The following is a 50,537-nucleotide window of genomic DNA, read 5'->3' on the forward strand; positions in this document are numbered from 1 at the left end:
CGTTAAAAGCACCCGTTTCAGCTCCGCTACAATTATAAAAGGTTGAGTTGGTCATGCCAAGTTCTTTAGCTTTGTCATTCATCATATGAATAAACTTGGATTCATCATGAGCAGTTACAAGGTTCGCTAGCATGACGGTGGCAACATTTGATGACTGGACAAGTGTCGCGTAGAGTAGGTCACGAACGGGATAGTCGACACCTGAAACGATTGAATTGTTACTTAACTCATAAATCTGTGAAATCGCTTGGTCGTTATCTGTTGCTTTGACCGTTGTATCTAACGTAAATTTACCTTGCTCAAGTGCTTCAAAAACAAGGTAGACAGACATCAGTTTAGCGATACTAGCCGGGTTCCATTTTAAATCAGGATTGTCTTCCCAAAGAACTTGACCAGTTTGAGCTTCAATGACGATCGAAGCTTTTGGCTTATAAAATTCATTTGTTTGATAGCCGGCATTTTGGGTGATTGTTAGAATATCTTCTGCAGCATAAGCACCGGTTGCAGTTAAAATACCTGAAAAGTAGCCCATGACTAATAAGAACGAACAGATTTTCAGTAAAATAGTTCTGGTTTTCATATAAACATCCTTTATCATTAATCTCACTGTGTAGGTTTTTTCAATAAACTTTAACCATGTAACCTTGAATTATTCCTTATTTGGTCGGAAAACAGGATAGCCATCCTTAATTCAAGACAATAGATTTTATTTTGGTTGGCTTTATTGGATATAACGTTTTGGAGATGAGTATATCCAATTTATTTTCTATAACTACTTTTATATTTTCTGAAAGGTAGTCAGTGTATTCTAACAGATTTTAGTACTTTTTGTCAGAAAATAGAGATTTTGTTAGAAAACTCTAGTGGGATTTTCTAGGTTTGTTAAGATTTGATCGTTGTAATTGTTTGATTTTGTTTTAAACGAGGGTTTATGATTATCGATCAATCTATCATAGCTGATTTCTACGTAATTCTATAAAAAGTATACCACATCTATTTTACGTGAAAAGCGAATAAAAAGGTACGCTTTTTGTATATTTTTAATAAAAAGTAATTTTCGAGAAATTTTGGTATACTTGAACAGATGGAGGTGTTTGTAATGAGAAGTGAAGAAATGATTGCTTCAGAGTGGTCGGATTCTTCTAAACAAGTATCTAATAGTATCCAATTATTCCCTTTTTATGAGACACATACATTAGCAAGGCAAGTTTTTAGAAAAAAAGTACGTGACAATGAAAGTACAGCTTATGCGATCTATAAAGGTAAGAATCCTTATTTATTTTTAACAGTTGAAATAGGAAAAATAACGAATCTGTTGATTTTAGAAACTGGAAAAATTAGTTGGAGATCAGTTTTTTTAGCGATAGATCTATTTTTTAAGCAGACTTTTCAGCTGAATAGCACATTTGTTTTTCCACAATCATTGCCCCTATATTTACAAGAAGTGTTTATAAAATACGGGTATACGGTGACAGAAAATAAAGTAGCTAGTAAATGTTTTTCCTATCGAACGGCCTTAGTTTTAGGCGGTGGAGGTGCTAGAGGTGCCTATCAAATCGGTGTTTGGCAAGCATTGAAAGAATTAGCTATTCCAATCAAGATCATCACAGGGACGTCAGTTGGTGCACTGAATGGCGCGCTGGTTCTACAAGATGATTTTGGGGCAGCTAAAGATATGTGGGAGAAGATTGATACACAAAAAATTCTATCTTTCCCAGTATCAACAACATCTGGTGATACATTAGGAGGAATGATGAGTCAAATTGGCTCATTTACTGTGAATGCGATCCAATCAAATGGTGTTTCAACAGAGCCATTGCAAAAACTGATCCACGACACTTTTTCACAAGAAAAAATGCAGCAGGTCACAGCTGATTTTTATTTGGTCACAACAGAGCTGCCCAATATGATGGAAAAAAATATTCATTTCAATACCTGTCCGAGTGATCAATGGCAAAATTGGTTATTGGCATCGGCTTCCTTTTTTCCAGCTATGGCGGCAACGAAAATTGCTGACAAATACTATGTGGACGGCGGCTATCGTAATAATATTCCCGTAGACATTGCGTTGCGTAGTGATGCAACTGAGTGCATTATTGTGGATGTGAAAGGGCCAGGCATCACCAAACCAGTAAAAATACCAGCAACAACTAGTTGTTTGACGCTACAGACACCATGGAGTATGGGAGCTGTACTATTATTTGATGGTGCTCGTTCAACAAAAAATATTCAATTAGGCTATTTAGAAACAATGAAAGTCATCGGGCGAAAATATCTTGGCTATTGGTATACATTTGATGAGACAATCAGTAGTTTAGAGGTATTTCAACAAGCATTTTTTACCTTTGTTAAACAGACGTATCAAATTGAACTATGGCATACGGCAGAGCAGAAAAATAAAATCTGTAAAAAATTGCGTAGAATATATAGAGACAGGGTGTATACCGAAAATGTCGGGATGGTTTTAGTTGAGCTGTTAGCAAAGACTCAGGAAATTTCAGCTTCTAGACTGTATACGATGCAAGAATTAGTGGCGCTTTTACAACAAAGTAACCATGTCAAAACGAATTTAGTAGAGAACATTGGGATGATTTCTGTTCAAGAATGGTTGAAGAAATACTATGAAGATTACTTTTTACTTTCTGATAAACAACAGTTAGCATTAATGAACAATTTACTGGATTCAGATGAAAAAGAGAAACCGCAACGTATCGCCTTTTTACTGGATAAATTACCAGCTCAGGCGCTACAAATTTTAATGAAAGAATTTATATTACAAGGAGTGGATCAATAATGGCACAAGATTTTTCATATGAAATCGTAGAAGAAATCGCAGTTTTATCGGAAAATACTCAAGGGTGGCGTAAAGAATTTAATTTAGTTAGTTGGAATGGGCGTCCGCCAAAATTTGATTTAAGAGACTGGTCGGCCGATCATGAAAAGATGGGCAAAGGGATCACCTTAACAAACGAAGAATTTGAGATATTATCTAAAGCAATAAAATCAATGTAGAGAGGACACCCTGTCAATGAAAAGTATGACTGGTTTTGGAAAAGAAACATTTTTAAATGACACGTATCAAATCGATGTCGAGATCAAAAGTGTCAATCAGCGCTTTTTAGATATCCAATTACGAATGCCTAAAGAAGTCAATCCGTATGAAATGGCTATCCGTCAATTGATGAAAGAAACGCTACAACGTGGTCGGATCGAAGCCTACATCAATATCAAGCAAACGGGCAGTGGCAACAAGGAAGTGCAAGTACATTGGGAGCTGATCCATCAATTATTGGGTGAGATTAAGCAAGAGCTGACAGCTAATTATCCTCAATCAGAATTTAATCCTGGGCAAAATATCAACCAACTACTGAATAATTCAGATTATGTTGAAGTGACTGAGAAACAAGAATCTGATGAAACCTTTGGCGACCTCGTTTTAGATTCTGTTAGAAATGCGGTTGAACGCATTGATGCCAGCCGTCTGCAGGAAGGTCAAAAAATCCAGCAAGTTTTGACTGGATATAGTCAAGAGTTCATCGATTTGGTTCATGAATTAGCCGGATTTGTGAAAATCTATGAAAAGGATTACCGTGAAAAATTTGAAGCAAAACTAAATGCTTGGTTAGGTGAACAAGTAGACGAAGCTCGTCTACTGACAGAACTTGCGATTTTGCTGGAAAAAGGCGATATTCATGAAGAATTAGATCGTTTAGCGATACATGTGGACAAACTACAAGAATTATTGTGCCAATCAGAACCTGTTGGCCGAGAATTAGATTTTCTGATGCAGGAGATGAACCGTGAAGTTAATACGATTGGATCTAAATCTAGCCCAATTGAAATCAAAAATATTGTGGTTCAAATGAAAACGATCCTAGAAAAAATCCGTGAGCAAATCCAAAACGTCGAATAATGGGAAATCGTTTGTGATTCTATTTTTTAACGTTATAATGAAAGAGAAGAAAGTAAAGAGGTGACTATTTATGTCAAAATATTATGATGTAACGTTCCATGAACTAAGTGGGAAATCAGTAGTAAAAAGAGAGATTATTTCTGATAAAGATCCATTTAAAGTGTGGGAAGATGCTTGTGTGTCATTTACAAACGAGGTTTTTAATATTCGAGTGAATGAAGAGGCCTTTGTAACATTGAACCGTCGTTTTGTTGTCCGAGTGGACGTTCAAGAGGTAGATGGTCCTGTGGATAAAAAAATCAAACGCCATGATGAAATCATTGGTGTTGTGAATACTTTATCGAATATGGGCTTTTAAAAGATAGTTTAAAGAGGCCGAGATAAAAGTGTTTAGCTCTGAGAAATAAGAAGGAATTCACGAAAATTGCTCTTCAAATTTTTGTGAATTTCAGCTTATTTCCGAAGGAGCTGCTTTTTTATCGCCGTTTATTCGGATTTAGAGAGCGAAACAAAGCTGATCTTTAGCTTTGTCCCGCTCTCTTTGTTTTTTATAAAAATAGAAATGCGCCAACTGCTGAAAGCACTAATAGAGCGCCTAATGTAAAGAATAAACGAGTTGTAGGTGTGGCTATTGTGCGACTACTACGTTTAACTCCAGCAATTCGTTTTCTAAATAGTCTTGAACAAATCAGGAATAGTAGACCTAGACCTACTAGAAGACTACTGATTAAATAATTATGCTCTTTTTTTGGTGTTTTTGCTGATTGACTAGTTTTTTTGGCGTTTGTTTTATCTGAATTGTTATTACCTGTTTGTGTCTCAGAATCTTGATAGCTGACACTTTTAGCAGGAATATTCGGTGAAACTTGACCGAGTTCACTTTTCAAAGAAAGTTGACCATCTGCTAGAGTGAAGCTAGGCTCACTGTTCTTTTTGACAAAGCCATAGAGATCCTGCTCAAGATTGATCTCTTTTTGCTCGATCTTGTTTGATCCTTTAGAAAGTAATTTTTTATATTCATACGTAGAAAAGGCATGGTCTAAGATCGCATTTCCAGCTAGATGACGCTCGTATTCGCCTTCTTGATCGGACCAAGAACCTACGCCTAAAATAACTTCGATTAGTCGGAGATCCCCTTTTTTTGCTGTCGCAATATAATTGAAACCGCCAAGCGGGCTGGATCCGGTTTTTAAGCCATCTACGCCGTTATAACCATATTTCGCACCAGGTAAGGAATAATTGTAGGTTTCAAACGTTTCTTCATAGGGGGTATTTTCCATCGTTTTAACAACAGGTTTACTAGTAAATTGTAAAACATCTGGATATTTTTTTAGTAGGTTGTAAGTTAAAATAGCTAAATCTCTAGCAGTTGATTTGTTTTCGCCATTAGGGTCGATACCTTCGGCTTGATATAAGCCTTCAAAAGAACCGATTTGTGCACCGCTACAATTAAAGTAAGTAGTATTGTTCATGCCTAATTCTGCCGCTTTATCGTTCATTTTACGAATAAAACTGGCGCCATCATTACCAGAAACAAGATTTGCCAACATCAGCGTGGCAACATTTGATGAAGGAACTGCAACCATAGAAAAGATATCACGAACAGGATAATGAACACCTAAGGCGATTTTGTTATTGCTTAATGCATAGATCTGTGAGATTTTGACATCTGTTTCAGTCGCTGTGATCGTCGTGTCTAAATCAAATTTTCCTTGCTCCATCGCTTCAAATGCTAAATACATTGTCATGACTTTGGCGATACTGGCAGGACTCCAAGCTAAATCTGGCTGCTCTTCCCACAAAATCTGACCGGAATCAGCATCAATCACAATCGAGGCTTTTGGACGGTAGGCTTCTTTAACGGGAAAGCCTGTTTTTTCTGCAAATTCCATTAAATCCTCTTGTGCATAACTTGTTTGAGCAAAACTTCCAAGTAAAATACAAGCAATCAGTAGCAAGCTGCTGATTGTTTTCAAAAGTGTTATTCGTGTGAACATAGAGTTAAATCCCTTCGTTTTTTTAATTCTTTCACATAATTAACTAGGTTAGTTCTTTCTTTGTGAAAATAAGTAATAACTTTATTCTACTTGAAAAACCGGGGTGCTGTATACTCTTTTTAGAAATTTTCCTTAAAAGAATTGCTCAAACCATATTTCAAAGTTGAATGAATCATTCACTGAATAAACATGAGATTAGATTGCTAAAAGTTAGAATTAAATGGATATTCGCTTTTTTCTAAAAATTTATGGGTAAAGCCTTGAAAATTACTGAAAAAAAGTGCATTATAGAACTAATACTTTATTGATATTTAGCTACATTGGTAGCTTATTTTTAAAATTGTTTAGCTTTATGAACCAATTCTTCGGAAAAAAGATGAAAGCTGTTAGTGCCAAAAACTGGTACGATCATCTTTCCCTATTTTTCAGTCAGAACTAACCAGGTTCATTCAGCTTTTAACTTATCTAGCTTTACAGGCTAGTCTCTTGGGAAAAAGATAAAATCTGATTGTGGCAAAAAGCGCCAACCTCATATTTTTCTATTTTCCAGTTGAGACTGAATGAGCCTGTTCAGCTTTTAATGAAAGGAAGTCATCATGTCAGAGCGTGGGTTATTAATTGTACTATCGGGTCCTTCTGGAGTTGGTAAAGGAACGGTACGCAAAGCAATTTTTGATAGTGAAGAAAACGATTTTCAGTATTCGATTTCTATGACTACCCGTAAAATGCGGGAAGGGGAAGTAGAAGGGGTAGATTATTACTTCCGCACAAAAGAAGAATTTGAAGCAATGATCGAAGCTGGCGAGATGCTAGAATACGCACAGTATGTAGGGAATTACTACGGAACGCCGCTTTCTTATGTCAACAAAACGCTTGATGAAGGAAAAGATGTCTTTTTAGAAATCGAAGTCCAAGGTGCTGAGCAAGTAAAAGAACAAGTGCCGGATGGGGTCTTTATTTTTCTAACTCCACCAGATTTAGCTGAGCTTAAATCACGGATCGTTGGTCGTGGTACGGATGATCATGAAGTGATTGAAGAACGAATGCGTGTGGCTCGCGCAGAAATCGAAATGATGGCATTATATGATTATGCGGTTGTGAACGATGAAGTTCCATTAGCTGTAAAACGAATCAAAGAAATTATCGCGAGTGAACATTTTCGCGTTGATCGAGTAATTGGCAACTATATTAAAATGTTGAAGGAGATGTAGCCTTATGATGCTAAAACCATCTATTGACTCATTATTAAAAGAAGTACCATCAAAATATTCACTTGTGATCTTAGCAAGTAAACGCGCTCACGAATTAGACGAAGGTGCACAACCAACACTAGAAAGTTTTGAATCTGTAAAAAGCGTAGGTCAAGCATTAGAAGAAATCGATGCTGCAACAGTGATCAATGATCCTCGTCCAGAAGAAAAACGTGAAAGAATGCGTATGGCAAAAGAAGAACAAAAAATGAGACACGAACAAGAACAAAAAGAACTTGAAAATCGCATCCGCGAAGAAAAAAGTTTATAAAATAGCTGGAACTGGGATGAAACCATGAAAAGTTTTCATCTCAGTTTTTATATATTTAGAAAAAAACAAGCAAGGCCTTTAATTTTTAGTAACAGAAATCAGAGGAACAAGACAAATACCTGATTCTTTAGTACAATAGTCAAAGAAAAGCTGAACGAACCCGTTTAACTCTGACAGAAAAATAGGGAAATCTGATCGTGCCGATTTTTGGCACTAGCAGAGAGCATCTTTTTTCCGAAGAGTTGGTTTGGGAAGCTAGAATAAAGAAAAGCTGAACAAACGTGCTTAGAATGAACAATATAGAATGGAGGAATAATTATGAGAAAAGCGGCGCAAGTGATTGTTGATGTACCGACGATGCAGACAGACCAACCGTTTACTTATTTGATTCCTTCTAACTTAGAACAACAATTAACCGTTGGTATGCGGGTAGAAGTTCCATTTGGTAATGGAAACCGTCATTTACAAGGGTTTGTTTTAGCGATAGATGAAGTCTCTGATGAAGTAATAGCGGCGCAAAAGTTTGAATGGAAAGAAATTCTATCTGTTCTAGATTTAAAACCTGTCCTTAATACGGAATTACTGGAATTAGCTGACTACATGAAAGAGAAAACATTTGCCTTTAAAATCACCTGTTTACAAACGATGCTGCCAAGCGTAATGCGTGCAGATTATAGTAAATACATATATTTAACGGATGAACTAGAAGAAACAATGCAAGATGAATTATTTTATGGCTTAGATGAAATTGCTTGGGAAGATGCTGTAGCACGGAATATTTTACCGCAATTGATGCAACTTAGAAAACAGCAAAAAGTCGATATTCGCTACGAAGTGAATACTCGAAATAGAGTCAAAATAATCCGCTATGTTCAAGCGTTAAAAAATGTTGAACAATTGGAAGAAGCACGAATGGAACTTAGAAAAGGCTCACAGAAAAAAGAGCAATTGATCAACTACTTACAGCAAGTAGGTCTAGAAAAAATGACCACGGTCAAAGAGATGAAAGAACTAGGATTTAGCACAGCTGTTTTAAATGACGGAGCAAATAGACAGTGGCTGACCTTTATCGAAGCCGAAGCCTATCGTGATCCATTTGCAGACCATACATTTGAAAAAACAACAGCATTAGCCTTGAATGACGAACAACAAAATGCCGTAAACAACATTCTGGATTCAGTCAACCAAGAGATCAGTCAAACCTATTTACTAGAAGGCATCACTGGTAGCGGGAAGACAGAAGTCTATCTCCAAGTGATCGCGGAAGTCTTGAATCAAGGAAAAACTGCCATGATGCTAGTACCTGAAATTTCATTGACACCACAAATGGTTCACCGCTTTAAAAGTCGGTTTGGTGAACAAGTTGCAGTGATGCACAGCGCCTTATCTCAAGGAGAGAAATATGATGAGTGGCGTAAAATCGAACGTGGTGAAGCACAAGTTGTAGTAGGCGTACGTTCGGCGATTTTCTCTCCTTTAGAAAATCTTGGAGTAGTTATCATTGATGAGGAGCATGAAGCCAGTTATAAACAAGAAGAAACGCCACGTTATCATGCACGGGATCTTGCCATTTGGCGAGCTGCATATCACAATTGCCCAGTGGTTTTAGGCAGTGCAACACCTTCGCTAGAAACACGAGCTCGAGCACAAAAAAATGTCTATAAACGCTTAGTACTATCAAAAAGAGCCAATCAAACAGCCACGTTACCCACAATTGACGTTGTGGATATGCGTGAAGAAATCCAAAATAAAAATACGTCGTCCTTTTCAATAGCACTACAAGAAAAGATCCAAGATCGTTTAGCTAAAAAAGAACAAAGTGTTCTGCTGTTGAATCGTCGAGGCTATTCTTCTTTTGTAATGTGCCGAGATTGCGGCTATGTATTACCTTGTCCAAACTGTGACATTTCGCTAACGCTGCACATGGATACGAAAACGATGAAATGCCATTACTGTGGTCATGAAGAACGTATTCCTTATCATTGTCCCAACTGTGGCGGTGATAAAATCCGTTATTATGGAACTGGAACGCAAAAAGTGGAAGAAGAACTTAAAGCATTATTCCCTGAAAGTCGTGTTTTACGGATGGATGTTGATACAACAAGACGAAAAGGTGCCCATGAGAAAATTTTGACAGCCTTCGGTAATCATGAAGCAGATATTCTGCTTGGAACACAAATGATTGCTAAAGGATTAGATTTTCCAAATGTAACCTTAGTCGGTGTCTTGAATGCTGATACGGCACTTAATTTGCCAGATTTTCGTTCGAGTGAACGGACATTTCAATTATTGACCCAAGTCAGCGGTCGGGCAGGACGCGCTGAGAAGCCGGGAGAAGTAATCATTCAGTCTTTTAATCCTGAACATTATGCAATTCAGTTAGCGAAGGCTCAAGATTATGAAGACTTTTACCAAAAAGAAATGTACGTCCGCCATCGTGGCGATTACCCACCATTTTATTTTACGGTGCAAATCACCGCAAGCCATCCTGAAGAAAATCAAGCGGCCAAGCAGATGTTTGAAATAGTCAAAGAATTAAAATCTGGCTTGTCTGACCAAAGTATTTTATTGGGACCAACACCAAACGCTATTATGCGTGTTAATAATCGTTATTTTTACCAAGTGATCATTAAATATAAAAACGAACCGAATTTGCAAAATATCTTAAAAAAAATCCTGACCGATACTCAAAGAGCAACAGCACACGGTTTAAAGTTATCAATCGATGCTGAGCCAATGAATTTTATCTGATTTATAAGAACTGTCAAGAATCACAGTGAGGTAATAGAGCTGGGATGATTGATTTTAAGAAAGGAAACTCTATGCGCTATCCTATAGTGATACACCCTAATGAACGCCTAAAACAAAAAGCAAAACCGGTGACAATGATCACGGATGAAACAGTGAAACTTCTAGAAGATATGTACGAAACGATGATCGCCCATGATGGGATTGGTCTAGCAGCGCCACAAATTGGGAAAAACTTGCAATTAGCAGTGATCGAAGTGGATGATGAAACTGGTTTATTTGAGTTGATCAATCCTGAAATCATCGAGCGAAAAGGCACAGATATCGATGTGGAAGGCTGCTTAAGTATTCCAGAAACCTATGGCACAGTTGAACGAGCAGATGAAGTAACCGTTCGTTACTTTGACCGTGAAGGACAGGAGATCGAAGTGACCGCCTATGGTTATCTCGCTAGAGCATTTCAACATGAAATCGATCATCTAAATGGTGAATTATTTATCGACAAAATCATTGATCCAATCAAACCAGAAGATTTAGATGCATATATGGAGGAACATTTAGATGACTAAATTAATTTTTATGGGAACACCCGCATTTTCAGTCCCGATTTTAGAAGGATTAATCGAAAACGGTTATGAGATTCAAGCAGTCGTGACGCAGCCAGATCGCCCCGTTGGACGTAAAAAAGTAATTACGCCAACACCTGTGAAAGAAGCGGCAGTCAAACATGGATTACTTGTTTTACAGCCGGAAAAAATCTCAGGTTCACCTGAAATGGAAAAAATTATCGAACTTGCGCCTGATCTGATTGTGACAGCCGCTTTTGGACAATTTTTACCAGAGAAAATTTTAACTGCGCCAAAACTGGGAGCAGTCAATGTTCATGCGTCATTGTTGCCAAAATATCGTGGTGGAGCGCCTGTTCATTATTCGATCATTGAGGGAGAAAAGGAAACAGGTGTCACGATCATGGAGATGGTGAAGAAAATGGATGCTGGAGATATTCTTTCTCAAAAAGCGATTCCAATCACTAAAACAGATGATGTTGGGACGATGTTTGATAAATTAAGTCTTGTGGGGAAAGAATTATTGCTGGAAACATTGCCTAAAATTTTAGCTGGTGAAATCACGCCACAACCTCAAGATGAAAATGAAGTAACGTTTTCTCCGAATATCACGAGAGAACAAGAACAAATCGATTGGCATAAAACAGCGGAGCAAGTCGACAATCAAGTACGCGGTATGCGCCCGTGGCCGACAGCTTTTACTACCTATAATGGAATCAATTGGAAATTATGGGATGTTACCCCTTTGGATGAAACGACAAATGACGTTCCAGGAACGATCATCAAACGTAGCAAAAAGGAATTATGGATCGCCTGTGGAGAAGGGACCGTTCTTTCTGTCAACACGATTCAGCCATCCGGCAAAGGAAAATTATTTATCCAAGACTTCTTAAATGGCGTCGGTAAAACAGTCGCAGAATCAGATAAGGTGGGCTAGTCAAGATGGGAAAGAAAATACCAGCAAGAGTAAAAAGTTCTGTCCGCTATGTGGCATTAAGAACGATTGAGCGCGTTGATAATGGCGGTGCCTATTCAAATTTATTATTAAACGAAATGATCAATAAGTCTGCTTTAGGAGAAAAAGATAGTCGCCTATTCACAGAACTAGTGTATGGCACGATCAGCCGAAAATTGTTATTAGAATATTATCTAACGCCATTTATTACCAACCCTAAAAAAGTCGATAGTTGGGTGAAAAATTTACTGAGTTTATCAATCTATCAATTAGTCTTTTTAGATAAAATTCCTGATCACGCCATCATCAATGAAGCTGTTGAAATCGGGAAACACCGAGGCAATGTTGGTATCGGTAAATTTGTGAACGGTGTACTTCGGGCATTTCAACGAGAAGGAGCACCAAGTTTAGACAATATCAAAGATCCTGTCGAACGCCTATCAGTAGAAATCAGCATGCCCAAATGGCTGACGGAAAAGTTAATCAAACAAATGGGATTGGAAGAAACAAGAAAATTAGGGTTGTCGCTTTTTGAAAAAAGTCATGTTAGTGGTCGTGTGGATACACGTGAAATCAGCATTGAAGATGCGTTGAAGGTTTTACAAGAAGACCATATCGAAGCCCAAGCTAGTCAAGTTTCCCCTTATGGTGTGGTTGCGGATAAAGGCTTTTTAGCCGGAAATTACTTGTTTGATGCAGGGAAATTGACAATCCAAGATGAAAGCTCGATGCTTGTTGCCCCAGCCATGCAAATCGAAAAAAATCATGTAGTTTTAGATGCTTGTGCGGCGCCTGGTGGTAAAACGACACATATCGCAACATTCCTTGATGCAGCGCAAGGCGGTCGTGTGAAATCTTTAGATATTCACGATCATAAAATCAAGTTGATCAAACAAAACGCTGATCGTCTCCATGTAAAAGACGTCGTAGACACTGAAAAATTAGATGCACGCAAAGTTGGAGAAGAATTTCCAGCAGAATATTTTGATCGGATTTTAGTAGATGCACCTTGCTCTGGATTAGGGTTGATGCGTCGTAAACCAGATATTAAATACAATAAAGCAGCACAAGATTTTGATCAATTACCTAAAATTCAATTAGAAATTCTTGAAAGTGTTGCCCCAACGGTAAAACAATGCGGTATAATGGTCTATAGCACATGTACGATTGCCGAAGAAGAAAATCAAGAAGTTGTTGCAGCATTTTTACAAAAACATCCAGAATTTAAAAAAATAGATGTCAGTGTTAGCGAGGCTGTAGAGCCTTCTGTGCATGAGCAAATGCTCACGCTATACCCGCATCAATTAGGCACGGATGGATTCTTTATTTGCTGTATGCAGAAATTTTGTTAAACGAGGTGAAGCATAGTGGAAATCAATTTTCAATCAGATGTCGGACGGAAACGCAATACCAATCAGGATTATGCTGGTTTATTTGAGAACCAATCAGGAGTTTCTCTAGCTATTTTAGCAGATGGAATGGGCGGTCATCAGGCAGGAGATGTAGCGAGCCAGATGGCAGTCAATAATCTTGGTGAACGCTGGCAGGAAAGTCTAATCGATACATCAGAAAAAGCTGCCCAGTGGCTGATCAAAGAAATTCAAGATGAGAATGAAATGATTTATGAAAAAGGTCAGTCTCGCCCAGAATATTTAGGAATGGGGACGACGATTGTTAGCGCCGTTTTACTTGATCAATCATTTGTGTTGGCGAATATTGGTGATAGCCGAGCTTATTTAGTTCGTAATGGTGAATTGCGCCAACTAACAGAAGACCATTCTTTAGTTAATGAACTAGTAAAATCTGGCGAAATTACTCGCGAAATGGCGGCCAATCATCCACGTAAAAATGTTTTAACACGTTCATTAGGCATGCCACGGATGGTAGAAGTCGATGTTGCTAACCATCTTTGGGTACCAAATGACTATATTTTGCTATGCTCAGATGGACTGACAAACATGGTTTCAGAAGAGGATATTCTGGCTACTTTACTTTCAGATAAAACATTAAATGAAAAAGTTGAAACACTGATTGCAACTGCTAACGAAGCAGGTGGGGCGGACAACATCACTGTCTTAGTGATCCATTTTGACGAACAGAAGGAGGAAAACCAATGATCGAAATCGGCAGAAAATTGAATGGTCGATATCATATTATTGGCAATATCGGCAGTGGCGGTATGGCAAATGTGTTTTTAGCACATGACTTGATTTTAGATCGTGACGTAGCAGTTAAAGTGTTACGTTTTGACTTTCAAAATGATCAAGCCGCGATTCGCCGCTTTCAAAGAGAAGCCCTAGCCGCTACCGAATTGGTTCATCCAAATATCGTCAGTGTCTATGATGTAGGCGAAGAAGATGGGTTACAATACTTAGTAATGGAGTATGTGAAAGGGATGGATCTAAAACGATTTATTCAAACACAATACCCGATTCCTTATGCAAAAATTGTTGATATCATGGAACAAATTTTATCAGCAGTTTCACTAGCGCACGAACATAGAATTATTCATAGAGATTTAAAGCCACAAAATATTTTGATGGATGAAAGTGGTGTTGTTAAGATCACCGATTTTGGGATCGCCATTGCCCTAACGGAAACATCTATCACTCAAACCAATACAATGCTAGGCTCTGTGCATTATTTATCTCCTGAACAAGCTCGTGGCAGCATGGCGACCAATCAGTCGGATGTTTATGCAGTTGGGATCATCCTATATGAGATGCTAACAGGTAACGTGCCATTTGATGGAGAGTCAGCTGTAACGATTGCCTTGAAACATTTCCAAGAAGAGATGCCTTCAGTTAAAACAGTTGATCCTAATATCCCTCAATCCTTGGAAAATGTGGTATTACATGCAACAGCTAAAGACCCAGCTGACCGCTATAAAACGGCTGAAGAAATGTCACGTGATTTATACACTGTATTGGCTGCTAACCGTTTGAATGAACCTAAATGGCAACCAACAGGATTGATGGGTGAAACCAAGATCCTAACGCCGATCACAGACGAAATGGCGATGCCCTCTTCCTTCAATTCGATGGAAACACCTCCAGAAGAGCGGAATGAGCATGAAGAGATCGAAGAACAGGAAGCGGCCGCAAAGAAGAAAAAAAAGAAGAAGAAACGGATAGTCATCGTAATGATTTTATTAGCATTAACGTTGATTATTGGCGGATTATTCTATTTTGCAGGACGCGGCAGCAGCGAAGTCAAGGTACCAAATGTTGAAGATAAAACAGAAACGCAAGCGCGTAGTATGTTAGAAGATGCTGGTCTGGAAGTTAAAGCAGAGGTAAAGCAAATACAAAGTGACGATATTGAAGAAGGAAAAGTGGTCAAAACAGATCCTGAGATAGGTTCGACGGTTAAGAAAAATCGTGAAGTTGAGCTATATATCAGCTCTGGAAATAAAAAAATCAAGTTAGCTGATGTTACAGGCGACAGCTATAAAGACGCTATTGAAAAACTCGGTGAACAAGGGTTTAAAGAAAGCCAAATCAAAATCGTAAAAGAGACAGATTCTAAAGTAGATGAAGACAAAGTCATTAGTCAGACGCCGAAAAAAGGGGAAGAAGTTGACCCGAAAACAGATGAAATCACATTGGTTGTCAGCAAAGGACCAGATGATATCTATTTAGCTGACTATGCAAGCTTAGGCTATAGTTATAATAATGCAGTAACGGAATTGTTGAGTTACGGGATCAAAGAAAGCCAAATCACTCGAGTAGATCGACCAAGTGATACAGTGGCTAAAGATTTAGTCATGGAACAAAATCCAGCAGCGGGTAATCCATTTAATCCTAAAAAAGGGAAAATCACATTGACTGTTAGTTCTGGACCAGATAAAACAACAACGACTAGTTCTGAATCAAGTACAGTAGTTTTAGGAAGTTATGCTGAAAGTTACACGTATGATAACGCCGTCAATGCTTTGACTAGTTTAGGAATTAAACAAAACCAAATTTCAAGAGTTGATGAAGCAAGTGACTTACCTAAGGGAACTGTTATCTCACAAGATCCAGGTGCAGGTGCGACCTTTGATCTTAAAAATGGCAAAATTACATTAAAAGTGAGTTCTGGCCCAAGTAATGTTAGCGTTCCAAACGTTATGGATCTTTCGCAAGCAGATGCTAAGGCACAAATAGAAAGTAGTGGTTTGAAGTATATTCAGGGATCTGGAGATGCTTCAAAAGGTAAAGTGATTAGTGTATCGCCAAGCGTTGGTGATAGTGTTGCTAAAGGCACCTCTATTACTGTTAATTTCTCAAGCGGAACTGACTCAACAGGTAATAACAATAGTTAGAAAATAAGTTGAAGCCCCTAAAATCCGAATAAACGGTATGGGAAAGTCAGGCACTCCATTTCATTTCGATCACATCAATCTTCAAGTATCAAAGATACTAAGAATTGAAGGCTTCGACAATTTACTAAAAACCGCACAATGCGTTTTATGCATTGTGCGGTTTTTAATTCAATTGCTCAAGCCTAAACGACTTTTGCTACAACCTCTTTTTTTATAAAGAATATTGATTTATCTTGCCCTGCGTTTAGCTTTTCTTCAACCTATGGTAAAATGAAACCAATAGAGACGAGGAGGTGGCATTTCTGAAAGGTCAAATCAGAAAAGCATTAAGCGGTTTTTACTACATTTATGCAGATGGTGCAACATTTCAAACTAGAGCACGTGGGAATTTTCGGAATCGAAATATCACACCGTTAGTGGGGGATGAGGTGATGTTTGAAAGTGATAATCCAACAGATGGTTATTTGCTTGAAGTTTTTCCAAGACATAATGAATTAGTGCGTCCACCAGTCGCAAATGTGGATCAAGGTGTGGTCGTTATGAGCATGGTCGAACCTAATTTTTCTTATAACTTGTTGGATCGCTTTTTAGTTACATTAGAAGATAAAGGAATCGCTCCGATCATTTATTTGACAAAAGTTGATTTACTGAACGATACAGAGAAGGTCAGTGTCGCAGCTGTTCAACATGTCTATGGAAAAATCGGTTATCCTGTAATTGCTGCAACGAAAACGAATGACGACGAAGCAGTTCGGACTTTGGAGCAGTATTTTCCTGAACGTTTGACTGTTTTTATGGGGCAATCTGGTGCAGGGAAATCAACCTTACTAAACAAAATATCTCCCAATCTACAGCTAGCTACTGATGAAATTTCTGAATCATTAGGCCGTGGGAAACATACTACACGTCATGTGGAACTGTTGCCATTGTATGATGGACTAGTCGCAGATACGCCTGGATTTAGCTCAATCGACTTTTTAGAGATGGAAGCAACAGAATTACCTAAACAGTTCCCAGAATTTGTAGAAGCTTCAGCATCATGCAAGTTTCGTGAATGCATGCACCGCAAAGAACCTAATTGTGAAGTGAAAAGACGCGTAGAAGCTGGGACAATTGCGCAAACACGTTATGATAATTATCTGCAGTTTTTACTAGAAATAGAAAATCGCAGACCAATTTATAAGAAAAAATAAGGAGTGACTTTAATGAAACTAGCACCATCGATTTTAAGTGCCGATTTTGCCAATTTAGAAAGAGATATTCAATTAGTCGAAAAACTAGGAGCAGACTACATTCATGTGGATGTGATGGATGGTCAGTTTGTACCGAACATTACCTTAGGACCTAATGTGGTTTCAGCAATTCGACCAGTGACAAAATTACCACTGGATGTTCATTTAATGATTGTTCAGCCGGAAAACTATATTGAAGCTTTTGCTAAAGCAGGAGCCGATATTATCACCGTTCATGAAGAATCAACACCACATATCCATCGTGCTATTCAAATGATCAAAGCCTCAGGTGTGAAAGCAGGCGTTGTGATCAATCCAGGTACACCGTTGTCAGCGATTGAATATGTGCTGGATTTAGTCGATCAAGTCTTGATCATGACGGTCAATCCAGGATTTGGTGGACAATCGTTTATTGAAAGTTCATTAGATAAAATCGCTCAATTAAAAGAGTGGAAAGAAACGAAAGGCTATACGTATGATATCGAAGTTGATGGCGGTATTGTGCCAGAAACAGCTAAGCTTTGTAAAGAAGCAGGTGCCAATGTCTTTGTGGCAGGTTCTTATATTTATGATTCAGAAAGTCCAAGAGATCGTATTGATGCATTGAGAGCTGTGTTAAATTAATGAATATTTTGCTTGTGGCTGGCGGTTCGCCGGATGAGTGGCCGCAGTTTGACCCGAAAGAGTTTGACTATTTCGTGGGTATTGATCGAGGCAGTTTATATATCGTAGAACATGGCTGGGTATTGAACTTAGCAGTGGGAGATTTTGATTCTTTAACGCAGGGTGAGCAAGAACGGGTTCAAAAACAAGCGCAAAAATTGGTACAAGCGCAAGCGGAAAAAGATGATACTGATACTCAATTGGCTTTGGCACTGACGGTTGAATCATTTCCAAACGCTGAAATAACGATTATTGGTGCAACGGGTGGTCGCCTGGATCATTTTTTAGCTAACTTATGGTTACCCTTGGAACCACGTTTTCAAGCATTTGCGGGTCAAATAAAGGTAAAAGACCAGCAAAATAGTATTGCCTACTATCTTCCTGGCAGCTATATCGTGAAGCAAGAAACGGGTATGAATTATTTAGCTTACTGTTGTTTTACACCAGTTAAGAATCTGACGTTAACCGAAAGTAAGTATACGTTGGATCATGTAGATGTAGAGATTCCAACTTCTTATGCAAGTAATGAGTTCGTGGGAGCAACTGCTGGAGTGTCATTTGATACTGGAATGATAGCGGTGATCCAAAGTCGCGATAAATAAAAAAGCTGAACGGCATGCCGTTCAGCTTTTTGTTTACGTTCTATTAAACACGCTCGATTTTACCAGATTTCAAAGCACGAGTTGACACCCAAACTTTTTTAGGTTTACCGTCTATTAATACACGAACTTTTTGCAAGTTAGGTTTAACAGTACGTTTAGTAGCGTTCATTGCATGTGAGCGGTTGTTGCCGCTGCTTGTCTTACGACCAGTAAAATAACATACTTTTGCCATTTTTAGTTTCCTCCTTTGCTTTGATCTCGGAGCGATAGTTTTCAGCTCATACTAACTTAATTTATCATAGAAAGCAGTTTTTTGCAAGAAGATTTTCAAATCAGTTTGACATTTTCACACAAACGATGTAAATTATACAATTATTGGCAAAATAGATGAGACGCTCTATAATTATCTAGATAAGTTCCTTTTCATTGAGGTACGGCTATGTTAAAATATTATAGAAGAAAATTGGGCAATTGTGCTCTTTAAGGAGGCTTTCATCAATGGCTGTAAAAATCAAAACACCAGCAGGCACCATTGAGATTACCAATGAGGTTATTGCCACGGTCGTTGGCGGTGCTGCGACAGATATCTACGGAATCGTCGGTATGGCTAGTAAAAACCAAATCAAAGATAATTTAAATGGCATTTTGCGTAAAGAAAATTATTCTAAAGGTGTTGTCGTACGTCAAGAAGAAAATGGCGTTGCGGTCGACGTATATACTATTGTAAGTTATGGAACAAAAATTTCTGAGGTTTCTAGAAATGTACAAGAAAAAGTAAAATATAACCTTGAAACACTACTAGGCGTGACGTCTAATTCTGTCAACGTATTTGTGCAAGGTGTTCGTGTGTTGCCTGACTAGGTAGCCAGCTGCTAGCAAGAGTTTAGCTGGACTTGATCGTTTCACTTTTTATTGATCTAGCTCCACGAACCAGACCTCTCAACAAATAGATAAAATGCCGAAAAGACAAAAAGCATCTTTCCTGCATTTTCCTAATTTGTTCGAGGGCTAAGCGGTTCGTTTCGCTTTTCTATGCAGCAGTGAATCTCAAAGGAGGATTTTTTAGGTGAATGTAACAGAAATCAGTGCAAGTCAGTTCCAAGAGATGGTTCAGGCAGGTGCGAGTCGTTTGCATGTGAATGCAGAGTATGTCAACTCATTGAACGTTTTCCCTGTACCCGATGGTGATACAGGAACAAATATGAACTTATCTATGACGAGCGGAGCGAAAGCTGTAGCCGATTCTCGTTCTGAGAAAGTCGGAGAATTAACAACTATTCTTTCAAAAGGATTATTGATGGGCGCTAGAGGAAATTCTGGTGTTATCTTATCACAATTGTTCCGTGGTTTTTCTAAACAAATTCCAGATGTTGTGACGCTAAACGCAAAAGATTTAGCCGCAGCCTTTACTCATGGTGTTGAGACTGCCTATAAAGCAGTAATGAAACCAGTAGAAGGAACAATTTTGACTGTTTCCCGTGAAGCTGCTCGTTCTGGTGAACGTAAAGCGAAAGAAACCGATGACTGTATTGAAGTGATGGAAGCCGTTGTGAAAGGTGCTAAACGTGCTTTAGCCAAAACGCCTGATCTTTTACCAGTCTTAAAAGAAGTCGGTGTGGTCGACAGTGGCGGTCAAGGTTTGTTATTTATCTATGAAGGCTTCTTAGAAGCTTTGTCTGGTGAATTTTTAGCAACAGAAGTTTATGAGCCAAGTCCTGGTGAGATGGATGAAATGGTTAATGCGGAACATCACCGTGGTGTCAGCGGACATGTTGCAACTGAAGATATCAAATTCGGTTATTGTACAGAAATCATGGTTCAAATCGGTGAAGGTCCAACTGTAGACAGCGACTTCGATTATGAAACATTCAGAAACTATTTAAACGAATTAGGGGATTCTCTACTTGTTGTAAATGACGATGAAATCATTAAAGTCCACGTCCATACAGAACATCCAGGTGAAGTGATGAACTACGGACAAAAATTCGGTTCATTAGTGAAAATCAAAGTCGATAACATGCGTTTACAGCATGAAACATTAGTTGAACACGATGCCAAAGCAGCGGTTGCTCAAAAACCACGTGTTCCATTTGCAGTGATTGCAATTGCAGCAGGTGAAGGTGTACAAGCATTATTCCGTAGTCTTGGCGCAAGCTACATCATCAGCGGTGGGCAAACAATGAATCCTAGTACTGAAGATATCTTGAAAGCTGTTAAAGAAGTCAATGCGGATCAAGTTATTATTTTACCTAACAACAAAAATATCTTCATGGCAGCTGATCAAGCAGCAGAAGTAGCAGATATTCCAGTAGTGGTTGTTCCAACAAAAACAATCTCTCAAGGAATGACAGCAATGCTTGCATTTAATGATCAACAAACACTAGAAGAAAATAAAAAAACGATGACAGAAATGATCGAAAGTGTAGTCAGCGGGCAGGTAACAACAGCTGTGCGTGATACAACGATTGATAATGTTGAAATAAAAAAAGACGACTATCTAGGAATGATCGACGGTAAAATCGTAGTTTCTGAACCAGATATGTTTAAAGCATCATTGGGCACACTAAAACGCATGATCGATGAAGATACAGAAATCGTCACGATTATTGTGGGTGAAGAAGGTACAATGAAAGAAGCTGAAAAATTTGTAGAAGCATTGACTGCTGAATATGAAGATCTAGAAACAGAACTTCATGAAGGTGGACAACCAGTTTACCCATACCTGTTTTCAGCTGAATAATAGATGACTTATCGAAGCCAGACACTAGTTGTTTGGCTTTTTCTATATAAAATAAAAAAAAGAGCGATACTATTCGTATTTAATAGATGATACTTGTCTAGCTTTATGAGCCAGACGTTCAAAAAAACAAACAGCGTAGTCCGCTTTTAAAGTCAGGAGGGAATTCAATGAACTTGTCAGATGACATTGGCATGTTAACAGGTGTTGGTCCAAAACGTGCAGAGAATTTAAAAGAATTAGGTATCCGGACAATAGAAGACTTATTGTCTTACTATCCGTTTCGTTATGATGACATCCAAGAAAAAGAATTAAATGGAATTCAAGACCAAGAAAAAGTTACTCTAAAAGGATTAGTAGTATCGGAGCCAGTCGTGAGTCGCTATGGGTACAAAAAAAGTCGAATGATGTTTCGGATGATGCAAGATCACGCTGTGATTAACGTTTCCTTCTTTAACCAGCCATATTTAAAAGATAAAATCGTGATGTCCGAAGAAATTGCAGTTTATGGTAAATGGGATGCAAAACGAAAATCATTGAACGGCATGAAAATTTTAGCCGCAAAAAATGATGGAGAAGACTTTGCGCCGATTTATCATGTAAATAAAAAAGTTCGGCAAAGTAGTTTGATTCAGTTGATTCGTGTAGGATTTGAAAAATATGGCGACCTTATTCAAGAAATTCTACCAGAAGAGTTATTGGAAAAATATCGTTTAATGCCAAGAAAAGAAGCGATGTTTGCTATGCACTTTCCAAGTGATCCCGAAGAAAGTCATCAAGCAAAACGACGAGTAGTTTTTGAAGAATTCTTCCTATTCCAATTAAAAATGCAAGGGTTAAAAAGACAAGAAAAAGCGGAACAAAATGGTTTGGTCATCCAGTATGACGTGGATCGTCTAAAATCATTTACCCAGAAGCTGCCATTTGAATTGACTGCGGCCCAAAAAAAAGTAACGAATGAAATTTGTCGGGATTTAATGAGTCCAAATCATATGCAGCGTTTACTGCAAGGAGATGTCGGAAGTGGGAAAACAGTTGTAGCAGCTATTGCTTTGTATGCCACGATGACAGTAGGGTTTCAAGGGGCTTTGATGGTGCCGACAGAGATTTTAGCACAACAACATATGGAAAGCTTACAACAGCTCTATGATCCCTTAGAAGTACGGACAGCGTTGCTAACAGGCTCGACAAAAACCAAAGAGCGTCGAGAGATCCTTGAACAATTAGCAACAGGTGAAATCGATATTATCATTGGTACTCACGCATTGATCCAAGAAGACGTTTTATTTCATCGCTTAGGCTTAGTAATCACAGATGAACAGCATCGATTCGGTGTGAATCAACGTCGGATCCTAAGAGAAAAAGGCATGAAACCAGATGTGTTATTTATGACAGCAACACCGATTCCGAGAACGTTAGCTATCACAGCTTTTGGTGAGATGGATGTCTCGATCATTGATGAAATGCCTGCTGGTCGGATTCCTATAGAAACTCGTTGGATTCGTCCGCCGCAATTAGATACGGTTTTAGAATGGATGGAAAAAGAATTGGCTCGTGGGCACCAAGCATATGTAATCTGTCCGCTGATTGAAGAGTCTGAAGCACTAGATGTTAAAAATGCCACAGAAATTTTTGAACATATGTCTGCTTTTTTCAATCCTACTTATCAAGTTGGTTTACTTCATGGTAAAATGAAAAATCAAGAAAAAGAAGAAATCATGCAGGAGTTTAAAGAAAATAATCTACAGCTCTTAGTTTCGACAACTGTAATTGAAGTTGGAGTTAATGTTCCTAATGCTACGGTGATGCTGATCATGGATGCTGATCGTTTTGGTTTGGCCCAATTGCATCAACTTCGTGGACGTGTTGGACGAGGATCGGATGCATCCTATTGTATCTTAGTTGCCAACCCTAAAAATGAAATGGGTGTGGAACGGATGAAAATCATGACAGAAACGAATAACGGCTTCGTGTTAAGTGAAAAAGATTTGGAATTAAGAGGGCCAGGAGAAGTATTTGGTGCCAGACAATCAGGTGTTCCACAATTTGCCGTGGGAGATATTGTGACAGATTTTAATATTCTTGAAGTTGCTCGCCAAGAAGCTAGTGTTATTTGGAAAAAGGAGCAGTGGTGGATTTTGCCGGAGTATCAAGGCGTTGCTGAGAAGATCAAGCCAGATGATGGCGAGCAGCAGTTTTTTGATTGATATTGTTGAGAAATAGAATTTGCTTTTCACTGAATTTTTCTGTCAGAGCTAAGCGACTCATTCCGCTTTTCGATGATCCAGCTCCACGAGCCAGACCTCTCAACAAATAGACAAAATGCTGAAAAGATGAAGGGCATCTTTCCATCATTTTCCTAATTTGTTCGAGGTCTAAGCGGCTCGTTCCGCTTTTCAATATGTTATACTACTTATTGTAATTTACCTAGGAGGGACTATGTTATGAAGATTGCAGTAGATGCAATGGGTGGCGATCATGCGCCGCAGGCTATTGTTGAAGGCGTGATGTTGGCCAAACAGGATTTTCCAGATATTGAGTTTTTACTTTATGGAAAAGAGCCTGAAATTAAAAAATATGTAACAGATGTAACAAACATTACGATTATCCATACGGATGAGAAAATCGATAGCGATGATGAGCCAGTTAAAGCGATTCGTCGTAAGAAGACAGCTTCAATGGTATTAGCTGCGCAAGCAGTAAAAAATGGGGAAGCGGATGCGATTTTTTCTGCAGGGAACACTGGTGCGTTATTAGCTGCTGGATTATTTATCGTTGGACGAATCAAAAATGTAGAACGCCCAGGATTGATGTCAACATTGCCAGTGATTGGTCAACCAGACGGTGGGTTTGATATGTTGGATTTAGGTGCAAATGCCGATAACAAACCTGAACACTTGGTTCAATATGCTGTATTAGGTTCTTTTTATGCTGAAAAAGTTAGAAACATCAACAAACCTCGTGTAGCACTTTTAAATAACGGTTCTGAGGAAACAAAAGGCAGTGAGTTAACGAAGAAAGCCTTTGAACTACTTTCAGAAGAAGAAAGCATCCATTTTATTGGTAATGTAGAGGCACGGGATTTATTGAGCGGAGCAGCCGATGTGGTTGTGACGGATGGTTTTACAGGGAATGCTGTATTGAAATCGATTGAAGGTACTGCTTTAAATATGATGGGTCTTCTAAAATCATCGATCCTTGCAGAAGGGTTTAAAGGAAAAATGGGTGCCTTGCTTTTAAAAAATGCGTTGCGCGGTATGAAAGATGAAATGGATTACTCGAAACATGGTGGAGCAGTTCTTTTTGGCTTGAAAGCACCAGTCGTTAAAACCCATGGATCAACAGGTCCAGAGGCTGTTCGATATACGATCCGCCAAATTCATACAATGTTGAAAACAGAAGTTGTACCCCAATTAGTCAGCTATTATGAAACGAAAGAATAAGCCGTTTCGCAACCTGTTTGCAACCGCATTGTAATGCTATTGCAAAAAAAGATGGACAAATCGATCAATTGTGAGTACAATGTATCATAGCGTTTAACTCAATCGTGAGGAGCGCTTTTCAAAAGCAGTGGAGGTGAATACAGTTGACTCGTGAAGAAGTACTTGAAAAAGTAGCGAAGATTATCTCAAACCACTTTGATATTGAAGCTGAGAAAGTGACAGATCAATTAAACATTAAAGATGACTTGAATGCAGATTCGATTAGTGTAATGGAATTTGTTTTAGAGCTTGAAGATGAGTTTGGTACAGAAATTTCTGATGAAGACGCAGAGCAAATTGAAACAGTAGGTGCCGCTGTAGATTATATTATGAACAACTTATAAGGTGAAATGAAAAAAAGTGAAACAAAACAAATCCTGTTTTGTTCCACTTTTTTGTTTATTTAGAAAAATTTACATTACCAAAATGTTGCAATTTTTACAAATTTTATATACAATTGCTTAAATATGAGTACAATGAGAATATGGGTTTATTAAAAACGATTACAATGAGGAGAGGAAGAATAATTATTAAAAAATGACGTTTTTTTAATAAGTTTTCCTGTTGTGATAAGTTATTTAACCGAATATGGAGGAGTGTTTTAAAGTGAGTGACGGTAATCAATTGTTAGACGTTCAACATCTGCATACAGGTTTTCGTATCAAAGACGAGTTCTATGATGCAGTTGATGATGTGTCATTTGAATTAGGAAAAAATGAAATCTTAGCTATCGTTGGGGAATCAGGTTGTGGGAAGAGTACATTAGCTACAACGATTATTGGTCTCCATGATGCCAATAATACCCGTGTAACGGGAGAAATTCTTTATAAGGATTTAAATTTAACAACGTTTAACGAGCAATTATATAACAAAATTCGTGGTAATGATATCGGCATGATCTTTCAAGATCCGTTGTCAGCGTTAAATCCTTTGATGCGTATTGAAGATCAGATCAAAGAAAGCTTGACCTATCATACGGATATGAATGCGGAGCAAAAACAAGCTCGCGTGATCGAGCTCTTGACCCAAGTGGGTATTCCTAATCCTGAGCGAGTAGGGAAGCAATATCCTCATGAGTTATCTGGAGGAATGCGACAACGTGTGATCATTGCAATCGCTATTGCATGTAAACCAGCTATCATTATTGCTGATGAACCGACAACAGCATTGGATGTAACGATTCAAGCACAAATTTTGGACTTACTTAAAGACTTGCAAGAAGAAACTGGTTCAGGGATCATTTTGATTACCCATGATTTAGGTGTGGTAGCTGAAATGGCTGATAAGGTAGCAGTGATGTATGCTGGGCAATTTGTAGAAGTTGCGACAGCTGAAGAATTATTCAATAATCCCAAACATCCATACACGCGCTCGCTTTTACAGTCTATTCCGCAAGAAGATTCAGATGATAGTCAGTTACATGTGATCGAGGGGGTCGTTCCTTCATTAAGTAAATTACCAAGAGAAGGATGCCGTTTTGCACCAAGAATTCCTTGGATTTCAGAAGATGCTCATGAAGCAGAACCAACATTGCATGAAGTGTCAGAGGGCCATTTTGTCCGCTGTACATGTTATCAGGATTTCCATTTTAGAGACGATCAGGAGGAAGTATAATGACAGAAATCATTCAAATCAAAGACTTGAAAGTTCATTATCCAATCCGTAGTGGTTTCTTTAATAGAGTAACGGATCATGTGCTGGCAGTGGATGGCGTTGATTTTATTATCGAAAAGGGTAAAACATATGGTTTGGTTGGTGAATCTGGTTCAGGGAAATCGACCACAGGTAAAGCTATCATTGGGCTAGAGAAAGTGACTAGCGGTAGTATTTTATATCAAGACCAAGATGTGACGAAAGCTCATAATCGCAAAGCGATGAAATATAATAAAGATGTTCAAATGATTTTTCAAGATTCGATGTCTAGCTTGAATCCAAAGAAACGAGTATTGGATATTATTGCTGAACCGATTCGCAATTTTGAACGATTAAGCGACCAAGAAGAAAAGAAAAAGGTCAAAGGCCTATTGGATATCGTTGGGATGCCGGAAGATGCGCTGTATAAATATCCTCATGAATTCTCAGGCGGACAACGTCAGCGTTTAGGTGTAGCTAGAGCCGTAGCAACGAATCCTAAATTGATCATTGCTGATGAACCAGTTTCAGCTTTAGATTTATCGGTTCAAGCCCAAGTACTAAATTTTATGAAAAATATTCAAGAGGAATATGGGTTGAGCTATTTATTTATTTCACATGACTTAGGTGTGGTTAAACATATGTGTGACAATATTGCGATCATGTATAAAGGTCGTTTTGTTGAAATTGGTACGCGCCAAGATATCTATACAGATCCACAACATATTTATACCAAGCGTTTATTATCAGCGATTCCTAAAATTGACGTTGCGCATCGTGAAGAGCATAAAGCACAGCGTCGCCAAGTAGAAAAAGAATATATTGAGAATCAAAAAGACTATTACGATCAAAATGGTCGTGTGTATGACTTGCGTACAATCAGTGATACACATCAAGTAGCGTTAAAAGATGGAGGTGCAATCTAATGTGGAAGACGATTTTACGGCGTGTACTCTTTATGATTCCTCAAATCTTGATTTTAAGCGTCTTGATTTTCATGTTAGCTAAAATGATGCCAGGGGATCCCTTTACAGGATTGATCAATCCAAATACAGATCCAGCTGTTATTGAGAAAATGCGTGAGTCAGCTGGGCTGAATGATCCGTGGACAACACAATATGTTCGTTGGATCATAAACGTTTTTCACGGTGATTTTGGTGAGAGTTTCATTTTCAAATTACCTGTATCAACATTGATCGGCAGTCGTGCTGTAAATACGATTCTGCTATCACTCGTAACCGTAGTAATCATGTACGCTATTGCGTTACCGTTAGGTGTTTTATCAGGACGCTACCAAAATTCTATTTTAGATAAATTTGTAGTGATCTATAATTTCTTCAGTTTTGCGGTACCGCCATTTATCTTTGCACTCGTTATGCTATTCATTTTTGGTTACCGTTTAGATTGGTTTCCTACAACGGGGTCGATTTCCAGTGGTGTCGAGCCAGGGACAGGTGCTTATATTTGGGATCGATTCTATCATTTGATCTTACCAGCACTCTCTCAAGCACTTCTTGGAACAGCGATTACGATCCAATATTTACGAAATGAGGTCATTGATTCTCAGTCATTGGATTATGTTCGGACTGCTCGCTCAAAAGGGGTGCCAACCAATAAAGTTTATACACGACATATTTTCAGAAATGCTTCTTTACCAATTGTTTCTCAATTAAGCTACGAAATCACAGCGTTGATCAGTGGCTCAGTCGTTATTGAAAAAATCTTTGGTTACCCAGGTATTGGGAAATTATTTATCGACTCGATCGGACAACGTGATTATGCAGTAATCACAGCCTTAGTATTGATTTTAGGAGTTGCAACACTTGTCGGAAATCTGATTTCAGATATTGTGATGAGTCTTGTAGATCCAAGGATTCGGGTTCAATAGAAAATCAATTTTAAGGAGAGGAAGAGACGAGATGGATAAAAATAAAGAAAATGCAGCAGTTGCTGTACCAGAAACGATCCCTCCAATGGGATTTAGAATGATCGCAAGAGAATTCAAAAAAGATAAATTAGCGATTTTCTCACTAGTGTTGTTAGTAGCCATTTTATTGGTTGTTTTTATCGGTGCTTTATTGACCGATCAAGACAAAGTAATGACCGTTAGTATTTTAGATAAATATGCCGAGCCTGGTGGGAACTTTATACTAGGTGCTGATGAAGGCGGACGTGATGTATTGGGGCAACTGATTATTGGTGCCCGTAATTCTGTTGTGATTGGGTTTGCCATCACTATTTTGACTTCGATCATCGGTGTAGGTATCGGTATTGTTTCAGGTTATTATGGTGGAATGTTTGATAATGCAGTGATGCGTGTGGTTGACTTTATCATGATCTTACCGATTATGATGATCATCATTGTGTTTGTTACGATCATTCCTAATTATAATGTTTGGTCTTTTGTGGGAATCATGAGTGCTTTTTACTGGGTCGCTAAAGCGCGGCTATTTAGAAGTAAAACGTTATCTGAGGTTCGCAGAGATTATGTCAGTGCTTCAAAAACGTTAGGAACAAGTGATTTTAAAATTATGTTTCGTGAAATCATGCCGAATCTAAGTTCATTGATCATCACCAACTTAACGATCAACTTTGCGGCAAATATTGGGATCGAAACAACACTGACGTTCTTAGGTTTTGGTTTGCCGACAAATGTACCGAGTCTTGGAACATTGATCGGATACGCCAGTAATGGCGATGTTTTAGCAAATAAAACATGGATCTGGGTACCTGCATCAGTACTGATTTTAGTCATGATGTTATGTATAAATTATATTGGCCAAGCGTTTAAACGTTCAGCAGATGCTAGACAGCGTTTAGGTTGAGAAGAGGAGGAAGTAGTGTGAAGAGCAAAAAACTTTTGGGTTTAATTACATTGACAGCAGTGGTGGCTGTAACATTAGCCGCTTGCGGTGGAGGTAAGAAGTCGGATTCAGGAAACAAGAATGTAGAGACTGAGGATATCAGCAAATTTACTATGAAGGTCAAAAATGACAAAGAGGCAATCAAAGGCGGGACTTTGGAAGTTGCAGTTGCGTCAGATACTCAGTTTAAAGGATTGTTTTCAGAAGTCTATTACCAAGATGCGTATGACAATTATTATATGCGTCCATCTCATGAAGGCTTGTTCTCATATGATGAAGATTTCGTGATTACAGATGACGGGGTTGCTAAATTAGATTTAGATGTTGATAACAAAAAGGCGACAATTACACTCAAAAAAGATGTGAAATGGTCTGACGGAGAACCAGTGACTGCGGATGATTTGATTTATCCTTATGAAGTAATTGGAAATAAAGAGTATACTGGAATTCGTTATGATGATGACTTTATCAACGTTGTAGGAATGGAAGAATACCATGAAGGAAAAGCAGATACTATTTCTGGTATTAAAAAAATAGATGATCAAACGATCGAAGTTACGTATAAGGAAATGAATCCAGGAATGTTGCAATTAAGTGGTGGTGTATACACAAATGCAATGCCTAAACATATCTTTAAAGATATCCCAATCAAAGATCAAGAAAAAAGTGATGCAGTTCGCAAAAATCCAGTGACATTTGGACCATACTATATGAGTAAAATTGTAACTGGTGAATCAGTGGAATATTTACCAAATGAACACTACTACCAAGGAAAACCTAAACTAGATAAAATTGTATTTACAAATGTACCAACAGCATCTATCGTTGAAGCTGTAAAAGCGAAAAAATATGACTTAGTTTACTCAATGCCAACAGATAACTTCCCAACATATAAAGACTCAGAAGGCTATCAAATGTTAGGTCGCGAAGAATTAGCGTACACATATATTGGCTTTAAATTAGGAACATATGACAAAGAAAAAGGCGAATCTGTTATGAACCCAGATGCAAAAATGGCTGATGTAAAATTACGTCAAGCAATGGGTTACGCAATGGATAACGACGCAATTGGTCAAAAATTCTATAACGGTTTACGTACTGGTGCAACAACTTTGATTCCACCGATTTTTAAAACTTTGCATGATACAGATGTAAAAGGATATCAATATGACCTGGATAAAGCGAAGAAAATTTTAGATGATGCTGGTTATAAAGATACAGACGGCGATGGACTTAGAGAAAATCCTAAGGGTGAAAAATTAACGATCAACTTTGCTTCAATGGCAGGTGGCGAAACAGCTCAACCTTTAGCTGATTACTATCTACAACAATGGAAAGAAATTGGTTTGGATGTTAAGTTAGCCACTGGGCGTCTAATTGACTTCCAAGCGTTCTACGATAAAGTAAAAAATGATGATCCAGAAATCGATGTATTCCAAGCGGCGTGGAGTGTAAATAGTGCACCATCTCCAGCAGGTTTATATGGACGTAACGCAGCATTCAACTACTCTCGTTTTGCTTCAGAAGAAAATGATAAATTGTTAAAAGCAATCGATTCAAAAGCTTCATTTGACGATACAAAACGTAAAGAAGCATATGATGCATGGCAAGAATATATGTTTGAACAAGCACCAGTTATTCCAACCTTATATCGTAACGAAATCATGCCAGTTAATGACCGCGTGAAATCATTTACTTGGAACTATGAAGATACTAGAGATTATTATAGTATTGAATTAACATCAGAAAAACGTTAATTTATTGAGCAAAAAGACACTTCCGATATTTCTTGGAAGTGTCTTTTTACTTTGTGAGGTTGAACTAAAGATAACAATATGGAAAAGTGATTATAAAAGTTGGTGTGGAAAACAAAATAACGCTAACGTATACAAAACCAGGAGGAAATCACTTATGAATATTTAAAATACTTCACTTGAGTAAGAACGAAAAAAATGAAGAACGAAATTTTCGTTTCTTCTAAGTGAAGGTGAAAAAAATGAATAAAAATAAAGCGTTCAATAAACTTATTATAGGTCAGATGATTGCCAATATTGGAGATACTATTTATACGATTGCGATGGTTAGCTCTGTATTTACATTAACGAACTCGGCATTAGCAGCTTCTATTGTACCTGTTATCATCACAGGAAGTATGGTTTTATCAGGATTGTTAACACCATTGATTGTTGTAAGAGTATCACTGTCAAAAATTTTACAGATAAGCCAGTTGTGTAAGACATTGATTTTAGCGGGATTAGCGGTTTATTTGCAAGTGGCTATCGAGCATCTTGACTTAACTATTTTGTATGTATTTATCGCAGGGATTGCTTTTTTAGACGGATGTGCTGAACCAGTTAGCACAGCTTTAATTCCTTATTATGTGGAGGAGTATTACTTGATTCGTGCAAATAGTATATTTAGCACGATGCTGCAAGTCGTTAGTATAGGTAGTTGGGCGATTGGTTCATCATTGTTGATTATTTTTTCTGTGACGAATCTTGTGTGGTTGGATGTAGGGTTATTTTTGCTGTCAGCTATTATTTTATGGCTATTGCCACAAGTTGCTAAAGGCGCGGAATCAGAGAAAAATGAATGGGGAAATTTTATTATGGGTTGGCAAGGGATTCGCAAGCGTTCTCTGGTTCGGGTTGTTGTCGGAATGGATATTCTTGAAACCATTGCGAATACAGCTTGGGTTTCAGCGATTGTTTTGGTTTATGTGAAAGAAGTGTTACATGTCTCTGAAAGTTGGTGGGGGTATATAAATGCTACTTATTTTATTGGTGCGATGCTTGGAAGTATTATTGTTATGCGGCATTCAGATTGGATCAATCAACATAAATCGAAAGCTGTGATCGTGGGCTCGTTGTTCGGCGCTATGGTAACCTTTTTAGTGGCTCCAGGATGGAATCCTGTTTTTATTTTGATTTGTTCAGTCTTTGTGGGGATCTTTTCTCAAATCAAAAATATTCCTCAAGCAACCGCTATACAACAAACGATCCCAAAAGACATGCTTGCTCCGATTTATGCTGCAATGAATGTACTTTATACAGGTACATTTGCATTGTCTTCGGTATCGATGGGATTGATTTCAGAGTCCTTTGGTGTGCGAACAGTATTTGGGGTATCGGGAACATTGTTGTTTATAGTAGCAATGATAGCGAAGAAAAAAAGGACATTATTCGATGAGTAATTTCTAATTAAAAGGATTAAATAAGATAAACAATGAAGAAGTTGTTTATGATTTCAGGTGGCTGGGGGCGTAACTCGTATAGTTATGTCCAGGCACCTTTTTTTATACTAAATCAAGGAGGATTATAGAATGAATCAGAAAGTAGTTAAATTTGGCGGAAAGGAAAATGAGCAGGACTATCTTGCACAGCTAGTAGATGAAGGGATAAAAGTTGCAACCTCTTCATTAGTCTATTTACAAGAACTTGGATTAAACGAATCGTCCCAGGTTGGAGATCGATGGCTTACTCAAGATAGTCAAGGCAAACAAGTGTGTGAAGTCGAGGTTGAAGCGGTAAAAATCAATACGTTTGCTTCGATTACAAATGACTTTGCTGTCAAAGAGGGCGATCAAAGTTTCAATAATTGGCATGATATCCATTGGACCTACTACTCAACACTTTTATCAAAGTATGGGAAAAAGCTTACAGACACCACTCAGTTAGAATGTGTATATTTTAAGAAACTTGGCTAATGTTTAGCAGCAATACTCATAACTTTACTTGTTTAGTTGTTTAATATTTAACAAGTGACAAAGGGAAAACTTTTTTTGTCACTTGTACACTAGACAGAATTTTTGAATCGTGATAACCTTCTTGTTAAGCGCTTACAAAAAATGCGCTCCAAATCAAACGATAAACAAGAGCAAGGGGAGAAATCAAATGGAACAAACACTTGTTATTATCAAGCCTGATGGCGTTTCGCGTAAATTAGTTGGAGAAATTCTTCAGCGATTTGAGAAAAAACAACTGAAGCTTAGTCAGTTAAAAGTTGCTAAGATGTCTCGTAAATTAGCAGAAGAACATTATGCACATGTTAAAAAATTTGATTTCTTTGAAGATATGATGACCTACATGACTTCATCAGAAGTAGTTTATCTTGTTTTAGAAGGAACAAGCGTCATCAAAACAGTCCGAAAAATGATTGGGGCAACTAATTGCTTAGAAGCAGAACCCGGTACGATTCGAGGCGATTACGGCGCTAATAGTTATGAAAATATTATCCATGCGTCAGATTCACCAGAAGCAGCAGCGGTTGAAATTAAACGATTTTTTACGGAATAAAATTAAACCAAAAGCGTATCAAGATTCTCTCAGATCTTGAACGCTTTTTGTCTTTTCAAACTAAAAGAATGCGATAAATTCACAATTTATGATAAAAATACCCTAAAATCATTAGGAAACTCTTCAAATACGATGAATTCAGCTGTCATTTTGGGGCAATTACCCCCTAACCATTTAAAAATCACGCAAAAAAAAGTATAATAGAGAAGGTTGTAAATAAACTTAAAGGAATGTAGCAAATGGACAATCAGCTAACTACAGAATTAAAAGAACGTTACGGCATTGTTTTCCATGATGTCAACCTATTAGAACAGGCTTTTACCCATTCATCCTATGTGAATGAGCATCGATACTTAAAACTATCTGACAATGAACGATTAGAATTTTTAGGAGATGCCGTTTTAGAATTATTGGTTTCTCAATATTTGTATAAACAATTTCCAGAGCTGCCAGAAGGCAAACTAACAAAAATGCGGGCGGCGATCGTTCGTGAAGATAGTTTGTCCAAATTTGCGAAAGAATGTCATTTCGATCAATATATTCTTCTTGGCAAAGGCGAAGAAAATTCAGGTGGACGCACACGTCCAGCACTACTTTGTGATTTATTTGAAGCATTTTTAGGTGCTTTGTTCTTAGATCAAAAAGTCGATGCCGTCAAGAAATTCATTGCAGAAGTCATTTTTCCGAAAATCGATGCCGGTGCTTTTTCACATGAGATGGATCATAAAACCCATTTACAAGAAGTATTACAACGACAAGGGGACGTCAACATTGACTACCGTTTAGTCAATGAAGAAGGCCCAGCTCATGACCGAATCTTTTTTGTTGAGGTTTATGTCAACGAAAAAATGATCGGTACAGGTCAGGGGAAATCGAAGAAATTAGCAGAACAGGATGCCGCTGAACGAGCGCTGAAACAAAATCCTGAGTAAGCTTGGAAGGAGCCGTTTTATTCGTGTATTTAAAACGAATTGAGATCGCAGGATTTAAATCCTTTGCGGATCGAACCGTTATAGAGTTTGAAAATGGTGTTACGGCTGTCGTTGGACCTAACGGCAGCGGAAAAAGTAATATCACCGAAGCGATTCGCTGGGTCTTAGGCGAGCAATCTGCTAAAAGTCTTCGTGGTGGTAAGATGCCGGATATTATTTTTGCGGGTTCAGAAGGACGGAAAGCCCTGAATATTGCTGAAGTAACGGTTGTCTTGGATAATAGTGATCATTTCTTACCATTAGACTTTACTGAAATTAGTGTGACACGTCGTTATCGTCGAACAGGCGAAAGTGATTTTTATATCAATAAACAGGCGTGCCGCTTAAAAGACATTCATGATTTATTTATGGATTCTGGGTTGGGCAAAGAATCATTTTCCATTATTTCTCAAGGGAAAGTCGAAGCTATTTTTAATAGTAAACCAGAAGATCGTCGTGGTATTTTTGAAGAAGCGGCCGGTGTCTTGAAGTACAAGCAACGCAAGAAAAAGGCAGAACAAAAACTATTTGAAACAGAAGATAATTTAAGTCGTGTGCAGGATATCATCTATGAATTAGAAGATCAATTGACTCCTTTAGCTGCACAAAGTGAAGCAGCCAAGGAGTTTTTGAAACTTAAAGAAAGTTTGACGGAGATTGACGTTAGTTTGACTGTAACAGAAATCGAAACAGCCAAAGAAGTTTGGGAAATCAAAGCAGCTGAACTGACTACGATCGAAGAAAAATTACAGATAGCCAGCAAAAAAATCCATGATTCAGAAGATGAACTTTTCCAACTACGTGGTAAACGAAACAAATTGGATGAGCAAATCGAAACAGAACAGCAACAACTATTACAAATCACAGAAGCATTAAAACAAACCGAAGGACAAAAAAATGTTTTAGTCGAACGGTCAAAACATACAATGCAAACGACGAGTGAATACCAACAATCGTTAGCAGAGAATGCTGAAAAAATTACTCGTTATCGTGAAGAAGTTCAAGACTTACAAGCGAAAGTAACAGAGAAAAAAGCGCAACGTGAATCACTCGTTGAAGCAATCAAAGCATCAGAATTAGAAGTTGAAAAATACAGCAAGTCTTCAAAAGAATTATTGGAAGAATTAAGAAGCCAATATGTTGAAGTCATGCAGGAACAAGCAAATACGGCAAACGATCTTAAATATTTAGAACGTCAATACCAACAAGAAACAGCTAAAAATCAACAATCGATACAAAAGCATGAAGCTTTAGAAGAACAAATGGCAGATGCCTTAACTGAGAAGGAACAACTAGAAACAAGCGTCGCTGCCTCTGAACAATCCTTAATGGATCAAAGAGAACAATATATGCAGCTAAAACAACAATTGGATCAAAAGCAAGGACAGTTAGCGGTAAAGCAAAAACAAATGTACCAAACTATGAACCAAGTACAGCAAGCGAAAGCTCGCCAAAAAAGTCTGCAAGAAATCCAAGAGAATTATTCAGGGTTTTATCAAGGGGTTCGAGCAGTCTTAAAACATAAAGAGCAATTAACTGGAATTGTTGGAGCAGTGGCTGAACTGATCGATGTACCAAAAGAGTATACTTTGGCGATTGAAACAGCTTTAGGCGGCGCAGCCCAACATGTCGTTGTAGAAACTGAAAAAGATGGTCGAGCTGGAATCACGTTCTTAAAACAACAACACAGCGGCCGAGCAACATTCTTACCTTTGACCACAATTAAACCGAGAAATGTTTCTAGTGCCGTCCGTGACCGTGTTCGTACTATTTCAGGATTTCTAGGTGTTGCTAGTGAATTAGTCCACTTTTCAGATGACGTCAGCAATGTAATCCAAAATCTTTTAGGTGTGACGTTACTAGCAGAGTCCTTGGAAAGCGCCAATCAATTAGCAAAAGCGGTTAACTACCAATATCGTGTTGTTTCATTAGATGGCGATGTCATGAACTCTGGTGGTTCAATGACAGGTGGTGCCAATAAACGAGGCAATCAAGGTAGCTTATTTTCTCAAACCCAAGAACTACAAACGTTGACTGAACAAATGGAGCGTGTCGAAAAACAATTAACGCTCAACGAAAAAGAGGTCCAAAAACTAACAGACGAAGTCAAAGAACTAAATGAAAAACTGGAACAATTACGTTCGACTGGTGAGACAAGCCGTTTAAAACAACAAGAATTACAAAACAAACTAGCGAATCAAGAAGAAAACATCACTCGTTTGACAAAAGAACAACGTCTGTTTGAATTTGAAGCTCGTGAATTACATCAATTCTTAACGGAATATCAAACCAGAAAAGAAGAACTAACCCAAAAACAGCAAGAACTGAACGAAACCAAAGACCGTTTGGATCGTGAAATGAAGCAAGTGGATCAAGAAGCCAGCCAAATGGAAACCTTGCGAGCAGAGGCCTTTGAACACTTCAATCAAGTACAAGCAGATCAAGCTGTTGCAGTTGAACAATTGGCTCATTTAACCGAGCAAGCAGCAGAAAAACAAAGCCAACTAGATGAATTGTTAGCAAGAGAAACTGCGTTGCGTCAGCAATTACAACAATTGAATGACAACTCAACGGATCATCAAGTGACAGAAGAAAGTTTGGCTGTTCAATTAGAACAACTAGCAGAGAAAAAAGCACAACTGCAAACAAGCATTCAAGAAGCCAAAAACGCTCGTCAGCAATTACAAGAGCAAGTGGATCAAATCGATACTGGTTTAGCGGAAGAAAATAAACAGCAACAACATTTATTAACAGAACAAACGAAAATCGAAGTTGAAAAAAATCGGGCAGAAATCAAATTGGACAATTCCTTACAATACTTACAAGAAGAATACAGTTTGACCTTTGAACGTGCCAATGAAGATTATGAACTAACAATCGACAAAGAGCAGGCGAAAATCGAAGTTAAACGCTTAAAACGAGATATCGAGCGCCTAGGTCCAGTCAATCTCAACGCGATTGAACAATACGAACAAGTCAATGAACGACATGAGTTTTTAGTCTCTCAACGTGATGATCTATTAGATGCTAAGGAACAATTATTTGAGACAATGGGAGAAATGGACGAAGAAGTCAAGGCTCGTTTTAGTGAAGTTTTTGAAGCGATTCGAGCTCAATTTAAAGTCGTATTTCCTAACATGTTCGGTGGTGGTCGAGCTGAGTTGATTTTAACCAACCCAGAGGATCTATTGAATACTGGGGTAGAAATCGAAGCACAACCTCCAGGTAAAAAACTACAGAACTTAAGCTTACTTTCTGGTGGTGAACGAGCATTAACGGCAATTGCGTTATTGTTCTCGATCATTCGAGTTAGACCTGTTCCGTTTTGTGTTTTGGACGAGGTTGAGGCAGCATTAGATGATGCCAACGTCTCTCGTTTTGGTCATTATTTAAGTGAGTTTGAAGATGATACGCAATTTATTGTGGTAACACACCGTAAAGGAACGATGGAAGCAGCAGACGTCTTGTATGGTGTCACGATGCAAGAATCGGGTGTATCGAAAATCGTATCTGTTCGTTTAGAAGAAGTAAAAGAGGGCGGTGCGATCGTCGCTGAAAGCTAATGATAATGCCGTTAGCTTCATAGGCAAGCTCCAACTGAAAAAAGGAGGAATCGGGTTGATTAAATTAGTCGCTATCGATTTAGATGGTACACTTTTAGATAGTAACAAGCAGATCTCTACAAGAAACAAAGCGGCTTTAGCGCAAGCAAAAGCACAAGGCGTTAAAATTGTTATTTGTACAGGTCGACCGTTGGCTGCAATTGAACTATATTTAGAAACATTAGGGCTACGTGATAATGGTGATTACAGTATTACCTTTAATGGTGGCTTAGTTCAAAAAAATGATACTGGTGAAATCATCGAAAAAGCATTGATGCCATTAGAAGATGTGCATGACTTATATCAATTAGCTACCTCATTGAATGTACCGTTGGATATTTTATCTGATGGACTTGTGATGCAACTACCTGCTTCACAAGAGCACATTTCTTTGTACAGCCAATTAAATAATCTGTTGACGTTTGAATCCTATGAATTAGCTCAACTTACAGCAGGTCAGATTTTTAACAAAGCAGTTGTGGCAATCGATGAAACATATTTAGATGAACAAATTCAAAAAATACCTGCACCATTTTACGAACGCTATGAAATCATCAAAACGAGAAGTAATCTACTAGAATTTATGCCAAAAGGAATTACCAAAGCCTATGGTATTTCGCTATTAGCTAGAGATTTAGGAATCAAACAAGAAGAGATCATGACAATCGGTGATGAGGAAAATGACTTACCGATGATCGAATATGCAGGACTTGGTGTGGCAATGGAAAATGCTGTCGCGAAAGTTAAAGACATGGCAGACGTGATCACAGATACCAATGATAATGATGGTGTGGCACAAGCTGTAGAGAAATTTGTATTAGAACCATTGAAAGGAGGGAATTAAATGGGATTTTTCGATAAAATAAAAAAAGCGTTTATGAACGAAAAAGAAACACCGCCTGCTGAAATCAAAACAGAGGAAGAGGTTATTGAATCCGTTCAAGAAGAAGTGATTCCGGAAGAACAACAAACAACAGCTGAAATCTTGGAGCAAGTACAACCAGATTCTCTTGAAACAACAGAAGAACCTGAAAAAGCAATAGAACCTGAAATCGATCCTCTGATTACTATTGATCCAGCTACCCAAGCTGAAGAACTAGTTGATCCTGAAATCATTGAGGAACAAAAAGAAGAGCTCGTTGTTCAAGAAAAATATGAAAAAGGATTAGAAAAAACACGTAAAACGTTCGGTGAACGTCTGAATGAATTGTTCGCCAATTTCCGTTCAGTAGATGAAGACTTTTTCGAAGAATTAGAAGAAACCTTGATTGGTGCGGATGTAGGCTTTGATACAGCCATAAAAATTACTGAATCTTTACGTCAAGAAGTCAAACTACGTAACGTGAAAAAGCCAGCAGCAGTTCAAAATACAATTATTGAAAAAATGGTTGATTTATACGAAGCAGAAGGCATTGAAGAAAATAACGCGCTGAATATTCAATCAAACGGATTAACTGTCATGCTATTTGTTGGTGTAAATGGTGTTGGAAAAACAACTAGCATCGGAAAATTAGCACATGAGTTTAAACGAGATGGCAAAAAGGTCTTGCTAGCTGCTGCAGATACGTTTAGGGCAGGAGCGATCGATCAATTAGTTGTTTGGGGCGAACGTGCAGGTGTTGAGGTTGTTCGAGGCAATGCAGGAGGAGATCCAGCAGCTGTTGTTTTTGATGCAGTAGAACGTGCTAAAGTTGAAAACGCAGATATTTTGTTGGTAGACACAGCTGGCCGTTTACAAAATAAGGTCAATTTGATGAATGAGTTGGAAAAAATTAAACGTGTAATCCAACGCGAATTACCAGATGCACCGCATGAAGTATTACTTGTAGTGGATGCAACAACAGGCCAAAATGCTATGTCACAAGCCAAACAATTTAAAGAAACGACCGATGTCACGGGCTTAGTTTTAACGAAATTAGATGGTACAGCAAAAGGCGGGATCGTTTTAGCAATCCGTAATGAGCTGCATTTACCAGTAAAATTAGTTGGACTAGGTGAGGGAATTGATGATTTAGAACCATTCGATGCGAATGATTTTGCGATTGGTTTGTTTAAAGGATTATTAAAGATTGAAGATTAGACACTAGATATGTTATGTGGTTTATAAGAAAAATAGTTTTTGAATACGTCAGTAAGACGATTGTTCAAAAACTATTTTTTTAATACAAGTATCTATAGAGTTTGTAATTAACGACTTTAAAATGTCTGTCTATTTTTACTGTAATATTCAAATGGCTCAAACTTATTCTTTTTTCTTCCGACAAGCATTTCTGCCAAAGGGAATTTATTGAAATTGGCAATCGTATGAAAAATTATTTTCCTAATTTGTTCGAGGTCTAAACAGTTCATTCCACTTTTCAGTTTACAAATTATTTGTTTCAATCCCGTAATCTTCCGCTATTTTCTTCAAGCTAAACCCGCGACCAAAAACTTCACTGGCATTCATCGACACCACAAAGGCTTCTTCGTCAATAGCTAAGACACTTTCTTTAATTCTAGAGAAATCTTTTTCACTCACGACAGTCATCATTAACATACTCGGATTTTTTTGGTACCCACCTTCGATAGGGATCATTGTCAAGCCTTTGTCCATCTCGACCAAAATTTTCTCTTTGATTTCTGCGTATTTTGGTGAGATGATCATCACATTTTTCGAACGAACAAAACCAACTTGTACCATATCTACCACACGTCCAATAAGGTATAAGCAAATCAGAGAAAATAGGACGGTATCTGTATTAAAAACAAATAGTGCAGATAAAATCACGATGCCATCAACAAACAAAATCGAAACACCTAATGAAATTTTAAAATACTTATTAACGATTTGTGAAATGATTGCAGTTCCCCCAGTTGAGGCATTTCCACGAAATTCTAAACCTAAACCGATACCAGTCAAGATACCGCCAAAAATCGTCGCTAGAAAGATATTATGAGTCAATACCGGTAAATGAGTTGTGATTCCGACAAAGAAAGGGTAAATCAAACTACCGTAAATCGTTTTGATCCCAACCTCTTTTCCAAGTAATAAAAAGCAAAGAACTAATAATGGCAAATTGATCGCATATAAAACGATGGCTGGATTAAGACCAAAAAGATAGTTGATTACAACACTAATTCCGTTGGCACCACCTGCGACGATTTTATTCGGTAATAACACTGAATTGATTGAGATTGCTAAAATAAGTGAACCAATCGTCACATATAACGTATCTTGAATTTGTTGTTTTGTAAATTTCATTTCTATTTACTTCCTCCGTTTCTAAAAATGTGAGATATCATTACTGAATGATAAATAAATGCACAAAATAATATCCCTTAGTCATACTATCATGAAAGACTAAAAGATATCATGAGATATTTTTAATTTTTTATTCGCTGAGTATGGTAAAATCATAGAGAATAGAAAAACAGAACCTATTTAATCAAATAAAGGTTAAAAAACGTTTGTCCCATAAATTTTCATGATGCTGGATAATGCTTTGTGCACCTAAAAGATCGTTATTGAAGGTGGTACTTAGACCTCGTTTCATGAAACAAGTATATCCTAAACCATGTGCCATACGAATCGTAGTATCAACGCAATATTCTGTTTGTGCGCCACAAAATTCAAGTTCAGAGACGGATAAGGAATCTAACAGCTCTTTTAGATTTGTTTGGTAAAAAGAGTTGGCATGTGTTTTTCCAACATAGAAGTCTTCTGTTTGAGCATCTAGTTGCGTAAATAATTGCCAATCCTGACTACCGGCGACTATTTCAGCATCCTCATGCTGAATAAATATAATCGGTAGGTGATTAGTTCGGTAATCTGCAATACGCTGGTTTACACCAGAGAGTACATCAGTTAGCTGGAACAAGCCTGTTCCAACAGTTTCTAGACCATTTTGAAGATCGATAACAATCAAGGCTTTATTAGGATGCATAATGTTCTCCTCTGAGTTGACTTATTTTTCTTTAGTATACAATGAAGTTGTATGGCTGAAAAGGATATGAGGGAATAATGGAGTATGGACAGGTCGAGATATTTTTACCCAATTAAGGAAGTTTAGTTCCTTTTTGACAAAATTTAAGCTAAAATATTCTTTTTGCTGCCCTTTTTCTATATAATGGTGAGTAATGGAATAATAACGGGGAAGAAAGGCGACAGTATGAAATTTAAAGAGTTGTTACAACAAAAAAGCGTTCGTCCATATGTTATGGCCGCACGATTTGGCTTAGAAAAAGAAAGCCAGCGCACAACGTTTGATGGTCAATTAGCAACGACGGATCACCCAAAAGTATTAGGGAATCGTTCCTACCATCCATATATTCAAACAGATTTTAGTGAGTCACAGATGGAATTGATTACACCTGTGGCAAATTCTATTCATGAAATGTTGCGTTATCTAGCTGCAATTCATGATGTAGCATTACGTTCGATGAATAAACATGAAATGCTTTGGCCGCTAAGTATGCCGCCAAAATTACCGCTAAAAGATGAAGATATAAAGATCGCTAAACTGGATCAGTTTGAAGGGATTCTTTATCGTCGTTATTTAGCAAGAGAATACGGCAAACGCAAGCAAATGGTTAGTGGTATCCATTTTAATTTTGAATATGATATCGAATTAGTTCAACTGCTTTTTTCAGAGCAATCAGAATACGAAACGATCGAAGAATTTAAAAATATTCTTTATATGAAAGTTTCACGTAATTATTTACGTTATCGCTGGCTGATCACGTACCTATTTGGTGCTTCGCCAGTTAGTGAAGAAGGCTATTTTACAGAACGAGAAGAGCGTCCGAAAGGGCCTGTAAGAAGTTTACGCAATAGTTCGTTTGGCTATAAAAATAATGAAGATGTCAAAGTATCGTATGAATCATTGCAACAATACATCAACGATATTCACCGAATGGTTGAAAATGGCATTTTATCTGAAGAAAAAGAATTCTATTCTGCTGTTAGATTACGTGGTGGTAAACAGATGGCTGATTTACCGAAAACAGGGATTCGCTATATTGAATTAAGGAATCTCGATTTAAATCCATTTGCTCCATTAGGTGTAGACGAAGAAACACTCGAATTCATTCACTTATTTATGCTGTATTTATTATGGACAGATGAAAAAGAAGCGCCGAATGATTGGGTAGCTACAGGAGATTTCTTGAATGAACAAGTGGCATTGGGGCATCCATTCGCTCAAGTAAAACTTTTGGCAGAAGGTGACCGTATTTTTGCTGAAATGGATGAAATGATCGAAGCGTTGGGACTGTTTAGAACGAAGAAATCATTAGAGATTCATCGAGCACAGCTAAGAACACCTGATTTAACGATTGCTGGAAAAATGTGGACGATCATTGAAAGTAATTCTAATCATGAATTGGGGATTATTTTTGGGAAAGAATACCAAGGTATGGCTTTTGAACGTCCTTATCAACTGGCCGGCTTTAGAAATATGGAGCTATCCACTCAACTATTTTTATTTGATATTATTCAAAAAGGTGTGGAAGTTGAACTATTAGATGAACAGGAACAATTTTTAAAACTTAAGCACAAAGATCATATCGAATATGTTAAAAATGCGAATATGACCAGTAAAGATAGCTACATCGTACCATTGATCATGGAGAATAAAACGGTGACTAAAAAAGTCTTAGCCGAAGCTGGTTTCACAGTGCCAGCTGGAGATGAGTTTGATACGGTCGAGAGAGCTGAACAAGCTTATATCAAATATTCAGAAAAAGCCTTTGTGATTAAACCAAAAACAACGAATTATGGTCTAGGGATCACGATTTTTAAAGAAGGAGCATCTCTAGCTGACTTTACAGAAGCGTTGAAGTTAGCATTTAAAGAGGATTCTGCTGTTTTGATCGAAGAGTTCTTGCCGGGAACAGAGTATCGTTTCTTTGTTTTAGATGACCAAGTGCGAGCAATCATGTTGCGTGTACCTGCTAATGTTGTAGGCGACGGAGTTCGTTCCGTTGAAGCATTGGTGGCGGAAAAAAATCTTGACCCATTAAGAGGAACCCATCATCGTTCACCATTAGAGTTGATTCAATTAGGGGATGTAGAACGCTTGATGTTAAAAGAGCAAAACCTGTTAACGACCTCTGTTCCAGAAAAAGATCAAATTGTTTACCTAAGAGAAAATTCTAACGTCAGCACAGGCGGTGATTCGATCGATGTGACAGATGATTTTGATGAAAGCTATAAGCAGATTGCTGTGGAAGCCGTGAAAACATTAGGTGCAAAAATTTGCGGAATCGATTTGATCGTTCCAGACAAATCGATCACAGGAACTAAAAATAGCCGAACCTATGGGATTATAGAAGCTAATTTTAATCCAGCAATGCATATGCATGCTTATCCACACTCAGGTAAAGGACGCCATTTAACGATGGATGTACTCGAAATGCTTTATCCAGAAGTGTTTAGATAATAGGAAGGAAAATGAGTCCCCCTAAAGTTAGCGTACACTAACTTAGGAGGGCTCATTATTTTGTCTGACGCCTTTATTTTTTATTGAAAAAATAAATTGACAAATCGGTGATTGATTCCCAAAATAAAAGGAAAAGCTTTAAAGCTGAAACACTGGAGGGTAAAATGAAAAAAATTTACATAGTAGAAGATGATAGACAAATTACGCAAACCGTTGCTACGTTTCTGAAAAAATGGTCCCTTGATGTTCAAGCAGCCACTGATTTCCAAAATGTAGCAGAAGCTATTTTACAGTATCAACCAGATTTAGTTCTGATGGATATCTCTTTGCCTTTATATAATGGGTTTCATTGGTGTAGTGAGCTAAGAAAACAGTCAGATGTACCGATTGTTTTCTTGTCCTCAGCGAATGATAATATGAATATTTTAATGGCGATGAATATGGGAGCAGATGATTTTATTGCCAAACCCTTCGATTTACAAATCCTAGTTGCAAAAATTCAAGCGATCTTACGCCGAAGTGAAATGTTACCGACGAATCATAGGTTGAACTATCAAGGCTTTACGCTGGATTTAGAAGCGTTTGAAGTAGTCTTGAAAGAACAAGCCGTGGCATTAACCATCAATGAATCAAAGATCTTAGGGATGCTTTTTCAACAACCAGAAAAATTGATTCCAAAAGAAAAAATCATGGAAAAACTGTGGGAAAGCGAAGAATTTATCGATGCAAATACGTTGTCAGTCAATATGACGCGCCTGCGAAAAAAAGTAGCTGAAATTGGACTAGATAAACAAATATATACAGAAAAAGGTAAGGGGTATCGTTTAGGAAAAGGAGTGTAAGGTGGATGAAGGTATTTTTTCGTTATTTACTAGATAAGCGTTTTGCGATCATAACTTATGTCGGAATCGTCGGATTGTTTGCTATGACCTTTTTTCTCTATGAGATTCCTTTTATTGTTTATTCAGATGCAATCCTTTTTTCAGGATTGTTGATTTTTAGCGTAATAAGTATTCAATTTAGTCTATATTTCAGAAAACATCGACAGTTGCAAGAAGGGATTCAAGCCCCCAGATTATATCCTTCCCAGAAAAAAAATAGTCGTTCTTTATTGGAAGCAGAATATGAACAACTGCTGACTGGGTTAGAAAAAGAGTATCGAACAGAAATTGGTTCCCTTGAGGCAGCTAATCAGCAATTAATGGATTATTACAGTATGTGGAGCCATCAAATCAAAACGCCGATCGCTGTATTAAATTTAAAAATGCAAGAAAATGAATTGGACCAAGATATTTTGAAGCAGGAATTATTTAAAGTGGATCAGTATTTGAACATGATGCTGCAGTATTTACGAATGAACCATACAGAAACTGATTTTGTTTTTGAAGAAATCGATTTGGATTTGCTTGTTAAAGAGACTGTAAAAAAATATGCGGTCTTTTTTATTCATAAAAATCTTTCATTTTCATTGACGCCGACAAACACAAAAATTATCAGTGATAAAAAATGGTTGCAGTTTGTCTTGGAACAAGTGATGTTTAATGCAATCAAATATACAAATCAAGGAGGAATCAAGGTTTACCTGGATAGCGTAAACCAACTTGAATTGGTCATTGAAGATTCTGGTATTGGTATTTTGCCAGAAGATGCTAGTAGAGTATTTGAACGTGGCTATACAGGCTTTAACGGAAGAACGTATCAAAAAGCATCTGGTTTAGGACTATTTATGTGCAAAGAAATTTTGACTAAATTAGGCCATCAAATCTATCTTACCTCAGAAGTAGGGCGCGGCACGAAGGTCAAACTAAAACTCACTCAAAACGTTTTTGAACTTGAATAGTCGATAGTTTATATTTGATCCTTACCTCATTGTAAGGATGGCAGGCGAAGTGTAAGTGTTCTTTGGCTGCTTTTTTCTTTATAGTGAGTATATAGATTTTTATAGACAGGAGCGAATGTAATGGCGATGTTAGAAGTCAATCATATTCAAAAGATTTACCAAACAAGGTTTAGCGGAAATCAAGTAACGGCCTTAAAAGATGTTTCTTTTCAAGTGGAAGAAGGGGAATATATCGCAATTATGGGAGAATCTGGTTCGGGTAAAAGTACTTTATTGAATACTTTAGCAACCTTGGATATGCCGACAAATGGAACCGTGTTGCTAAATGGAAAAAATATTACAGAGATACCAGAGGGGAAATTAGCCGCATTTCGCCGTGAGAACTTGGGTTTTGTATTCCAGGATTTTAATTTACTGGATAATTTTTCCGTTAAAGACAATATATTTCTACCATTAGTGTTGTCTAAAATCGATATAGCTGAAATGACTAAGCGAATAACGCCATTAGCTAAAACATTAGGGATCGACCAATTGTTGGAAAAATACCCATATGAGATTTCAGGCGGACAAAAACAACGAGTAGCTGCCGCCCGAGCACTCATCACAAGACCGCAATTAGTTTTGGCGGATGAACCGACGGGGGCTTTAGATTCAAGAAGTTCTGAAAATTTACTACAATTATTTCAAGAAGTCAACCAACAAAACCAAACGATCATAATGGTTACTCATAGTGCGATTGCAGCTAGTCATGCGAATCGGATTTTATTCATTAAAGATGGCCAAGTTTTTCATCAACTGTATAAAGGTCAAAAAACACACGATGAATTGTTGAGTGATATTTCAAAAACAATGACGACCTTGTTGACGAAAGGGGTCTAAAGTATGTTATATCTACGTTTGGCTTACAGTAACATCAAGAAAAATCATGCAGGGTATGTTCCCTTTTGTTTAGCAACGATCTTTACAGTGATTTTGAACATGGTCATGCAGATCATGAGTAATAATCAAGGTCTAGATACGCTAAAAGGAGCTTCCTCACTTAAAGTGATGTTTGGTTTAGGTGGTAAGATCATTATGATTTTTACCATTATTTTTACGTTTTATACCCACAGCTTTTTGATGAAGCGACGTAAAAAGGAACTAGGTCTATACAATATTTTAGGGATGGATAAGAAAAACTTAACTGTGATGATGTTGATTGAAAATCTGATGACATTATTCGTTACGTTAACTGTCGGATTACTTTCAGGTGCGGTAGTATCTAAACTAATGTTTCTCGTTTTGAAGCGTTTGACAGGTTTTGGAGATGGTTTTGTTTATGAATTTTCTGTAGCATCGTTAGGACAGGTTTCATTACTATTTTTAGGGATTTTTATGGGCACATTTTTATATGATACTTGGGAAGTCAGGAAGACGAAACCAATCGAGCTATTGGGACAAGCGAGTTCGGGAGAAAAAGAACCTAAGTCAAAATGGTTGTTTACTCTAGTAGGAATTGTTTGTCTAAGCGCTGGGTATGGTATTTCATTAACAATCGATTCACCAGTAAAGGCCTTGACTCAATTTTTTATTGCTGTCATTTTGGTGATTATCGGAACATATAGTATTTTTATCGCAGGAAGCGTCACACTATTGAAACTGTTGAAAAAAAATAAACAATTCTACTATCGACCGAATAATTTCATCTCGATTTCCAGTATGATTTTTCGAATGAAACAAAATGGGGCAGGACTCGCAACGATTTCCGTTTTATGTACGATGGCATTAGTAACGATCTCATCCACTGTTTGTTTGTATATCGGACAGGAGAAAATCATTCAAAGTAGAAATCCATTTGAAAATTCTGTAGAGGTTGCTTTGCCAATGGCAGAAACGAAACAAACTATAAACGATGTAGTAAAAGATCAAGGGTCAGCACTTGACGAAGTCAATTATGCTACGCTTTCAAGTCCTCTGATCACGCTGAAAGAAAACGACGATTCGTTTACCCAATTAAAAGAAGCCTTTTCAAATTATAGTAATATTGTTGGAATTCGCTTCATATCGTTAAGTGAGTATAATCGTATTGAAAGGGAAAAGCTGACTTTAGCAAATAATGAGGTCTATGTTTACCCTGTTTCTGGTGAGTATAAGGAAAAAAGAATCACTATTGGCACGCAGGTATTTGAAGTGAAAGATACACTTAAACAGTTTATATTTGCACCGAAAGAAGAAGATGGGGTTTTAGGCTCTCTGATTCTGGTGATTCCTGATAAAGTGGCGAGTACAGCATTTTTCGAAGGAATAGCTGAGGACTTCAAAGAATCAGTCTTTCCGTTTACGCCAACCCCTGTTTCAATTGTCAGCTTCGAATTAGCAGGCTCTATAACCAAAAGAATGGAAATTGCAGATAGATTGCAGGAAAGATTTCAAGCAATCACAGCCGTGAGCGGGAGTGAAGAAGTAGAACGTTCGTTGACAGTGACCTCGATCGATAAAGATCGGGAAGAAATGCGGTTATTATATGGCGGCTTTTTCTTCTTAGGGATTATCTTTGGAATAAGCTTTTTAATGGCTACAACCTTGATCATTTACTACAAACAAGTTTCAGAAGGTAGTGACGATCGAGAACGATTTATCATTATGCAAAAAGTTGGCTTGAGTCATAAAGAAGTGAAAAAAACGATTCAGCAACAAATTTTACTAGTATTCTTTTTACCGATCATTGTTGCAGTGATCCACTTAAGTTTTGCTTTTCCGATCATAAGAAAATTAATGACATTGTTTGAACTGAACAATTCTTATTTATTGATCATAACAACGATCATATGTGTGCTGATTTTTTCTTTGGCTTATTTTGTCATTTATTGGCGTACGTCAAAAGTATATTATCAGTTAGTCGAGAGATGAAAAGAGGATGGGACAGAAGTGTTTAACCCCGAGAACCAAGTAGGTACTGTGTAACGTCAGCTCGTACCTCGCTGTGTTTTACAGCAATAAGAAGGGGTTGCTTCTGTTTCTACCGTTTATTCGTATTTAGGGTGTGAAACAAAAGTGAGTTTTACTTTTGACCCACACCCTTATTTTTTATGATGACACTATTTTTAATAGTCCAATTCCTTAATCAAAATGGTCTGCTTCGTCTCCTCAATAGCCAATCCAGTCTTCTCTTCCCACCATTGCTTCATTTCACGTTCATATGTTGTCGGAAATACTTCAACGACCTCTTTCATCGTCTTCCCTTGCAACCGAGCATATGGATAATTCAAAATCAAATTATACTTAAGTTCTGTCAACAAACTATAATATTGAAACATCATATAATTCAACGCTTCATTATCCTGTCCTAGCAGTACTTTAGGCGATCGGTCCAACATAAAACCAAAGCTACGCATCATAAACGTAAAAGCATCCATATGATCCACTTCGATTTGTTCTACTTCACGCAACAATTTAATATGAGCATTTAATGCGTCAGCTAAATCTTGTTTCAATAAATCTGGGTTTACCATCATAGTTCCTCCTATTTAATGAAATAATTTATGCCAGAACCCTTTTTTAGGTTGTTCTGTTGCCTCTGTTGAAGTCTGCTTAGGATATTTTTGTTCAATATCGATTGTTTCTTCATTAACCGCTTCATTTGAAGTTAAAACTAACCCCAAAGCATTAGGTGTATTTTCAACAAAATCATTGACCACTGTAAATTTTGTTTGTCGCTCATTGATCAATTTAATATAAGCAGACTGTAAATCGCTAGCCATTGCACCATTTAAAAGAACGGTAGCGTCGGGGTGTTGTGCTAGCTCTTTCAAAAAATTCGCTTTGTCTTCTGTCTTTTTCATCTGCTCAATTGTCATCGTGAGATAACATCTTTCACGGAAAGTACCCATATACTTGCGCTGTTCCTCGGGTTTCAGCAACGGGGTGCCATACATTGCATTGTCTAAATGTTTCTGTAAGTCATCTTGTGCCATTAATTATCTAACCTGCTTCCATATAGTCTTACTTCAAATTATAGCATAGATCAAGGTTGAAACGTTTGGAGAAGTTAAAAATCGGCTCTAATTGAGAATGGATAAAAGCTAAAAAAGTATTGCTTTTATCACGAATTTCGCATAGACTAATAAGTAAGAATGAAAATCATTCTCAATTAGAAAAGCCGAACAGGCTCGTTCAGCTCTGACAGAAAAATAGGAAAACAGGATTGTGTCGT

At 37.7% G+C, this 50,537-nt stretch carries 43 protein-coding genes and 1 pseudogene (1 of these 44 cut by a window edge); 37 read left to right on the forward strand and 7 right to left on the reverse strand.

Annotated features, from left to right (window positions below):
• A protein-coding gene (locus tag A5819_RS07100) for a DUF1958 domain-containing protein (RefSeq protein WP_086277925.1) crosses the window boundary here: on the reverse strand, positions 1–580 show its start. The gene continues 845 nt to the left of window position 1, outside the view; the window shows 580 of its 1,425 coding nt (coding positions 1–580); it begins with the start codon at positions 578–580; its stop codon lies beyond the left edge, outside the window.
• 519 nt (positions 581–1,099) lie between these two features.
• Here A5819_RS07100 and A5819_RS07105 point away from each other — a divergent pair.
• The 4 genes from A5819_RS07105 (at position 1,100) to A5819_RS07120 (ending at position 4,271) form a co-directional block, all read left to right on the forward strand.
• Complete coding sequence (locus tag A5819_RS07105) at positions 1,100–2,794, forward strand: patatin-like phospholipase family protein (RefSeq protein WP_086277927.1); 1,695 nt, start codon at positions 1,100–1,102, stop codon at positions 2,792–2,794.
• Entirely contained in the window at positions 2,794–3,012 is a 219-nt protein-coding gene (locus A5819_RS07110; protein ID WP_086277929.1) for a YdbC family protein, read from the forward strand. Before A5819_RS07105 ends, A5819_RS07110 begins: the two co-directional genes overlap by 1 nt.
• A gap of 16 nt (positions 3,013–3,028) precedes the next feature.
• Entirely contained in the window at positions 3,029–3,913 is an 885-nt protein-coding gene (locus tag A5819_RS07115) for a YicC/YloC family endoribonuclease (protein ID WP_086277931.1), read from the forward strand.
• Positions 3,914–3,983: 70 nt separating this feature from the next.
• The gene (locus A5819_RS07120) at positions 3,984–4,271 is read left to right on the forward strand and encodes a hypothetical protein (RefSeq protein ID WP_086277933.1); all 288 of its coding nucleotides are present in this window, start codon (positions 3,984–3,986) and stop codon (positions 4,269–4,271) included.
• 190 nt (positions 4,272–4,461) lie between these two features.
• Here the strand turns inward: A5819_RS07120 and A5819_RS07125 are convergent, their stop codons facing one another.
• Positions 4,462–5,805 (reverse strand): DUF1958 domain-containing protein, encoded by a 1,344-nt coding sequence (locus tag A5819_RS07125; RefSeq protein WP_254907301.1) that lies wholly within the window; start codon positions 5,803–5,805, stop codon positions 4,462–4,464.
• Positions 5,806–6,506: 701 nt separating this feature from the next.
• Between A5819_RS07125 and gmk the strand changes: the two genes are divergently transcribed.
• The 11 genes from gmk (at position 6,507) to A5819_RS07180 (ending at position 18,503) form a co-directional block, all read left to right on the forward strand.
• A complete protein-coding gene (gene gmk, locus A5819_RS07130; protein ID WP_086277936.1) occupies positions 6,507–7,121 on the forward strand; it encodes a guanylate kinase in 615 nt (204 codons plus the stop codon).
• 4 nt (positions 7,122–7,125) lie between these two features.
• Positions 7,126–7,431 (forward strand): DNA-directed RNA polymerase subunit omega, encoded by a 306-nt coding sequence (gene rpoZ, locus A5819_RS07135; protein WP_010766464.1) that lies wholly within the window; start codon positions 7,126–7,128, stop codon positions 7,429–7,431.
• A gap of 318 nt (positions 7,432–7,749) precedes the next feature.
• Positions 7,750–10,182 (forward strand): primosomal protein N', encoded by a 2,433-nt coding sequence (gene priA, locus A5819_RS07140; RefSeq protein WP_086277937.1) that lies wholly within the window; start codon positions 7,750–7,752, stop codon positions 10,180–10,182.
• A gap of 71 nt (positions 10,183–10,253) precedes the next feature.
• The gene (gene def / locus A5819_RS07145; RefSeq protein WP_086277939.1) at positions 10,254–10,748 is read left to right on the forward strand and encodes a peptide deformylase; all 495 of its coding nucleotides are present in this window, start codon (positions 10,254–10,256) and stop codon (positions 10,746–10,748) included.
• Complete coding sequence (gene fmt, locus A5819_RS07150) at positions 10,741–11,682, forward strand: methionyl-tRNA formyltransferase (RefSeq protein WP_086277940.1); 942 nt, start codon at positions 10,741–10,743, stop codon at positions 11,680–11,682. The genes def and fmt overlap by 8 nt, the downstream gene beginning before the upstream one ends.
• Before the next feature lie 5 nt (positions 11,683–11,687).
• Positions 11,688–13,052, forward strand: a complete 1,365-nt coding sequence (gene rsmB, locus A5819_RS07155; protein ID WP_086277942.1) for a 16S rRNA (cytosine(967)-C(5))-methyltransferase RsmB — start codon at positions 11,688–11,690, stop codon at positions 13,050–13,052.
• Between the two features lie 15 nt (positions 13,053–13,067).
• Positions 13,068–13,817 carry a Stp1/IreP family PP2C-type Ser/Thr phosphatase gene (locus A5819_RS07160; protein ID WP_086277943.1) on the forward strand — a complete coding sequence of 250 codons (750 nt, stop codon included), beginning with the start codon at positions 13,068–13,070 and terminating at the stop codon, positions 13,815–13,817.
• Positions 13,814–16,006 (forward strand): Stk1 family PASTA domain-containing Ser/Thr kinase, encoded by a 2,193-nt coding sequence (gene pknB / locus A5819_RS07165; RefSeq protein ID WP_086277945.1) that lies wholly within the window; start codon positions 13,814–13,816, stop codon positions 16,004–16,006. The genes A5819_RS07160 and pknB overlap by 4 nt, the downstream gene beginning before the upstream one ends.
• 293 nt (positions 16,007–16,299) lie before the next feature.
• On the forward strand, positions 16,300–17,199 hold the full coding sequence (gene rsgA / locus A5819_RS07170; RefSeq protein ID WP_086277947.1) for a ribosome small subunit-dependent GTPase A: 900 nt from the start codon (positions 16,300–16,302) through the stop codon (positions 17,197–17,199).
• Between the two features lie 12 nt (positions 17,200–17,211).
• Positions 17,212–17,862 (forward strand): ribulose-phosphate 3-epimerase, encoded by a 651-nt coding sequence (gene rpe / locus A5819_RS07175; protein ID WP_086277949.1) that lies wholly within the window; start codon positions 17,212–17,214, stop codon positions 17,860–17,862.
• The gene (locus tag A5819_RS07180; RefSeq protein WP_086277951.1) at positions 17,862–18,503 is read left to right on the forward strand and encodes a thiamine diphosphokinase; all 642 of its coding nucleotides are present in this window, start codon (positions 17,862–17,864) and stop codon (positions 18,501–18,503) included. The genes rpe and A5819_RS07180 overlap by 1 nt, the downstream gene beginning before the upstream one ends.
• A 43-nt stretch (positions 18,504–18,546) precedes the next feature.
• Here the strand turns inward: A5819_RS07180 and rpmB are convergent, their stop codons facing one another.
• A complete protein-coding gene (gene rpmB, locus A5819_RS07185; protein ID WP_010761898.1) occupies positions 18,547–18,735 on the reverse strand; it encodes a 50S ribosomal protein L28 in 189 nt (62 codons plus the stop codon).
• A gap of 266 nt (positions 18,736–19,001) precedes the next feature.
• Here rpmB and A5819_RS07190 point away from each other — a divergent pair, with 266 nt between their 5' ends.
• The 17 genes and pseudogenes from A5819_RS07190 (at position 19,002) to ftsY (ending at position 40,166) form a co-directional block, all read left to right on the forward strand.
• Positions 19,002–19,364, forward strand: a complete 363-nt coding sequence (locus tag A5819_RS07190) for an Asp23/Gls24 family envelope stress response protein (protein WP_086277953.1) — start codon at positions 19,002–19,004, stop codon at positions 19,362–19,364.
• 205 nt (positions 19,365–19,569) lie between these two features.
• The gene (locus A5819_RS07195) at positions 19,570–21,243 is read left to right on the forward strand and encodes a DAK2 domain-containing protein (RefSeq protein ID WP_086277955.1); all 1,674 of its coding nucleotides are present in this window, start codon (positions 19,570–19,572) and stop codon (positions 21,241–21,243) included.
• Positions 21,244–21,404: 161 nt separating this feature from the next.
• Positions 21,405–23,447: pseudogene (recG, locus tag A5819_RS07200) on the forward strand (ATP-dependent DNA helicase RecG); the annotation flags it as partial.
• 237 nt (positions 23,448–23,684) lie between these two features.
• Positions 23,685–24,683 carry a phosphate acyltransferase PlsX gene (gene plsX / locus A5819_RS07205; protein WP_086277958.1) on the forward strand — a complete coding sequence of 333 codons (999 nt, stop codon included), beginning with the start codon at positions 23,685–23,687 and terminating at the stop codon, positions 24,681–24,683.
• A gap of 143 nt (positions 24,684–24,826) precedes the next feature.
• Positions 24,827–25,066 (forward strand): acyl carrier protein, encoded by a 240-nt coding sequence (gene acpP / locus A5819_RS07210; protein WP_010761893.1) that lies wholly within the window; start codon positions 24,827–24,829, stop codon positions 25,064–25,066.
• 244 nt (positions 25,067–25,310) lie between these two features.
• On the forward strand, positions 25,311–26,336 hold the full coding sequence (locus tag A5819_RS07215; RefSeq protein WP_086277960.1) for an ABC transporter ATP-binding protein: 1,026 nt from the start codon (positions 25,311–25,313) through the stop codon (positions 26,334–26,336).
• Positions 26,336–27,280, forward strand: a complete 945-nt coding sequence (locus A5819_RS07220; protein ID WP_086277962.1) for an ABC transporter ATP-binding protein — start codon at positions 26,336–26,338, stop codon at positions 27,278–27,280. The genes A5819_RS07215 and A5819_RS07220 overlap by 1 nt, the downstream gene beginning before the upstream one ends.
• The gene (opp4B, locus tag A5819_RS07225) at positions 27,280–28,242 is read left to right on the forward strand and encodes an oligopeptide ABC transporter permease (RefSeq protein WP_086277963.1); all 963 of its coding nucleotides are present in this window, start codon (positions 27,280–27,282) and stop codon (positions 28,240–28,242) included. Before A5819_RS07220 ends, opp4B begins: the two co-directional genes overlap by 1 nt.
• A 31-nt stretch (positions 28,243–28,273) precedes the next feature.
• Positions 28,274–29,179: an ABC transporter permease gene (locus A5819_RS07230; RefSeq protein ID WP_010761889.1), complete on the forward strand. Its 906-nt coding sequence runs from the start codon at positions 28,274–28,276 to the stop codon at positions 29,177–29,179.
• Positions 29,180–29,196: 17 nt separating this feature from the next.
• Complete coding sequence (locus A5819_RS07235; protein ID WP_086277965.1) at positions 29,197–30,975, forward strand: oligopeptide ABC transporter substrate-binding protein; 1,779 nt, start codon at positions 29,197–29,199, stop codon at positions 30,973–30,975.
• Between the two features lie 239 nt (positions 30,976–31,214).
• Complete coding sequence (locus A5819_RS07240; protein WP_086277967.1) at positions 31,215–32,411, forward strand: MFS transporter; 1,197 nt, start codon at positions 31,215–31,217, stop codon at positions 32,409–32,411.
• 129 nt (positions 32,412–32,540) lie between these two features.
• Positions 32,541–32,924: an ASCH domain-containing protein gene (locus A5819_RS07245; protein ID WP_086277969.1), complete on the forward strand. Its 384-nt coding sequence runs from the start codon at positions 32,541–32,543 to the stop codon at positions 32,922–32,924.
• A gap of 187 nt (positions 32,925–33,111) precedes the next feature.
• Positions 33,112–33,513: a nucleoside-diphosphate kinase gene (ndk, locus tag A5819_RS07250; protein WP_086277971.1), complete on the forward strand. Its 402-nt coding sequence runs from the start codon at positions 33,112–33,114 to the stop codon at positions 33,511–33,513.
• A gap of 239 nt (positions 33,514–33,752) precedes the next feature.
• Positions 33,753–34,445: a ribonuclease III gene (gene rnc, locus A5819_RS07255; RefSeq protein WP_010766442.1), complete on the forward strand. Its 693-nt coding sequence runs from the start codon at positions 33,753–33,755 to the stop codon at positions 34,443–34,445.
• Positions 34,446–34,468: 23 nt separating this feature from the next.
• Positions 34,469–38,047 carry a chromosome segregation protein SMC gene (gene smc, locus A5819_RS07260; RefSeq protein WP_086277973.1) on the forward strand — a complete coding sequence of 1,193 codons (3,579 nt, stop codon included), beginning with the start codon at positions 34,469–34,471 and terminating at the stop codon, positions 38,045–38,047.
• A 55-nt stretch (positions 38,048–38,102) separates the two neighbouring features.
• On the forward strand, positions 38,103–38,930 hold the full coding sequence (locus A5819_RS07265; RefSeq protein WP_086277975.1) for a Cof-type HAD-IIB family hydrolase: 828 nt from the start codon (positions 38,103–38,105) through the stop codon (positions 38,928–38,930).
• Positions 38,931–40,166: a signal recognition particle-docking protein FtsY gene (gene ftsY, locus A5819_RS07270; RefSeq protein ID WP_086277978.1), complete on the forward strand. Its 1,236-nt coding sequence runs from the start codon at positions 38,931–38,933 to the stop codon at positions 40,164–40,166.
• Between the two features lie 282 nt (positions 40,167–40,448).
• Here ftsY and A5819_RS07280 read toward each other — a convergent pair whose 3' ends face one another.
• A complete protein-coding gene (locus A5819_RS07280) occupies positions 40,449–41,333 on the reverse strand; it encodes a YitT family protein (protein WP_086277982.1) in 885 nt (294 codons plus the stop codon).
• Between the two features lie 178 nt (positions 41,334–41,511).
• Positions 41,512–42,009, reverse strand: a complete 498-nt coding sequence (locus A5819_RS07285; RefSeq protein ID WP_086277985.1) for a cysteine hydrolase family protein — start codon at positions 42,007–42,009, stop codon at positions 41,512–41,514.
• A gap of 225 nt (positions 42,010–42,234) precedes the next feature.
• Between A5819_RS07285 and gshAB the strand changes: the two genes are divergently transcribed.
• The 5 genes from gshAB (at position 42,235) to A5819_RS07310 (ending at position 49,234) form a co-directional block, all read left to right on the forward strand.
• On the forward strand, positions 42,235–44,505 hold the full coding sequence (gene gshAB / locus A5819_RS07290; RefSeq protein WP_086277987.1) for a bifunctional glutamate--cysteine ligase/glutathione synthetase: 2,271 nt from the start codon (positions 42,235–42,237) through the stop codon (positions 44,503–44,505).
• 164 nt (positions 44,506–44,669) lie between these two features.
• On the forward strand, positions 44,670–45,347 hold the full coding sequence (locus A5819_RS07295) for a response regulator transcription factor (protein ID WP_086277990.1): 678 nt from the start codon (positions 44,670–44,672) through the stop codon (positions 45,345–45,347).
• 5 nt (positions 45,348–45,352) lie between these two features.
• The gene (locus tag A5819_RS07300) at positions 45,353–46,345 is read left to right on the forward strand and encodes a HAMP domain-containing sensor histidine kinase (protein WP_086277992.1); all 993 of its coding nucleotides are present in this window, start codon (positions 45,353–45,355) and stop codon (positions 46,343–46,345) included.
• Between the two features lie 120 nt (positions 46,346–46,465).
• Positions 46,466–47,224: an ABC transporter ATP-binding protein gene (locus A5819_RS07305; RefSeq protein WP_086277994.1), complete on the forward strand. Its 759-nt coding sequence runs from the start codon at positions 46,466–46,468 to the stop codon at positions 47,222–47,224.
• A 3-nt stretch (positions 47,225–47,227) separates the two neighbouring features.
• Positions 47,228–49,234: an ABC transporter permease gene (locus tag A5819_RS07310; RefSeq protein WP_086277996.1), complete on the forward strand. Its 2,007-nt coding sequence runs from the start codon at positions 47,228–47,230 to the stop codon at positions 49,232–49,234.
• A 194-nt stretch (positions 49,235–49,428) separates the two neighbouring features.
• Here A5819_RS07310 and A5819_RS07315 read toward each other — a convergent pair whose 3' ends face one another.
• Positions 49,429–49,836 carry a hypothetical protein gene (locus A5819_RS07315; protein ID WP_086277999.1) on the reverse strand — a complete coding sequence of 136 codons (408 nt, stop codon included), beginning with the start codon at positions 49,834–49,836 and terminating at the stop codon, positions 49,429–49,431.
• Between the two features lie 15 nt (positions 49,837–49,851).
• Positions 49,852–50,298 carry a YueI family protein gene (locus A5819_RS07320; RefSeq protein WP_086278000.1) on the reverse strand — a complete coding sequence of 149 codons (447 nt, stop codon included), beginning with the start codon at positions 50,296–50,298 and terminating at the stop codon, positions 49,852–49,854.
• Between the last annotated feature and the right edge of the window lie 239 nt (positions 50,299–50,537).

It is taken from the genome of Enterococcus sp. 7E2_DIV0204, from assembly GCF_002140855.1.
Taxonomy (GTDB): domain Bacteria; phylum Bacillota; class Bacilli; order Lactobacillales; family Enterococcaceae; genus Enterococcus_L; species Enterococcus_L lemimoniae.

Excerpts from the sequence above, each read along its gene's own strand:
- pknB (WP_086277945.1), top strand. The coding sequence starts at position 13,814 with ATGATCGAAATCGGCAGAAAATTGAATGGTCGATATCATATTATTGGC.
- A5819_RS07105 (WP_086277927.1), top strand. The coding sequence starts at position 1,100 with ATGAGAAGTGAAGAAATGATTGCTTCAGAGTGGTCGGATTCTTCTAAA.
- rpmB (WP_010761898.1), bottom strand. The coding sequence starts at position 18,735 with ATGGCAAAAGTATGTTATTTTACTGGTCGTAAGACAAGCAGCGGCAAC.
- ndk (WP_086277971.1), top strand. The coding sequence starts at position 33,112 with ATGGAACAAACACTTGTTATTATCAAGCCTGATGGCGTTTCGCGTAAA.
- A5819_RS07295 (WP_086277990.1), top strand. The coding sequence starts at position 44,670 with ATGAAAAAAATTTACATAGTAGAAGATGATAGACAAATTACGCAAACC.
- A5819_RS07245 (WP_086277969.1), top strand. The coding sequence starts at position 32,541 with ATGAATCAGAAAGTAGTTAAATTTGGCGGAAAGGAAAATGAGCAGGAC.
- priA (WP_086277937.1), top strand. The coding sequence starts at position 7,750 with ATGAGAAAAGCGGCGCAAGTGATTGTTGATGTACCGACGATGCAGACA.
- gshAB (WP_086277987.1), top strand. The coding sequence starts at position 42,235 with ATGAAATTTAAAGAGTTGTTACAACAAAAAAGCGTTCGTCCATATGTT.
- gmk (WP_086277936.1), top strand. The coding sequence starts at position 6,507 with ATGTCAGAGCGTGGGTTATTAATTGTACTATCGGGTCCTTCTGGAGTT.
- def (WP_086277939.1), top strand. The coding sequence starts at position 10,254 with ATGCGCTATCCTATAGTGATACACCCTAATGAACGCCTAAAACAAAAA.
- A5819_RS07190 (WP_086277953.1), top strand. The coding sequence starts at position 19,002 with ATGGCTGTAAAAATCAAAACACCAGCAGGCACCATTGAGATTACCAAT.
- A5819_RS07215 (WP_086277960.1), top strand. The coding sequence starts at position 25,311 with ATGGAGGAGTGTTTTAAAGTGAGTGACGGTAATCAATTGTTAGACGTT.
- ftsY (WP_086277978.1), top strand. The coding sequence starts at position 38,931 with ATGGGATTTTTCGATAAAATAAAAAAAGCGTTTATGAACGAAAAAGAA.
- A5819_RS07220 (WP_086277962.1), top strand. The coding sequence starts at position 26,336 with ATGACAGAAATCATTCAAATCAAAGACTTGAAAGTTCATTATCCAATC.
- rpe (WP_086277949.1), top strand. The coding sequence starts at position 17,212 with ATGAAACTAGCACCATCGATTTTAAGTGCCGATTTTGCCAATTTAGAA.
- fmt (WP_086277940.1), top strand. The coding sequence starts at position 10,741 with ATGACTAAATTAATTTTTATGGGAACACCCGCATTTTCAGTCCCGATT.
- A5819_RS07315 (WP_086277999.1), bottom strand. The coding sequence starts at position 49,836 with ATGGTAAACCCAGATTTATTGAAACAAGATTTAGCTGACGCATTAAAT.
- A5819_RS07240 (WP_086277967.1), top strand. The coding sequence starts at position 31,215 with ATGAATAAAAATAAAGCGTTCAATAAACTTATTATAGGTCAGATGATT.
- rpoZ (WP_010766464.1), top strand. The coding sequence starts at position 7,126 with ATGATGCTAAAACCATCTATTGACTCATTATTAAAAGAAGTACCATCA.
- A5819_RS07285 (WP_086277985.1), bottom strand. The coding sequence starts at position 42,009 with ATGCATCCTAATAAAGCCTTGATTGTTATCGATCTTCAAAATGGTCTA.
- A5819_RS07115 (WP_086277931.1), top strand. The coding sequence starts at position 3,029 with ATGAAAAGTATGACTGGTTTTGGAAAAGAAACATTTTTAAATGACACG.
- A5819_RS07125 (WP_254907301.1), bottom strand. The coding sequence starts at position 5,805 with ATGGAATTTGCAGAAAAAACAGGCTTTCCCGTTAAAGAAGCCTACCGT.
- A5819_RS07180 (WP_086277951.1), top strand. The coding sequence starts at position 17,862 with ATGAATATTTTGCTTGTGGCTGGCGGTTCGCCGGATGAGTGGCCGCAG.
- opp4B (WP_086277963.1), top strand. The coding sequence starts at position 27,280 with ATGTGGAAGACGATTTTACGGCGTGTACTCTTTATGATTCCTCAAATC.
- A5819_RS07305 (WP_086277994.1), top strand. The coding sequence starts at position 46,466 with ATGGCGATGTTAGAAGTCAATCATATTCAAAAGATTTACCAAACAAGG.
- plsX (WP_086277958.1), top strand. The coding sequence starts at position 23,685 with ATGAAGATTGCAGTAGATGCAATGGGTGGCGATCATGCGCCGCAGGCT.
- A5819_RS07320 (WP_086278000.1), bottom strand. The coding sequence starts at position 50,298 with ATGGCACAAGATGACTTACAGAAACATTTAGACAATGCAATGTATGGC.
- A5819_RS07300 (WP_086277992.1), top strand. The coding sequence starts at position 45,353 with ATGAAGGTATTTTTTCGTTATTTACTAGATAAGCGTTTTGCGATCATA.
- A5819_RS07310 (WP_086277996.1), top strand. The coding sequence starts at position 47,228 with ATGTTATATCTACGTTTGGCTTACAGTAACATCAAGAAAAATCATGCA.
- rsmB (WP_086277942.1), top strand. The coding sequence starts at position 11,688 with ATGGGAAAGAAAATACCAGCAAGAGTAAAAAGTTCTGTCCGCTATGTG.
- A5819_RS07230 (WP_010761889.1), top strand. The coding sequence starts at position 28,274 with ATGGATAAAAATAAAGAAAATGCAGCAGTTGCTGTACCAGAAACGATC.
- A5819_RS07120 (WP_086277933.1), top strand. The coding sequence starts at position 3,984 with ATGTCAAAATATTATGATGTAACGTTCCATGAACTAAGTGGGAAATCA.
- rnc (WP_010766442.1), top strand. The coding sequence starts at position 33,753 with ATGGACAATCAGCTAACTACAGAATTAAAAGAACGTTACGGCATTGTT.
- A5819_RS07110 (WP_086277929.1), top strand. The coding sequence starts at position 2,794 with ATGGCACAAGATTTTTCATATGAAATCGTAGAAGAAATCGCAGTTTTA.